The 57,671-nt window shown below is 36.0% G+C and carries 50 protein-coding genes (1 of these 50 running past the window's edge); 45 read left to right on the top strand and 5 right to left on the bottom strand.

Features of this window, described 5'->3' with window-relative positions; genetic code table 11:
- Window positions 1-311: the 3' portion of a hypothetical protein gene (locus RG565_RS03255; RefSeq protein ID WP_247936999.1), read on the top strand. The gene continues 445 nt to the left of window position 1, outside the view; 311 of the gene's 756 nt are visible here — the last part of the coding sequence; the start codon falls outside the window, past its left edge; the stop codon is at window positions 309-311.
- Between the two features lie 58 nt (window positions 312-369).
- On the opposite strand, the gene RG565_RS03250 is transcribed toward RG565_RS03255, so the two are convergent.
- Window positions 370-2,538: an LTA synthase family protein gene (locus RG565_RS03250; protein WP_282187049.1), complete on the bottom strand. Its 2,169-nt coding sequence runs from the start codon at window positions 2,536-2,538 to the stop codon at window positions 370-372.
- 248 nt (window positions 2,539-2,786) lie between these two features.
- On the opposite strand from RG565_RS03250, the gene RG565_RS03245 reads away from it, so the two are divergent.
- From RG565_RS03245 to RG565_RS03080, 34 genes are all read left to right on the top strand, one after another.
- Entirely contained in the window at window positions 2,787-3,950 is a 1,164-nt protein-coding gene (locus RG565_RS03245) for a class I SAM-dependent rRNA methyltransferase (protein ID WP_247937001.1), read from the top strand.
- On the top strand, window positions 3,947-4,624 hold the full coding sequence (aroD, locus tag RG565_RS03240) for a type I 3-dehydroquinate dehydratase (protein ID WP_247937002.1): 678 nt from the start codon (window positions 3,947-3,949) through the stop codon (window positions 4,622-4,624). Before RG565_RS03245 ends, aroD begins: the two co-directional genes overlap by 4 nt.
- Window positions 4,614-5,468: a shikimate dehydrogenase gene (locus tag RG565_RS03235; protein WP_247937003.1), complete on the top strand. Its 855-nt coding sequence runs from the start codon at window positions 4,614-4,616 to the stop codon at window positions 5,466-5,468. The genes aroD and RG565_RS03235 overlap by 11 nt, the downstream gene beginning before the upstream one ends.
- A 10-nt stretch (window positions 5,469-5,478) precedes the next feature.
- The gene (aroB, locus tag RG565_RS03230; protein ID WP_247937004.1) at window positions 5,479-6,546 is read left to right on the top strand and encodes a 3-dehydroquinate synthase; all 1,068 of its coding nucleotides are present in this window, start codon (window positions 5,479-5,481) and stop codon (window positions 6,544-6,546) included.
- A 33-nt stretch (window positions 6,547-6,579) separates the two neighbouring features.
- Complete coding sequence (gene aroC, locus RG565_RS03225) at window positions 6,580-7,746, top strand: chorismate synthase (protein WP_247937005.1); 1,167 nt, start codon at window positions 6,580-6,582, stop codon at window positions 7,744-7,746.
- Window positions 7,746-8,582: a sulfite exporter TauE/SafE family protein gene (locus RG565_RS03220; protein ID WP_003042980.1), complete on the top strand. Its 837-nt coding sequence runs from the start codon at window positions 7,746-7,748 to the stop codon at window positions 8,580-8,582. Before aroC ends, RG565_RS03220 begins: the two co-directional genes overlap by 1 nt.
- A complete protein-coding gene (locus RG565_RS03215) occupies window positions 8,579-8,953 on the top strand; it encodes a DUF1634 domain-containing protein (RefSeq protein WP_021001858.1) in 375 nt (124 codons plus the stop codon). Before RG565_RS03220 ends, RG565_RS03215 begins: the two co-directional genes overlap by 4 nt.
- Window positions 8,954-8,962: 9 nt before the next feature.
- The gene (locus tag RG565_RS03210) at window positions 8,963-10,069 is read left to right on the top strand and encodes a prephenate dehydrogenase (RefSeq protein ID WP_247937006.1); all 1,107 of its coding nucleotides are present in this window, start codon (window positions 8,963-8,965) and stop codon (window positions 10,067-10,069) included.
- Window positions 10,070-10,080: 11 nt separating this feature from the next.
- Complete coding sequence (locus RG565_RS03205; protein ID WP_247937007.1) at window positions 10,081-10,419, top strand: YlbF/YmcA family competence regulator; 339 nt, start codon at window positions 10,081-10,083, stop codon at window positions 10,417-10,419.
- A gap of 214 nt (window positions 10,420-10,633) precedes the next feature.
- Entirely contained in the window at window positions 10,634-11,548 is a 915-nt protein-coding gene (locus RG565_RS03200; RefSeq protein ID WP_003029034.1) for an L-lactate dehydrogenase, read from the top strand.
- 118 nt (window positions 11,549-11,666) lie between these two features.
- Window positions 11,667-12,950 carry a 3-phosphoshikimate 1-carboxyvinyltransferase gene (gene aroA, locus RG565_RS03195; protein ID WP_247937008.1) on the top strand — a complete coding sequence of 428 codons (1,284 nt, stop codon included), beginning with the start codon at window positions 11,667-11,669 and terminating at the stop codon, window positions 12,948-12,950.
- Entirely contained in the window at window positions 12,943-13,419 is a 477-nt protein-coding gene (locus RG565_RS03190; RefSeq protein WP_247937009.1) for a shikimate kinase, read from the top strand. The genes aroA and RG565_RS03190 overlap by 8 nt, the downstream gene beginning before the upstream one ends.
- On the top strand, window positions 13,416-14,249 hold the full coding sequence (pheA, locus tag RG565_RS03185) for a prephenate dehydratase (protein WP_174720672.1): 834 nt from the start codon (window positions 13,416-13,418) through the stop codon (window positions 14,247-14,249). Before RG565_RS03190 ends, pheA begins: the two co-directional genes overlap by 4 nt.
- Window positions 14,250-14,261: 12 nt before the next feature.
- The gene (locus RG565_RS03180) at window positions 14,262-15,599 is read left to right on the top strand and encodes an LCP family protein (RefSeq protein ID WP_247937010.1); all 1,338 of its coding nucleotides are present in this window, start codon (window positions 14,262-14,264) and stop codon (window positions 15,597-15,599) included.
- A 75-nt stretch (window positions 15,600-15,674) separates the two neighbouring features.
- Window positions 15,675-17,306, top strand: a complete 1,632-nt coding sequence (gene rlmD / locus RG565_RS03175) for a 23S rRNA (uracil(1939)-C(5))-methyltransferase RlmD (protein WP_308937451.1) — start codon at window positions 15,675-15,677, stop codon at window positions 17,304-17,306.
- 18 nt (window positions 17,307-17,324) lie between these two features.
- Window positions 17,325-17,606, top strand: a complete 282-nt coding sequence (locus RG565_RS03170) for a CD1845 family protein (protein WP_005541379.1) — start codon at window positions 17,325-17,327, stop codon at window positions 17,604-17,606.
- An 87-nt stretch (window positions 17,607-17,693) separates the two neighbouring features.
- Entirely contained in the window at window positions 17,694-18,473 is a 780-nt protein-coding gene (locus tag RG565_RS03165) for a replication initiator protein A (protein ID WP_005541378.1), read from the top strand.
- Window positions 18,470-19,321 (top strand): ATP-binding protein, encoded by an 852-nt coding sequence (locus RG565_RS03160; RefSeq protein ID WP_005541377.1) that lies wholly within the window; start codon window positions 18,470-18,472, stop codon window positions 19,319-19,321. Before RG565_RS03165 ends, RG565_RS03160 begins: the two co-directional genes overlap by 4 nt.
- Window positions 19,318-19,803: a PcfB family protein gene (locus tag RG565_RS03155; protein WP_005541374.1), complete on the top strand. Its 486-nt coding sequence runs from the start codon at window positions 19,318-19,320 to the stop codon at window positions 19,801-19,803. The genes RG565_RS03160 and RG565_RS03155 overlap by 4 nt, the downstream gene beginning before the upstream one ends.
- A complete protein-coding gene (locus RG565_RS03150; RefSeq protein WP_308937450.1) occupies window positions 19,800-21,581 on the top strand; it encodes a VirD4-like conjugal transfer protein, CD1115 family in 1,782 nt (593 codons plus the stop codon). Before RG565_RS03155 ends, RG565_RS03150 begins: the two co-directional genes overlap by 4 nt.
- An 80-nt stretch (window positions 21,582-21,661) precedes the next feature.
- On the top strand, window positions 21,662-22,030 hold the full coding sequence (locus tag RG565_RS03145) for an EXLDI protein (RefSeq protein WP_003042548.1): 369 nt from the start codon (window positions 21,662-21,664) through the stop codon (window positions 22,028-22,030).
- 530 nt (window positions 22,031-22,560) lie between these two features.
- Window positions 22,561-22,872: a single-stranded DNA-binding protein gene (locus tag RG565_RS03140; RefSeq protein ID WP_247937012.1), complete on the top strand. Its 312-nt coding sequence runs from the start codon at window positions 22,561-22,563 to the stop codon at window positions 22,870-22,872.
- A 3-nt stretch (window positions 22,873-22,875) separates the two neighbouring features.
- On the top strand, window positions 22,876-23,091 hold the full coding sequence (locus tag RG565_RS03135; protein WP_003042805.1) for a Maff2 family mobile element protein: 216 nt from the start codon (window positions 22,876-22,878) through the stop codon (window positions 23,089-23,091).
- Between the two features lie 19 nt (window positions 23,092-23,110).
- Window positions 23,111-23,974, top strand: a complete 864-nt coding sequence (locus tag RG565_RS03130; RefSeq protein ID WP_247937013.1) for a VirB6/TrbL-like conjugal transfer protein, CD1112 family — start codon at window positions 23,111-23,113, stop codon at window positions 23,972-23,974.
- Window positions 23,975-23,991: 17 nt separating this feature from the next.
- Window positions 23,992-24,255, top strand: coding sequence for a conjugal transfer protein (locus tag RG565_RS03125; RefSeq protein ID WP_247937014.1), 264 nt, complete (start codon window positions 23,992-23,994; stop codon window positions 24,253-24,255).
- A 3-nt stretch (window positions 24,256-24,258) separates the two neighbouring features.
- On the top strand, window positions 24,259-24,648 hold the full coding sequence (locus RG565_RS03120) for a PrgI family protein (RefSeq protein WP_011860787.1): 390 nt from the start codon (window positions 24,259-24,261) through the stop codon (window positions 24,646-24,648).
- Window positions 24,560-26,989 (top strand): VirB4-like conjugal transfer ATPase, CD1110 family, encoded by a 2,430-nt coding sequence (locus RG565_RS03115; protein ID WP_022525416.1) that lies wholly within the window; start codon window positions 24,560-24,562, stop codon window positions 26,987-26,989. Before RG565_RS03120 ends, RG565_RS03115 begins: the two co-directional genes overlap by 89 nt.
- Before the next feature lie 3 nt (window positions 26,990-26,992).
- Window positions 26,993-29,125: a CHAP domain-containing protein gene (locus tag RG565_RS03110; protein WP_247937015.1), complete on the top strand. Its 2,133-nt coding sequence runs from the start codon at window positions 26,993-26,995 to the stop codon at window positions 29,123-29,125.
- 11 nt (window positions 29,126-29,136) lie between these two features.
- Window positions 29,137-29,376: a hypothetical protein gene (locus RG565_RS03105; protein WP_000711884.1), complete on the top strand. Its 240-nt coding sequence runs from the start codon at window positions 29,137-29,139 to the stop codon at window positions 29,374-29,376.
- Window positions 29,351-30,811 (top strand): CD1107 family mobile element protein, encoded by a 1,461-nt coding sequence (locus tag RG565_RS03100; protein WP_247937016.1) that lies wholly within the window; start codon window positions 29,351-29,353, stop codon window positions 30,809-30,811. The genes RG565_RS03105 and RG565_RS03100 overlap by 26 nt, the downstream gene beginning before the upstream one ends.
- Window positions 30,812-30,908: 97 nt before the next feature.
- Window positions 30,909-32,615 (top strand): DNA topoisomerase 3, encoded by a 1,707-nt coding sequence (locus RG565_RS03095; protein ID WP_247937017.1) that lies wholly within the window; start codon window positions 30,909-30,911, stop codon window positions 32,613-32,615.
- 84 nt (window positions 32,616-32,699) lie between these two features.
- Window positions 32,700-34,166, top strand: coding sequence for an RNA-binding domain-containing protein (locus RG565_RS03090; protein ID WP_247937018.1), 1,467 nt, complete (start codon window positions 32,700-32,702; stop codon window positions 34,164-34,166).
- 190 nt (window positions 34,167-34,356) lie between these two features.
- Window positions 34,357-43,080, top strand: coding sequence for a helicase-related protein (locus RG565_RS03085; RefSeq protein WP_308937449.1), 8,724 nt, complete (start codon window positions 34,357-34,359; stop codon window positions 43,078-43,080).
- Between the two features lie 42 nt (window positions 43,081-43,122).
- Window positions 43,123-43,782, top strand: a complete 660-nt coding sequence (locus RG565_RS03080) for a DNA-binding protein (RefSeq protein ID WP_247937020.1) — start codon at window positions 43,123-43,125, stop codon at window positions 43,780-43,782.
- Window positions 43,783-43,850: 68 nt separating this feature from the next.
- On the opposite strand, the gene RG565_RS03075 is transcribed toward RG565_RS03080, so the two are convergent.
- From RG565_RS03075 to RG565_RS03060, 4 genes are all read right to left on the bottom strand, one after another.
- Window positions 43,851-45,182: a relaxase/mobilization nuclease domain-containing protein gene (locus tag RG565_RS03075; protein WP_247937021.1), complete on the bottom strand. Its 1,332-nt coding sequence runs from the start codon at window positions 45,180-45,182 to the stop codon at window positions 43,851-43,853.
- A gap of 5 nt (window positions 45,183-45,187) precedes the next feature.
- The gene (gene mobC / locus RG565_RS03070; RefSeq protein WP_247937022.1) at window positions 45,188-45,538 is read right to left on the bottom strand and encodes a plasmid mobilization relaxosome protein MobC; all 351 of its coding nucleotides are present in this window, start codon (window positions 45,536-45,538) and stop codon (window positions 45,188-45,190) included.
- Between the two features lie 389 nt (window positions 45,539-45,927).
- Entirely contained in the window at window positions 45,928-46,344 is a 417-nt protein-coding gene (locus RG565_RS03065) for a pyridoxamine 5'-phosphate oxidase family protein (protein ID WP_308937448.1), read from the bottom strand.
- 84 nt (window positions 46,345-46,428) lie between these two features.
- The gene (locus RG565_RS03060; RefSeq protein WP_247937023.1) at window positions 46,429-47,370 is read right to left on the bottom strand and encodes a YafY family protein; all 942 of its coding nucleotides are present in this window, start codon (window positions 47,368-47,370) and stop codon (window positions 46,429-46,431) included.
- 90 nt (window positions 47,371-47,460) lie between these two features.
- Between RG565_RS03060 and RG565_RS03055 the strand changes: the two genes are divergently transcribed.
- From RG565_RS03055 to RG565_RS03010, 10 genes are all read left to right on the top strand, one after another.
- Window positions 47,461-48,078, top strand: a complete 618-nt coding sequence (locus RG565_RS03055) for a peptidase E (RefSeq protein ID WP_247937024.1) — start codon at window positions 47,461-47,463, stop codon at window positions 48,076-48,078.
- A gap of 279 nt (window positions 48,079-48,357) precedes the next feature.
- The gene (locus RG565_RS03050; protein ID WP_247937025.1) at window positions 48,358-48,768 is read left to right on the top strand and encodes a sigma-70 family RNA polymerase sigma factor; all 411 of its coding nucleotides are present in this window, start codon (window positions 48,358-48,360) and stop codon (window positions 48,766-48,768) included.
- 490 nt (window positions 48,769-49,258) lie between these two features.
- A complete protein-coding gene (locus RG565_RS03045) occupies window positions 49,259-49,426 on the top strand; it encodes a hypothetical protein (protein WP_009643544.1) in 168 nt (55 codons plus the stop codon).
- Between the two features lie 83 nt (window positions 49,427-49,509).
- Window positions 49,510-51,462, top strand: coding sequence for a recombinase family protein (locus RG565_RS03040; protein ID WP_374989844.1), 1,953 nt, complete (start codon window positions 49,510-49,512; stop codon window positions 51,460-51,462).
- A gap of 29 nt (window positions 51,463-51,491) precedes the next feature.
- The gene (locus RG565_RS03035; RefSeq protein ID WP_247937026.1) at window positions 51,492-55,226 is read left to right on the top strand and encodes an ATP-binding protein; all 3,735 of its coding nucleotides are present in this window, start codon (window positions 51,492-51,494) and stop codon (window positions 55,224-55,226) included.
- 288 nt (window positions 55,227-55,514) lie between these two features.
- Entirely contained in the window at window positions 55,515-55,742 is a 228-nt protein-coding gene (locus RG565_RS03030; protein WP_247937027.1) for a hypothetical protein, read from the top strand.
- A 53-nt stretch (window positions 55,743-55,795) separates the two neighbouring features.
- Window positions 55,796-56,347 carry a hypothetical protein gene (locus RG565_RS03025; protein WP_229311651.1) on the top strand — a complete coding sequence of 184 codons (552 nt, stop codon included), beginning with the start codon at window positions 55,796-55,798 and terminating at the stop codon, window positions 56,345-56,347.
- Between the two features lie 2 nt (window positions 56,348-56,349).
- Window positions 56,350-56,598 (top strand): hypothetical protein, encoded by a 249-nt coding sequence (locus RG565_RS03020; RefSeq protein WP_247937029.1) that lies wholly within the window; start codon window positions 56,350-56,352, stop codon window positions 56,596-56,598.
- Window positions 56,585-56,944: a hypothetical protein gene (locus RG565_RS03015; protein WP_247937030.1), complete on the top strand. Its 360-nt coding sequence runs from the start codon at window positions 56,585-56,587 to the stop codon at window positions 56,942-56,944. Before RG565_RS03020 ends, RG565_RS03015 begins: the two co-directional genes overlap by 14 nt.
- A partial coding sequence (locus RG565_RS03010) for a hypothetical protein (RefSeq protein WP_308937447.1) occupies window positions 56,925-57,671 on the top strand: 747 nt, incomplete at its 3' end. The genes RG565_RS03015 and RG565_RS03010, both read left to right, overlap by 20 nt.

The raw sequence follows: 57,671 nt of genomic DNA, 5'->3' as shown, positions 1-57,671 counted from the left end.
TGAGTACTTTTCATGCTGAAAGTCCAGTTCATTCTTCTAGTCTGGCTAGCTTGATTTTACTGTTGGATTTACCAGAGCAAGTTAAAATCATGGTCAAAGAACTACGAAAGTTGGAGAAATCCGTTCGGAACCCATTAGCGCATTTAATTAAACATTTTGACGAAGAAGAATTGCATTCCACTACAGGTTTTTCTTCTCAATTTTTTATGGAAATATTGATTTTGTTGGCAAAAGCAACAGGCATTACTTATGACGAGGAGCAATTTTTCTTTGATCAAGTCAATCAAGTCATCAAAACATTGATAGATTGAGTGCTTTCTTTCATTATAAAATCCCATACAGTTCATTTTACTTGTATGGGATTTTTGGTTATTTAGAAGAAGAGCTGGATTCTTCTGTTGATGAGGAAGAACCGCTACTTGTTGATTCAAATTGTTCAGGGTGAAGAGCACGATAGCTTGGGGAATTAAACAGATCAACAGTTGAATTACCACCTCGTTTGCTATAAAGACTTGTAGATTCATCACCTTTTTTCTTTTCAATAGATAATAATGATTTAAGTGAGTTGGTATAAGAATAGTTCTTAGGATTCACTTTCCCTAAATCATTTCCAGCATAGAAGCGAAGCAAGTCTCCGGTTTGAATCAGGTCACTCATTTTCAACTGCTCATTAGTTGTGTTGCGGATTTTTTCCAATTCTGCCTTAGTTGTTTCATCTGGATTGGTAATTTCTTCTCCTGTTTCTGTGTAGTAAGTACGTCCACTGTAGCTAGTATACCTAGGAGTTACGAAATAGTTTGATGAACGGAAGGCAACGGTTTGTTGATGTTTTGGAGAGAGCAAATCTTGACCAACTTGTAAGTATTGTTTAGAGTCAATACCGAGCAAATGTTCCAGAGTAGGTAAAAGGTCAACTTGCCCGCCATAGGTATTAATGACTTTTCCTTTTGTCATACCAGGAATAACAACCATATAAGGAACTCTTTGGAGCATGGCATTGTCGTAGCTAGACCAAGTTTCAGAGTTTTTGCCTAGTAGTGGTGCCAGCGAAGGATTCCGTGAATTAGAGATACCGTAGTGATCACCATAAAGAACGATGATTGAATTCTCATAAAGACCAGACGCTTTTAAGTAGTCAAAGAATGATTTAACGGCAGAATCTAGATAATTGGCCGTTGCAAAATAACCATTGATTGTTTCATCCTTAGTCGAAGCAAGTGGGAAACCAGTCTCATCTCCAATCAAGCTAGTTGTATAGGGATAGTGATTAGAAACGGTGATATATTTTGCATAAAATGGTTGTTGCAAATGTTCAAGATATTTAATAGAATCTTTGAACATAATCTTATCATTCAAGCCATATTGGAATGAATTTGTTTTGTCTTGCTTAGAGAAGTAAGAAGAATCGAAGAAATAGTTATATCCCCATTGTTTGTAGGTGGTATTTCGATTCCAGAAACTACCAGCATTTCCGTGGAAAACGGCACTAGAATTATATCCATTTTTTGAGAGAATATACGGAGCAGCTTGCTGCGTGTTTGTTCCACCATAGTTTACCATAAAGGACCCCTGATTGAGACCAAATAAACCAGTTTCTAGCATGGTTTCTGCATCAGATGTTTTTCCGGCTTTTACTTGATTAAAGATATTAGAAAAAGCAAAAGTTGAGTTGGAATGATATAGTGAGTTGAGGAAAGGTGTTACTTCGTATTCTTTGCCATCAGACTTTAATTTATAATCAATCAGGAATTGTTGGAAACTTTCTAAATGAAGATAGATGACATTTCTACCTTTAGCAATTCCGTAATACTCTTTATTTGGCTCGGCATAGTGTGACTTGACGTATTCTTCAACTGGTTTCAAATCTTCAGCACTTGCTTTGGAGCGTTCTTTGTTGGCGCTATATGTCTGATTAGCACTATAGCCAAGAAAAGCTGGCAAGCCTAAAGCGCGGACAACATAATAATTAGAGAAGCCGCGCGTCAATAACTCTGGACGGTCAACTTCTGCTAAAAAGAGATTGGCTGAAAAAAGCATACTGGACAGAGCAGTAATTGCAAAGCTAGCTCGCTTGTTGAATGGCCGATCGTCTAAACGGATCCATTTTTTATAAAAAAGAAAACCTAAGATTGGAAAATCAATGATGTAAATAAAATCTCCAGGTCGGAATAGTTCAAGCGCAGCCTCTCCCAGACCAGCAGAGACACTACTTGAAGCGAGCATAGTATTGACAGTAACAAAATCACTAAACTCGCGATAATAGATAGAGTTTGAAATGAGCCAGACAAATAATAAAATGTAAAGCGCAACTGCTAGAATATAGAAAACTTTGGTGTGCTTAATATAAAGTGCCAGTCCAATCAACAGCAATCCCAATGGAAGGGGATTGAGAATCGCGAGAAAGACTTGATAGGCACCCTGAATATCAAGATTAAAGTCAACAGAATAAGCCCACATGGTTTTCAGCCAATAAAGGGTCAGTAAGGTCAAGACAAAACCTAGTCTTGTACTCATGAAGTTGAGTATCTTCCTAGTCATAGTTTTCACAAATATATACTTCCTTGTCTTATTTCCTAAAATTTTCACTACTAAGTATAACATATTTTTGATTTAAGTTGGTAATTTAAAATGTTGCATTTTCTTTTGCTAGATAAAAAACAGAGAAAGAATTTTTATCCATTGAGAATAAATAGAATTTTTACGTATGAACACATTTTTTGCAATCATTTTGTAATAAGTAGTACATTTTTTTGAGAAAATTCATAACATTTGATATAATAGAGCTTATGAAACAGCTTACGATTCCTTCTTATACTGAAGAAAACATAAAAAAAGGACGATTTGTTTTAGAAAAACAAGATTTTCCTTCACTTTCTTTTCATCATCAAGTTGTAGAATTGGTAAATGCAAAAGGAAATTTTGTAGGTATCGCATACTTATCAGCGCAAAACAAGGGTATCGGCTGGTTTATCTCACATAAGAAAGTAGTTTTTGATGTCTCGTTTTTCTGTCAGTTATTTCGGTGTGCGAAAGAAAAGCGACAAGTTTATCAACAATCAAAAGAGACAACAGCTTACCGCCTTTTTAATCAAGAAGGAGATGGTTTTGGTGGGTTGACAATAGATTTGTATCAAGAATATGCTGTTTTTTCTTGGTATAATCTCTTTGTTTACGAGATTAAAGATACTATTGTTCAAGCATTTCAGCAGGTTTTTCCAGAAGTTACAGGAGCGTATGAGAAAATTCGTTTCAAGGGTTTGAATGTTGAATCTGCTCATTTATACGGGCAAGAAGCGCCAGCATTTTTCCCAATTTTGGAAAATGGCGTTCGTTATAAAGTATTTCTAAATGATGGATTGATGACAGGAATTTTCCTTGATCAGCATGAGGTGCGTGGTAGCTTGGTAGACGGTCTAGCAGCTGGTAAGTCGCTGTTAAATATGTTTTCCTACACGGCAGCTTTTTCGGTTGCGGCAGCGATGGGAGGAGCCAGTCAGACAACCTCCGTTGATTTGGCAAAACGAAGTCGTGAGTTATCTGAAGCCCATTTTAGAGAGAATAATCTTGACTTAAGCAACCATACATTTTTTGTGATGGATGTATTTGACTACTTTAGATATGCTAAGAGACATGGTTTGACTTATGATGTAATTGTGTTAGATCCGCCGAGTTTTGCAAGAAATAAAAAACAAACTTTTTCTGTGGCGAAGGATTATCATAAGTTAATTGCTCAGTCTTTAGAAATTTTAAATCCCCAAGGGATTATCATTGCTAGTACAAATGCTGCGAATGTTTCACGTACTAAGTTTAAAAAAGAAATTGAAAAAGGTTTTGCAGGAATAAAGCACCGTTATTTGAAAGAATACGGTTTACCAGCAGATTTTACTTATAATAAAAAAGATGAAAGAAGTAATTACCTCAAGGTATTTACCATTAAGGTGAACAAATGAAATTAGTCGTATCAGTGATGCCGAAAAATTTAGAGGAAGCGCAGAATATTGATAGCTCGCGTTATGATGACGCGGACATTATTGAATGGCGTGCTGATTTTTTAGCAAAAGATGATATTTTGACCGTTGCACCTGCTATTTTTGAAAAATTTGCTGGTCGTGAATTGATTTTCACTTTGAGAACAATTGGCGAAGGTGGAAATATTGAATTGACGGATGATGAATATATTTCTACCATTAAGGAAATCTCAACGATTTATCAGCCAGACTATATTGATTTTGAATATTTTTCTCACAAAAATAGATTTGAGGAAATGTTGGATTTTCCAAATCTTGTTTTGAGCTATCATAATTTTGAAGAAACGCCTGAAAATATGATGGAAATTTTATCTGAATTGACCAGTTTGACACCAAAAGTGGTGAAAGTTTCTGTTATGGCACGCAGCGAGCAAGATGTGTTGGACTTGATGAACTATACGCGTGGTTTTAAAACCTTAAATCCAGATCAGGATTTTGTAACGATTTCCATGGGTCAAATTGGAAAGATTTCGCGGATAACAGCAGATTTGACAGGCTCGAGTTGGTCGTTTGCAAGCTTGGATGAATCCAGTGCGCCGGGTCAAATTTCTCTTGCCAATATGAAGCAAATTCAGGAGATTTTGAATGAAAATTGACGGCTATACTCGTTTAGCGGCAGTTGTTGCCAACCCAATCAAACACAGTATTTCTCCTTTTATCCATAATGCAGCATTTGAGCAAACTGGCGTTAATGGAGTTTATGTGGCTTGGGAAATCTCACAGGATGACTTGAAAGCAACTGTTGAAAATACTCGCCGCTATAATATGTTTGGAATCAATTTGTCCATGCCTTATAAACAGGCTGTGATTCCTTTTTTAGATGAAGTGACACCTGCTGCGCAGATGATTGGGGCGGTGAACACTGTCGTGAATCAAAATGGAAAATTGATTGGTTATAACACAGATGGCAAGGGATTTTTTATGAGCTTGCCTTCTTTTGTCGTCAAGGGTAAGAAAATGGTCATGCTTGGAGCTGGTGGAGCAGCGACAGCGATTATTGTTCAGGCAGCTTTAGATGGTGCTGATGAGATTTTTGTGTTTACACGGCAATCTTCTTTTGAACGCGTTTCGCAGAAAATGAAGGAAATTCAGCAGAAGATTGCAGCGAAGATTTGGGTATTACCTTTAGAAAATCAAGAATTACTACAAGAAAAAATTAATGTTTCCGCTTTATTGGTCAATGGGACCAGTTTAGGCATGGACGGTAAGGCTTTACCAATACCAAGCAGTATTCGTTTACCACATTCACTTCTTGTGGCAGATGTGATTTACCAGCCGTTTGAGACCCCATTTTTAAAATGGGCAAAAGGACAAGACGTTGAAGTAGTGAATGGCTTGGGAATGTTGTTGTATCAGGCGGCAGAAGCATTCAAATTATGGACAGGAAAAGAAATGCCGACTAAAAAGATTTGGCAGACATTGGAAAAGAAGTACAAATAAGGAGTTGCCTATGAAATTAAATGTGAATATCCCCAATCATCCTTACGATATTGTCATTGAAAAAGGGACTTTAGCTAAAGCTGGAGAATGGTTGGCAAGTTTATGGTCAGCTCAAAAGGTCGTTGTCATCACAGATAATCATGTGGCAAGTCTGTATGCTGAAACAGTTAAACGCAGCTTAGAAGTTGCTGGCTTTGAAGTGTTTGTATTTGATTTTCTGGAAGGGGAAGCTAGTAAAAATTTAACAACGGTCAATAAAGTTTATGAATTTCTCGCTAAAGCAGGGATGACCCGCAGTGATGGTATTGTTGCCTTGGGTGGCGGTGTGGTCGGTGATTTGGCTGGCTTTGCAGCTTCAACTTATATGCGAGGCGTTCATTTTGTACAGATACCGACAAGTTTGACAGCTCAGGTAGATTCTTCGATTGGTGGGAAAACAGGAGTCAACACGCCGTGGGCTAAGAACATGGTGGGTACTTTTACTCAGCCGGACGGAGTTCTGATTGACCCAGATGTTTTAAAAACTTTAGGACAACGTGAATTGATTGAAGGCATGGGAGAGGTCATCAAGTATGGTTTGATTGAGGACGTGGAGCTATGGCAGGAACTGTCTGACATGGATGGTAGTCCAGAATCCATTTTGGAGCATGCAGAAAGTATCATCTATCATTCTTGCAATGTCAAACGAAAGCTAGTAGTGGAAGACGAACTTGACAATGGTGTGCGCCTTTATCTAAATTTTGGACATACGATTGGTCATGCAGTGGAGGCGACTGCTGGTTATGGCAAAGTCATGCACGGAGAAGCCGTGGCTATTGGCATGGTTCAAGTAGCATACGTAGCAGAAAAAAAGGGGCTGATGCCTAAAGGAATTACCACAGATATTGAAAAAATGTGCTGTAAGTTTGGTCTTCCGACCGATTATCAACCTTGGCGACAAGAAGAGCTCTATCATGCCTTACTTCATGATAAGAAAGCTCGTGGAAAGACAATCAAATTAGTCATTGTTCCAGAATTAGGCGGGACTGCCATTCATCAGATTCCTTTAGAAGAGATGAAAGATTATTTAGAAAAGTAAGTGCTAAATAGCAACAACAGATGAGGTAATTAAATGAGATATTTAACTGCTGGGGAGTCACATGGACCGCGTTTGACAGCTATCATTGAAGGAGTACCAGCTGGGCTTCCTTTGACAGCTGACTATATCAATGCAGAGTTGAAACGCCGTCAGGGCGGATATGGTCGTGGAGCTCGTATGAAAATAGAGAGTGACAAAGTGGAAATTACTTCTGGTGTTCGGCATGGGCGAACCATGGGGGGACCGATTACACTCAATGTGACCAATCTAGATCATCAAAAATGGTTGGACATTATGAATGTAGCAGATGTGGAGGACAAGAAAAAAGAGCTGCGCAAGATTACTAAACCTCGTCCGGGTCATGCAGATTTGGTCGGAGGTATGAAATATCGTTTTGATGATCTGCGTAATTCATTGGAGCGCTCTTCTGCGCGTGAAACGACCATGCGGGTGGCGGTGGGAGCAGTTGCTAAGCGTCTCTTAGAAGAAATCGGAGTTGAGGTGGCTAGTCATGTCGTGACTTTCGGTGGCATTGACATTGAGATACCTGAAAATCTGACCATTTCTGAAATCAAGAAACACGCTCGTCGGTCAGAAGTTTCGATTGTCAATTCAGAGCAAGAAGAAGAAATCAAAGCCTATATTGATCAGATAAAGAAAGATGGCGACACGATTGGTGGAATTGTTGAAACCATTGTCGGTGGTGTGCCAGTTGGGCTTGGTTCCTATGTTCAATGGGATAGAAAACTAGATGCTAAAATTGCTCAAGGAGTGGTTTCTATCAATGCATTTAAAGGTGTGGAATTTGGAGTTGGTTTTGAAGCAGGGCGGCTTAAGGGCAGTCAAGTGATGGATGAAATAATCTGGTCTAAAGAGGATGGATTTACTCGTCGCACCAACAATTTGGGCGGTTTCGAGGGCGGTATGACCAACGGAGAACCTATTGTAGTGCGCGGAGTGATGAAGCCGATTCCAACTCTCTACAAGCCACTTATGAGCGTTGATATTGAGACACATGAGCCTTATAAGGCAACGGTGGAGCGAAGCGATCCGACAGCTCTTTCAGCTGCTGGTGTTGTTATGGAAGCTGTTGTTGCAACAGTGCTTGCAACTGAGGTTTTGGAGAAATTCTCTTCGGATAATCTAGAAGAATTAAAAGAAGCCGTTCAACAATACCGCAATTATGTGAAAGGATTTTAATGCTCACCTATATTTTTACAATGACTTTGGTCGGAATTTTTGCAGGAATTTTGGGAGCTTTGCTAGGACTTGGAGGTGGAATTGTTATTACGCCTGTGCTGACTCTTTTATTTGGGGTGGACATCAAGTATGCAGTCGGAGCTTCTATTATTGCGGTTTTAGCAACTAGTTCAGGTTCTGCGATTGCCTATCTCAAAGATGACATGCTCAATCTGCGCATTGCCATGTTTTTGGAAATTTTCACAACTTTAGGAGCTTTTGTAGGCGCTATGTTATCAGTAATAACAGATTCACAAGTCCTTTTCTTACTTTATGGCGCTCTCATGCTCTTTCAAGCATTTAATATGTACCAGAAGATTCATGACAAAAAGGACAATCAGAGTGTGAGTCACAATGATGCTATCGCAGAGAAATTAAATCTCGGTGGTGAATATTTTGACAAAGGTCTCAATCAAACAATCAAGTACCAAGTGACCAATGTCCCTGGTGGCTCTGTTGTCATGTTTTTTGCTGGTGTTATGTCGGCGCTTTTAGGAATTGGTGCGGGTGCTTTCAAAGTATTGGCCATGGATACTGTTATGAAAATGCCCTTAAAAGCTAGTTCAGCGACTTCTAACTTTATGATGGGAGTGACAGGAACGGCTTCAGCTATCTTTTATCTTTTTGTAGGGCAAATCAATCCGGTATTGGTTACGCCAATCGCCTTAGGTGTTTTAGCAGGTTCTTTCATCGGAAGCCGCATCATGCCTTATGTGCCTGTAAAAGTATTGCGCTGGATTTTTCTAGTCGCTTTATTAGCTCTGGGTGTGCAGATGTTTATACGAGGTATGCAATGACAGATAAAATGCAAAAAGAAGAGCTGGATTTGGTCATGGGGAAAATTCTTCGCATAGGAATTTTTCTCTCCATTCTTTTTATGTTTATTGGCTTGGTTCTTTACCTTTTTAGTGGTCAGCAGGTCATTTCTTTAAAAAATTTGGAACAGTTTAATCCAGTTGCCTATGTGAAGAGCCATTCCATTTTTGATGCAGTGACGTTTATGTTACTAGGGGCTTTTATGCTTATTTTGACACCGATTTTTCGAGTGATTTCAACTTTTATCATTTTTGTCAAAACAAAAGATAAAATGTATACGATTTTCACAGCGATTGTTATGGTTATTATTTTAGTATCGATTGTTCTGGGATTTATCGTTGAGCCAAAGTAAGGAGTAAGCATGGTAAAGAAAGTTATTTATATTGCGGGCCTTGGTTTGATTGGTTCATCAATTGCACTTGGAATTCGACGTGATCATCCAGACTATACTATATTAGGTTACAATCGTGGAGAAGAATCCCGAAAAATTGCCCTTGAAAAAGGCATGGTAGATCAAGTGACCGATCGGTTTGCTGAATTTGCTCCTCTGGCAGATGTGATTATTCTTGCTGTCCCTATCAAGCAAACCATTGAGTTTATCAGGCAATTAGCAACTCTAGATTTGAAAAAAGATGTGATTATCTCAGATGCAGGTTCTACCAAAGCTGAAATTGTAACTGCCGCTGAAGAAGCTCTAAAGGAAAAAACTATTCGATTTGTAGGTGCTCATCCGATGGCTGGTAGTCATAAGTCAGGTGCTAGTGCAGCAGATGTAAACCTCTTTGAAAATGCCTATTATATTTTTACTCCGTCTCATTTGACGAAAGAAGGCACGATAGCAGAAATGAAGAATCTCTTATCTGGTCTGCATGCTCGCTTTATCGAGATTGATGCCAAAGAGCATGACCGGGTCACCAGCCAGATTAGTCATTTTCCGCATATCCTCGCTTCTAGTCTTATGGATCAAGCCGCTGCCTATATTCAACAGCACGAAATGACGCAGCATTTCGCTGCTGGGGGATTTCGTGATATGACACGGATTGCAGAAAGTGAACCGAGCATGTGGACTTCGATTTTATTGACAAATCCAGATGCCATTTTAGAGAGGATTGAAGATTTTAAGAAGCGATTGGATACTATTTCACTTGCTATTCAGAATAAAAATGAAGATGTGATTTGGAATTTCTTTCAGCATGGTCGCCAAGTGCGAAAAGCTATGGAAATTCATAAACGAGCAGGTGTGGATAGCTTTTATGACATTTTCATCAATGTTCCCGATGAAGAAGATGCTGTTTTAGGAGTGTTGGAACTTCTAAGGGGAACATCCATTGTCAATATTCACATTAACGAAGAAAATCGCGAAGATATTAACGGAATTTTGCAAATTACCTTTAAAAATCGCGAAGATTTGGAAAAATCTGCTAAAATAATAAGAGAAAAGACACACTATCAAGTCTTTTTAGATTAAGGAGGAAAACTATGTCAAATATTTATGATTTAGCGAATGAATTAAGCCGTACTCTACGTGACCTTCCTGAGTACAAAGCCGTTGTCGAAAGCAAAAAAGCAGTAGATGCTGATAGTGAAGCAAAGAACCTTTTAAAGGACTATCTAGCTTTCCAACAAGAACTGCAAGCTATGGCGCAATCAGGTCAAATGCCAACGCAAGAAGTGCAAGACAAGATGAAGTCGTTTGGGGATAAGATTCAAGGCAATCCTGCCCTGACTGAATTTTTCAATAAACAACAACAATTATCTATTTACTTGGCTGATATTGAACGCATCATTTTTAATCCAGTTCAAGAATTGTTGAAATAAGGTTATGATTCAAGCTGATTCAAGATTTTGGTCAGCTTTTTATGTGCATGAAATCCATAGGAGAAGAAAGGATGCAATAAATACGAGAGTATTTTCTGAATATTTCCACTAAATACTTGTATTTTACTAATTTTTGAGTATAATGAAATGTATCAACTAGACAGATTTTCAGTTTAATGGTGAAGCTGAACGGTGTATTGTATGGAGGTGCTTTATGTCACGCAAAATTGCGATTATTGGTATGGGAAATGTTGGTGCCGCAGTCGCGCATGGTCTGATTGCGCAAGGAGCCTTTGATGATTATGTGTTGATTGATAAAAATGAAGCAAAAGTCAAAGCAGATGCACTTGACTTTCAGGACGCCGCAGCCAATTTGAATCATCACGCAAATATTATTGTTAATGATTATCAGGCGTTGGCAGATGCGGATGTGGTGGTGTCGGCACTGGGCAATATCAAATTACAAGATAACCCCAACGCCGATCGATTTGCGGAATTACCCTTTACATCTAAGGAAGTTCCTTTTGTCGCTGAACAATTGAAAAAAGTTGGATTTACAGGGATTATCATTGTTATTAGTAATCCAGTAGATGTCATTACTAGTCTTTATCAACACTATACTGGTCTGCCTAAAGAGCGTGTTATTGGAACGGGAACGCTGCTGGACACAGCTCGTATGAAACGTGCAGTTGGTGTTCGCTTTGGGGTTGACCCTCGAAGCGTTTATGGCTACAATCTTGGAGAACATGGGAATTCTCAATTTACAGCTTGGAGCCAAGTACGGATAAAAGGGCAACCGATTTCTAAATTTGCTTCGGTCGAGGAGTTGGATGAAATTGCTCTAGAAGCCCTTAAGGGAGGGCATACCGTTTTTTATGGCAAAAAATACACATCTTATGGTATTGCGAGCGCAGCTATCCGTTTAGCAGTAGCCCTTGTATCGGATTCGCATGAAGAATTGCCAGTATCAAATTATTATCAGCCATTAGACACCTACCTGAGTTATCCAGCGATTGTAGGACGTGAGGGAATTCTTGAGCAAGTCAAACTTAGTTTAACGGAAAAAGAGGAAGAAAAATTAGCGTATTCTGCACAATTCATCAAGCAAAAATTTGCAGAAAGTTTATAATTTTAAGAGGGTGAGGAAAAGTTGAATTCAACGAAATGAAGCCTTTTCCCCGCTCTCTTTTGTTTCCCTCCTCTTTTTATGGTACAATATGTAAAAAGAATCAGGTATGAGGTTTTCTATGCAGTTACGTACAAATGCAAAGGGGTTAGCTGGGTGCATTCGTGTGCCAGGTGATAAGTCTATTAGTCATCGATCGATTATGTTTGGTAGTTTGGCCAAGGGAGTGACAACGGTTCACGATATTTTGCGTGGTGAAGACGTCTTATCCACCATGCAAGTTTTTCGTGATTTAGGTGTTCAAATTGAAGATGACGGCAATGTAGTAACGATTCATGGAGTGGGTTTTGCTGGTCTTCAAGCGCCGACAAACAAACTGAATATGGGAAATTCTGGAACCTCCATTCGCTTGATTTCAGGTGTATTAGCTGGGCAAGATTTTGCGGTGGAAATGTTTGGCGATGATAGTTTATCTAAACGTCCTATGGATCGCATAACGGTTCCTCTTCGTCAAATGGGGGTGCAAATCGCTGGACGAACCAATCGTGATTTGCCACCGCTCACCATTCATGGGAATAAGAACTTACAGCCTATTCATTATACCTTGCCTGTGGCATCTGCTCAGGTTAAATCTGCTTTGATATTTGCAGCTTTACAAGCTCAGGGCGAGTCTGTCATTGTGGAAAAAGAAATGACCCGCAATCATACAGAAGATATGATTAAACAATTTGGCGGTCAGATTTCTGTCAATGGAAAGGAAATCCGCATTCAAGGTGGACAAGAGTTTACTGGACAGAACGTGTTGGTACCAGGAGATATTTCTAGTGCGGCTTTCTGGATAGTAGCAGGACTTATCATTCCCAATTCTAAGATTATTTTGGAAAATGTTGGTATCAATGAAACACGGACTGGCATTTTGGATGTTGTTAAAGCTATGGTTGGAAATATAAACTTGTCCAATATAGACAGAGTTACTAAGTCTGCTACTATAACGATAGAGACATCTGAATTAGTCGGCACAGAAATTGGCGGAGAAATTATTCCACGTTTAATTGATGAATTGCCCATCATTGCACTTTTGGCTACTCAAGCTAAGGGGCAAACGGTGATTCGTGATGCAGAGGAACTAAAAGTAAAAGAAACAGACCGTATCCAAGTTGTGGCAGATGCACTAAATAGCATGGGGGCTGATATTACTCCGACAGAAGACGGCATGATTATCAAAGGGAAAACGTCTCTTCACGGTGCTAAAGTTCATACATTTGGTGACCACCGAATTGGCATGATGACGGCTATTGCAGCTCTTTTGGTGAACGACGGTCAAGTCGAGTTGGTGCGCGCCGAAGCTATCAATACGAGCTATCCAAATTTCTTTGCTGATTTGGAGGACTTACTTCATGGCTAAGATTTTGATTGGTTTCATGGGGGCTGGAAAGTCAACGATTGCTAGCTTGCTAGATGAAAATTTTATCGATATGGATGAGCTTTTATCAGAGAAACTGGAAATGCCAATTAAAGAATATTTTGAGCAGTATGGCGAAGCAGCTTTTCGGCAAAAAGAAAGTGAATTATTAAAAGAATTGCTACAGTCAGAACAAGTCATCTCAACTGGTGGTGGCATCATCAGCAATGCTCAAAATCGCGAGTTGTTAAAGCAGAACGCTGAAAATATTTATTTAAAAACAGATTTTGAGACACTTTATCAGCGTCTTGAAGAGGATCAAGAACACCAGCGCCCACTTTATTTGAACAATAGCAAAGCTGATTTGAAAAATCTTTTCGAGCAACGTCAGACTTGGTATGAAGAAGTGGCTACAAAAGTTATTGATGTGACTACTCTGACGCCTAAACAAATCGTGGAGGTGTTGCAATGAAAATTGGATTTTTAGGTCCGAAAGGGTCTTTTTCTCATCATGTGGCACAAGAAGCTTTTCCAGCAGATACGTTAGTGGCTTTTGAAAATATCACGGAAGTTGTAAAAGCCTACGAGACAGGAGAAGTGGATTATTCTGTAGTGCCAGTTGAAAATTCAATTGAAGGAAGCGTTCATGAAACATTGGACTACCTTTTTCATCAGGCAGCCATTCATGCTGTGGCAGAAATCGTCCAGCCAATCAAGCAACAATTATTGGCAACGGCAGCTGATAAGCCAATAGAAAAAATCTTTTCTCATCCGCAGGCAATTGCGCAGGGGAAAAAATATGTTCGCCAGCATTATCTACAAGCTAAAATCGAAATAACAGCTAGCACAGCTTATGCGGCTCGTTTTGTGGCTCAGCATCCAGAAGAAAATTATGCAGCTATTGCGCCAAGGAGTGCAGCTAGTGAATACGGTCTGCAGATTATTGCAGAGAATATTCAAGAAATGGCTGAGAATTTCACCCGTTTTTGGTTGCTGGGACAGTTGATTCCGACTTTGCCATTATATCCTAAGGAAAAGAAAATAACGCTTGCTTTGACTTTGCCAGACAATTTACCCGGTGCTTTATATAAAGCTCTTGCAACTTTTGCTTGGCGGGGAATTGATTTGACAAAGATTGAAAGCCGCCCGTTGAAGACCGCTTTGGGAGAATATTTTTTCATTGTGGACATCAATAATGAAAAAGAGGATTTAGTGTCATTTGCGATGAGAGAGCTAGAAGCAATTGGCATTACTTATAAAATTTTAGGAAAATACACCGTTTATACTATTTCAGAACAGTAGATTGGAGCAATCATGGATAAAAAATCAGATAATCTCAGCCACCATGAGCAGTTGAGACTGGACTATCTTTACAAAAATATCCATTATTTAAATGAACGCGAGAAAAAAGAATATCAATATCTTCTTAGAAAGCAAGAAGGAGACCAAAGAGTAGAGTCAGCTCGTGAAGCAAGAGCTACCTTTTCTGACCAACAAGTGCCTGAGAATTTTGGTTACACCGAGCAGGGACTCCCTCAATATCCAGAGAGAAGTCGCCGTAATAAACGATTTAAATCAGAGCGTATACCAACTAATGCGGCTGAAAGTGTTGTAGAAAATACACCCAAGCCTAAAAAGGAAAAGCGGCATAGAAAAATACGTGTGAAGCGGATTCTAGCTTGGCTTGCTTTAATTTTGGTTCTCATTGTAGGGGGCATGTTGTTCATGTTTATAAAAGGCTTGAACACTTCAAAAAACAACCCAAATGCCAAAGCTGCCCAAACAGAAGTCTTTAATGGGAAAGATACCAAAGACGGTGTGAATATACTTATTTTGGGTACAGATGGACGAATTGGTCAATCTTCTTCTGAAACGCGGACAGATTCGATCATGGTCTTAAATGTCGGTGGAAAAAATAAAAAAATGAAGCTCGTCAGTTTCATGAGAGATACGCTCGTTCACATTGATGGAGTCAGTCAAGGTTCTGGTTATGATCAAAAGTTAAATGTAGCATATGCCATTGGGGAGCAAAATAACAATCAAGGCGCTGAATTAGTACGTCAAGTGCTGAAAGACAATTTTGATATTGACATTAAATATTATGCCTTGGTTGATTTTTCAACTTTTGCGACAGCTATTGATACCCTTTTCCCAAATGGTGTTGAAATGAATGCGAATTTCTCGACTATCAATGGCGAAAAAGTGAGTGAAGTTCAGGTGCCAGATGACCTCAATATGAAAGACGGCGTGGTCCCAGAGCAGACGATTAAGGTTGGCAAACAGCGAATGGACGGACGCACGCTTTTGAATTATGCGCGTTTCCGTAAGGATGACGAAGGAGATTTCGGCCGAACACGTCGCCAACAAGAGGTGATGAGCGCGATTATTCAGCAAGTCAAAGACCCAACGAAGCTTTTTACAGGCTCTGAAGCGCTTGGAAAAGTATTTGCTTTAACCTCGACCAATGTTCCGTATAGTTTTTTACTAACGCACGGCTTGTCTTCTCTTACCAACGCTCGTAATGGTGTTGAAAAGGTGACCATTCCTGAAAATGGAGATTGGATAGATGCCTATGATATGTATGGCGGTCAAGGCTTACTAGTTGATTTTGAAGCCTATAAAGCAAAATTAGCACAATTAGGACTCAGATAAATGATATAATAGAAAGTGATGATGCGGTCGCTTTCTTTTTTTGGGAAATGGCAGAGATGATAGAAAGAGAAATATATGTTAAAAAAGAATGATGTGATAGAAGTTGAAATTGTGGATTTGAGCCATGACGGTGCAGGAGTGGCTAAGGCAGAGGGGTTGGTTTTCTTTGTAGAGAATGCTCTGCCTACGGAACGTATCCGTATGCGCATACTGAAAGTCAATAAAAAAATTGGTTTTGGCAAGGTAGAAGCCTATCTGACGAAATCCCCTTATCGAAACGAAGATGTTGATGTGGCTTATCTGAGGACAGGTATTGCTGACCTTGGGCATCTAAAATATAGTGAGCAAATGAAGTTTAAAACCAAGAAAGTTAGAGATAGTCTTTACAAGATTGCTGGAATTGCAGATATCGAAGTGGCACCAACCCTTGGTATGGAGCACCCACTACATTATCGAAACAAAGCGCAGGTTCCTGTTCGCCGTGTCAATGAACAACTGGAAACGGGATTTTTCCGAAAAAATTCGCACGATTTAATGCCAATTGAGGATTTTTATATTCAGGATCCAGTTATTGACCAAGTCGTTTTGGCAGTGCGGGATTTGTTGCGTCGTTTTGACCTGAAACCTTACGATGAGAAAGAGCAATCTGGTCTGATTCGTAATATTGTGGTTCGTCGTGGACATTACTCTGGTGAAATCATGGTTATTTTAGTGACAACTCGTCCCAAAATTTTCCGTATTGATCAGTTGATAGAGCGATTAGTTGCGCAATTTTCGGCTATTAAGTCTGTCATGCAAAATATTAACAACCAGCCAGGTAATGCGATTTTGGGGAAGGAATTTCGTGTACTGTATGGACAAGATTATATTACTGACCGCATGCTAGAGAATCACTTTCAAATTGCTGCCCCAGCATTTTACCAAGTCAATACAGAGATGGCAGAGAAGCTGTATCAAACGGCGATTGATTTCGCTGAGTTAAGTACAGAGGATATTGTAGTGGATGCCTATTCGGGGATTGGCACCATTGGATTGTCAGTTGCGAAACATGTCAAAGAAGTCTATGGCGTGGAGGTCATCCCCCAAGCAGTTGAAAATAGCAAAAAGAATGCTGAGCTAAACGGTATTAGCAATGCCCATTATATTTGTGATTCAGCAGAAAATGCTATCAAAAAATGGCTGAACCAAGGTATAAAACCTAGTATCATCATGGTCGACCCACCACGTAAAGGCTTGACTGAAAGTTTTATCAAATCAAGCGTCAGTATGAATCCAAAGAAAATCGTCTATATTTCCTGCAATGCCGCCACCATGGCACGTGACATCAAGCTCTATCAAGAACTAGGCTATAAACTCACAAAAGTTCAGCCAGTGGATTTATTTCCAATGACGCATCATGTGGAGACGGTAGCGTTATTGTCCAAACTTGATGTCGACAAACATATAGATGTTGAAATTAAGCTTGATGAGCTTGATTTGACAAGTGCTGAAAGTAAAGCGACTTATGCACAAATCAAGGAATATATATTGGAAAAATTTGATTTAAAGGTTTCGACACTCTATATTGCACAGATTAAAAAGAAATGTGGAATTGTACTGAGGGAGCATTATAATAAATCAAAAAAAGAGAAACAGGCTATTCCACAATGCACACTGGAAAAAGAGGAAGCTATTATGGATGCGTTAAAGCATTTTAAAATGATTTAGTAGAAATGGAGGGTATTTATGAGATGGATAATAAAAATAATCTTATTTCCAATCAGCTTGCTGCTGAGTATCCTTACTGCCTTTCTGACATTTATACTTGGCATAGGAACAACTATTCTGTATTTCTTAATGCTGATGTGTATAGTTGCTGCAATAGGATCATTTATGCAAAAAGATATATCACTTGGCATTGAGGCATTGGTATTAGGATTTTTGTTAAGTCCTTATGGAATACCGATGGTCGGAGCAGCTGTTATAGCATTCCTTCAGGGAATCAATGAAGCAATAAAATCAATCTAAAAAAATTCATACAAATGGTTACCAAAGGCGATAGAAGAAAAACTATCGTCTTTTTCTTTGCCAATTTTTTGGGGAGGAGGTGAAGCGATGGACTTTGACTATTTCTATAACAGAGAAGCAGAAAGATTTAACTTTCTAAAAGTACCTGAAATATTGGTAGACGGAGAAGAATTTAAGGGACTGTCTGCTGAAGCAATTATCCTTTATTCTATGCTTTTGAAACGAACAGGAATGTCCTTTAAGAATAATTGGGTGGACAAGGAAGGCAGAGTATTTATCTATTTCACAGTCGAAGAAATTATGAGAAGAAGAAATATCTCAAAGCCGACAGCTATAAAAACATTAGATGAACTCGATATGAAAAAAGGAATCGGACTGATTGAAAGAGTAAGGCTTGGGCTTGGTAAGCCGAATGTCATATATGTTAAAGACTTTATGAGCATATTAGCGGTAAAAGAAAATGACTTTCAGAAGTCAAAAAACTTAACTTCAGAAGTAAAAGATTTTAACCTCAGAAGTAAAGAAAATGAACTTCAGGAAGTTCAAAATCTTGACTCTAACTATATAGAGAATAATAAGAGTAAGTATAGTAAGAGAGAATATAGTTTTGGTGTAAACGGACTTGGAACATTTCAAAATGTATTTTTAGCTGCTGAAGATATATCCGATTTACAAATCATAATGAACTCACAGCTTGATAATTACATTGAAAGGCTATCTGCATATATCAAAAGCACCGGAAAGACATATAAAGACCATAAAGCAACAATCCTTTCTTGGTTCTATAAAGATCAGGGGAGAGGAAAAGAAGTGAAAACATCAAATATACCGACATGGGAAGAATATGATAAAGGAGAACACCTATGATGAAAGAATTGGAAAAAGTAATGATAGAGGATGTAGAGTACTCTTATGATCCTGAAAAAGAGTATATCAAAGATGGACACGCCTATTGCAAAGTCTGCCATGAAAGAAAAGACGGAAAAGTGATGGAGTTCTTTGATAACAAGATGATATTTAAGATTTCTTGTAAATGCGATAGAAATAGAGAAGCAAAAGAAAAAGAAAGACAAAAGCAGATGGAGATTGAACGATTAAAGAGTAGCTGCTTTAACTCGATTATTCAGTGGTCATACACATTTGAAAATTATCAGGGAGAAGAAAATCAAAGCCTTATCATTGCAAAGAACTTTGTAAAAAAATATGAGGAAATGAAAAAAGAAAACATCGGACTCCTTTTTTATGGCTCAGTAGGTAGCGGAAAGACCTATCTTGCCTGCTCCATTGCAAATAGCCTTATTGAACAGTATCGAATAAGCGTTAAAATAAGAAATTTTTCACAGATTATCAATGAACTGCAAAAGGGAGGATTTGATTTTGACAAGAACGCATATATAGAATCGCTTGTGAATACGTCTGTTCTTATCTTGGATGATTTAGGAATTGAAAGAGATACAAGCTATGCTAAAGAGCAGGTATATAACATTGTGAATAACAGGTATTTAAAACAGAAACCGACTATTTTCACCACAAACCTTTCTTACGACACAATTGTAAATTGTACAGAAAGTGTGGAGTATCAGAGGATTTATTCACGAATTATAGAGATGTGTATTCCTGTTATGGTTGTAGGAGAAGATTTTAGAAAGGCTATTCAAAAGGATAAGCTGGCTCGTAATAAAGAGAGGTTACTGAACGGAGGTGAGAGAACTTGATCAATGAAGAAATAGCAAGAAAAACGCTGAATATGGAAGTAAGAGCTGCTAAAGTAACAGGAAAGCTAATTCTGAACTTATTAAAGAAACTGATGAAAGAAGCAGAAAAGCTTGGAGGATTTGAAAAACTTGTAAATAGCAACGGAAATGAAGTAAAGCTAAAAGATATGGTTAAAAAGGGACAGCTTGAAGAAATTCCGGTTGAAGAAGCAGAGCTTAAGGAACTGAAAAAAGAACTTAATCGGTATGGCGTAAAGTTTTCAGTCATGAAAGATAAGGAGAGTGGGAAATATTCAGTATTCTTTCAAGCTAAAGATATGAAGGTTATGGAGAAAGCCTTTAAGCATGCCCTGTCAGAATCGGAAAAGAAAACGGAAAGAAAAGAATCTATCCATAAGAATATTGAAAAGTTCAAGGAAATGGCTAAAAACTCTGTTTCCAAAGATAAAATCAAGAATAAACAAAAGGAGCAGAGCCTATGATAGATAAGATATTAAAGGACATCAAAGGCTTATTTAAGGTGCAGGATAAGGTAAAGTTTCTAAAGCAGAATATTCCCTATCTTGCATTTTTCTATTTAGGAAACATCTTTTCAAATCATGTAAGAAGCTATGTTGGAGGAGATGTGATAGATAAAATATTTCAGGGGATATTGGAGCTTAACACAATGAGCTTTCTTCCGAGTATTCATCCGGCGGATATTTTAATAGGTATAGGAGTGGCTACTTTAATCAAATTCATTGTCTATACAAAAGGGAAAAACGCTAAAAAGTTTAGGCAGGGAAAAGAGTATGGATCGGCAAGATGGGGAACTAAAAAAGATATAGAGCCATATATGGATGAAAAGTTTCAAAATAATATTTTGCTTACACAAACTGAGCGATTAACAATGAATGGTAGACCGGCTAATCCAAAGTATGCGAGAAATAAAAATGTGCTTGTTATCGGTGGTTCAGGAAGTGGAAAAACCCGATTTTATGTAAAACCAAACCTTATGCAAATGCACAGTAGTTATTGCGTAACCGATCCGAAAGGAACGATAGTCCTTGAGTGCGGCAAGATGCTTGAGAATAATGGCTATGAGATTAAAATCTTAAATACCATTAACTTCAAAAAGTCCATGAAATACAATCCCTTTGCCTATATCCGTTCTGAGAAAGACATTCTGAAATTGGTGCAGACAATCATAGCAAATACGAAAGGAGAGGGCGAAAAAGCAGGTGAAGATTTTTGGGTCAAAGCTGAAAAGCTCTACTATACAGCCCTTATCGGCTACATCTTCTATGAAGCTCCAAGAGAAGAAAAGAACTTTGCAACACTTCTCGATATGATAGACGCTTCAGAAGTTAGAGAAGATGATGAAACCTATATGAATCCGATAGACAGACTCTTTGAAGCACTGGAAAAGAAAGAGCCTACACACTTTGCAGTCAAGCAATATAAAAAGTACAAATTGGCTGCGGGAAAAACGGCAAAATCTATTCTTATCTCTTGTGGTGCAAGACTTGCTCCATTTGATATTAGGGAACTTAGGGACTTGATGAAAGAAGATGAACTTGAGCTTGATACCCTCGGAGATAGAAAGTCAGCACTCTTTGTTATTATCTCTGATACAGACGATACTTTTAACTTTGTAGTTTCCATTATGTACTCACAACTTTTTAATCTCTTATGTGATAAGGCAGATGATGTATATGGCGGACGATTACCTGTTCATGTGAGATGCTTGCTTGATGAATTTGCAAACATCGGCTTAATTCCAAAGTTTGAGAAACTTATAGCAACAATCCGTTCCAGAGAAATATCAGCAAGTATCATACTTCAAGCACAATCTCAGTTAAAGGCAATCTATAAGGATAATGCCGATACAATCGTAGGTAACTGTGATAGTACCTTGTTCCTTGGTGGCAAGGAGAAAACTACACTAAAAGAATTGTCTGAAACACTGGGAAAAGAAACGATAGATTTATATAACACATCGGAAACAAGGTCAAATCAAAAGTCTTTCGGACTTAATTATCAAAAGACAGGTAAGGAACTGATGAGCCAAGATGAGATTACTGTAATGGACGGTAGTAAATGTATTTTTCAGCTTAGAGGTGTAAGACCTTTTCTTTCAGATAAATTCGACATCACAAAGCATAAGAACTATAAGTTCTTAGAAGATTATGACAAGAAGAATGTGTTTGATATTGAAGAATATATAAAGAGAAAAGGCAAGGTTAAGCTTAATAGAAATACGGTAATTACAAGATTGTAAGATTTACTGTTATAACTATATGGTCGAGGGTATATTTGATATAATAGAGCTAGATAAATTTGAATTTGTGGAGGTTTTCTATGAAGTATGAAGAAATTAAATTAAATATTTCAAATGATAAAATTAGCAATTACAAAGTATTTAAAGGGATGAAGCTGTATTCTGAAATATTTAAATCCGAAGATGAAAAGAAGTTAATAAATAAAAGAGTATTTGTAACTCCAAAAGGAAACTATGTTTATTATGAAAGGACAGATATAAATTGGAACTATTGGTCAGATAAAACAAGATATGATTCGAGTTTTGAATTAAGTGATATAAAACATAATATAGTATTTGAAGTATCAACAGAATTGACTAAGTTTACAAAATATTTAGGAGAAGAAGTAGTCAAAAAAATTATGTTTAAAGAAAAAAATGGAGAAATAGTAGAAGTACTGGATATTTAGTACATCTTGAACTCCCTAGTTATTAGATTAAATAAATTTGGAATTTTGGAGGTATCCGTTTATGAAATGGTATAATTATACGGCTAAACAAGAAAAAAGAAATTTTCAAAAAGTAATTGCTGTATGAATAGTAGGTGCAATTTTAATTCTACTTATTCGTATAGTTTTTCATACTATTTTGTAAGTAAAATATAAATCCCAGTTTGTTGAACTGAAAAATTGAATACTAAATGCGTAAGACGATAGAAAAGAAAAAAATCTATCGTCTTTTTTCATACCTATTTTCAATTTATATTGCGATCAATAAATAGGGGAAACTCACTAATTAGCGAACTAGTATTTCAAGTACCTTTCACTAATATATACACGACAAAATGCTAATTCACTTAAATATGTTAAAGACAATAAAGGAGATAAGATGATAAGGATCAGAAGTCCCACTAAGAAAAAACTAAATAGTAAGAGTATCAGCGATTGGAAAAGAAATACTCCAGTCGCTTTTTTATTGAATTGAAAAGGAGAAATTTTTAATGAAGCAGGAAATGATTAACATCAACGCCAACTTAGTGGCGGAGCCTACCTTCTCAAGTTTTGAAAATGAAGGAGAGAAAGTGGAAGTTGCAAACTTCACGCTTGTAAAAAAGTACGGTAAAGGCAAGGAGTACATCAACTGTGCAGCCTATGGAGAAAAAGCAGAGAAGGCAAATGACTTTGAAAAAGGTGATTTAATCCACATCTTTGGCTACTTTAAGAAGCGTGAAAAAGAGGGAAAGACTTACAAAAACTTTGTAGTGAAGTCCTACAACAAAATTGAAAAGAAAGAAGAAAATGAGGAGGAATAACTTATGGCATTTTTTACACAGGCAGTTAATGTATTAAAGATTTTGGTTATGGCAGTAGGTGCAGGACTTGGAGCATGGGGCGTTATCAACCTGATGGAAGGATATGGTAATGACAATCCCGGTGCTAAGAGCCAAGGTATTAAGCAGCTTATGGCTGGAGGAGGTATCGTTCTTATCGGACTTAAGCTCATTCCACTACTTGCGGGTGTACTCAATTAAGAAGAAAAGGAGAGCTTAGATGTTTGGAATATTCGACAAGATAGAAGAATTCTTTAAGGAGCTTCTACTGGGCGGTATTCAAGCAAACTTAGAGTCCATGTTTCTTGACATCAACGATAAAGTTGGTGCAGTTGCAACAGATGTAGGAAAAACTCCTATGGGATGGAACGGAGATGTATTTGCCTTTATCAAAAGCATTAACGATTCCGTTATCATTCCAATAGCGGGACTAATCATCACAGCAGTTCTTTGTATCGAGCTTATCAATATGGTAATGCAAAAGAACAATATGCACGATACAGATACCTTTGAATTTTTCAAGTACATCATCAAGATGTGGATTGCTGTATGGTTAGTATCCCATGCCTTTGAGTTTTCAATGGCAGTTTTTGATGTGGCACAGCACATGGTAAATAAGGCGGCAGGGGTGATAAATACCTCTGCCACCGTTTCCGGAGATCAGATAGTAGCAATGATGGATACCCTAAAAGAAAAGGGGCTTGGAGAACTTGTCATGATTCTCTTTGAAACCTCACTCATCAAGGTTGCTATACAGGTAATATCCGTTGTGATTATGCTTGTAGTTTACGGAAGAATGTTTGAGATTTATGTTTACTCATCGGTTTCAGCCATTCCATTTGCCACAATGGGAAACAAGGAGTGGGGACAGATTGGAACAAAATACATCAAAGGACTATTTGCACTTGGACTACAAGGACTCTTTTTAATGGTTTGTCTTGGAATTTACGCAGTTTTAGTTAAGACGATTAAGATAACAGATATCCACACAAGTACAATGACGATACTTGGCTATGCGGTTTTGCTGGGGTTAATGATGCTAAAGAGCGGAACACTGGCCAAAAGCGTATTAAATGCACATTAAAAGAAAGGAAAGATAGTATGGATAAAAGAAAAACAGTATTTACAGCAGTAGTAATTGGAGCAGGCATTATGGCGATAATTGATAGAATCAGGCTTCATAATAAGGTGGAAGAATTGGAAGAAAGAACAGATGACATCGGTCGCTGCCATAATGATTTTTACCTAATGCAGCAAAGATATAACAAGAACACAGACGAACAGCTTGCGACTATTCAGGAAGAAATCGGCTCTGTATATGAACACTTTGAGGAGCTGTCAAAGGGTAAAGAAGATGGGAGGTAAGATATGGCATATGTACCAATCCCTAAAGACTTAAATAGGGTAAAGACAAAGGTTGCTTTTAACCTAACGAAAAGGCAGCTCATAGGCTTCACACTTGCAGGACTGGTTGGAATACCAGTCTATTTATTTATAAGGAAGTTTGTGCCAAATGACATAGCTGTCATATTCCTTATCGTGTCCACGCTTCCTATCTTTTTCATCACACTATTTGAAAAGGACGGACTGACCTTTGAGAAATATTTTAAGCACATCTACCTTCATAAGTTTTATCAGCCAAAAAAGAGAGTGAGAAAGGAGGTTTACCTTGAACAAGAAAAGAAAAATTCAGCAAATAAAACTCATGCAAAACGAAAAGGCATTGAGAAGTCAAAAGCGGGACTTAAAGAAAAGTAATTGCAAGTCAAAAAAAGATAAGGGAGGAATCCTTGACCTTATCTTTAAGAAAGAACCGAAAAGATATACGGTAGAAGATACCATTCCCTATCTAAGGCTTTTAAAAAGCGGAATATGCCAGCTTGATGAAAGGCACTTCAGTAAAAGTATAGCCTTTCAGGACATTAACTATCAGCTTGCCTTAGATGAAGATAGGGACTTGATTTTTAATCAGTTTGCAAACTTTCTAAATTCCTTTGATCCGAGCATCAGCATTGAGTTTTCATATATCAATCAACTCGGACGAAACGAAGAAATGAAGTCGGCAATTCAGATACCGGATAAAAAGGACGGTTTTGACGATATACGCTTTGAATTTAGAGAGATGCTTAAAAGCCAGATTGTAAAGGGAAATAACGGACTTAAAAAATCAAAGTATGTAACCTTTACAGTGGAAGCGGATAATTTAGAACAGGCAACATCAAAACTTGAAAGACTGGAGATAGATATATTATCTAATCTAAAGAGCATGGGTGTGAGAGCAGAAAGCCTAAACGGAGAAGAAAGGCTAAAGATACTTCATGATGTTTTAAATCCGAATAAGACCTTTGAATTTTCCTACAAAGACCTAAAGAAAAGAGAAAGCACAAAGACATATATTGTGCCTGATGAGTTTAACTTTACACCGAGTAGATACTTTAAGTTTGGCAAATTCATTGGAGCAACAAGTCATTTTCAAATCCTTGCCAGTGAGCTTTCAGATAGGATGTTATCCGAGTTTTTGGATATTGACGATAACATCAATATTTCCTTTCACATTAGGGCAATCGACCAATCGGAAGCCATTAAGATGGTAAAACGAAAAAACACTGATATTGATAAGATGAAGATTGAGGAAAATAAGAAGGCGGTAAGAAGCGGTTATGATATGGACATTCTTCCATCGGACTTAATTACCTATGGTGAGGATGTAAAGAGCCTCTTAAAAGACTTGCAGACAAGAGATGAGCGAATGTTTGTAGTAAGTATCGTCTTTATGAATTTTGCAAGGACAGTGCAAAAGCTCGATAATACCATTGCTCAGATAAGCTCTATTGCAAACAAGCATAACTGTAAGCTGAAAAGACTTGACCATTCTCAGGAACAAGGTTTAGTGAGCGTGCTGCCTCTTGGTGTAAATAAGATTGAGATAGATAGAGGATTGACAAGCTCATCAACGGCAGTCTTTATGCCATTTACTACTGAGGAGCTTTTTATCAACTCAAGTAACAGTCTGTACTATGGACTAAATGCCCTAAGCCATAACCTGATTATGGCGGATAGAAAGAAATTAAAGAACCCAAACGGTCTTATCTTAGGAACTCCCGGAAGTGGTAAATCCTTTAGTGCCAAAAGAGAAATGGCAAATGCAATTTTGGTAACAGATGATGATGTGATTATCTGCGATCCGGAAGGAGAGTATGGAAACCTCGTAAGGCAGTTTAAGGGAGAAGTCATTAAGGTCAGCAGTAAGTCAAAGGATTACCTGAATCCCCTTGATATAAACATGAACTACGGTGATGGGGATGCACCGCTGAAAGACAAGGCAAACTTTATCATGAGTATGCTTGAGCTTGTAGTAGGTGGTAGTGGTCTTACAGCAGAAGAAAAGTCCGTTATAGATAGGTGCCTTCCTAAAATCTATGAAAAGTATTTTGAACATCCTACTCCTGACAATATGCCAATACTGCAAGACCTATACGATATGTTAAAAGGACAGGAGGAAAAGGTTGGTAAGAAGCTGGCAACAGAGATGGAAATCTATGTATCAGGTTCTCTTAATGTCTTTAATCACAGGTCAAATGTGGATTTGAATAAGAAGCTCCTTTGTTTTGATATTAAAGAACTTGGAAGTCAGCTAAAGAAAATAGGAATGCTTGTTATTCAGGATCAGGTGTGGAATAAGGTGTCACAAAACAGAGGAAACAAGGCTACAAGGTACTATATCGACGAGTTTCATTTACTTTTAAAAGATGAACAGACAGCATCCTATTCGGTTGAGATTTGGAAACGTTTTAGAAAATGGGGAGGTATCCCGACAGGTATCACGCAAAATGTCAAAGACCTACTTATGAGTAAGGAAATTGAAAATATCTTTGATAATACGGACTTTGTCTTAATGCTAAATCAGGCTTCAGGAGATAGAGAGATACTTGCAAGAAAACTTAAAATCTCACTTCCTCAGCTTAGATATGTTACCAACTCCAATGAGGGTGAGGGACTACTATTCTTTGGAAATACTATTGTACCTTTCCTTGATAAGTTTCCGAAAGATACAATTTTATATCAGAAGATGACTACCAAGCCGGAAGAAGTGAGGTAACCTATGGGAAAGAAGCTGAAAAAGGACTTTAAGGAAAGGCACAAGGCAAGCATTGAAAAAGAAATGCTCCATAGTGAAACAAACATTATACCTGAAGAAAGTAAGCTAAAGGATACCGATGATTACAGAGGAAAAATCGTTCATGAGAAAGATAGATTTCAGGATAAGGTTCATAAAAAGATAAGCAAGATAAATGCTGATAATGAAAAGGATTATGGAAATTCCAAGAGAAACGCAAAATATAGAGTTTCAGATAAGGGGAGCATAACTTCTGTAACTGAAACTGGAAGAGCGGATTATGTTACAGAGGTTAAGGATGGGAAAATCTATGATCCTTTAGGAAAAGACCTTGATAATGATGGGATTATAGACAGATACGATAATGACTTTAGGGATAGCGACTACTTTGAGTCAACCTATGATGTCGAGGATAATCTTCATCATAAAGCAGAAAATACAAATAGCTTCTCAAAAAGCCAAAAAGCTCAAAAGAAAAATTATAAGAGAAAAAACTATACCGAAAGCCTTTATACAAGGAAAAAGGACGATGCACCAAAGGGAAATAAGGCTGATGATAAAAAGGCGGGAAAAGATGCTGTCAGCGGAAAAGTTTATAGCAGTATTTATAAAGAGCAGAAGAAAAAGCTAAAAAAAGACATGGTAAAGGTATCTGCCCTTTCAGGACTTGCTAAAGGAAGTGAAACTGTAAGAGATTACTTGTCTCATGGAAGTGATGAAAATCAAGGAGTGGAAGCAGGAGAAAAGACAGCAGATACAAGCTCCAAGCTCATTCATGGCATAAAGAAGTATTCTGATAAGAAAAGAGCTAAAAGAGGCTATGACCTTGCAAATAAGGACTATAAAATCAGAAAGCGTAAGTCAAAGTTGGAATTTCGTGATGCCAAAAAGGAACTGAAAAAGACGGATGAGTATAAAAGAGCAAGTGCCTATAAAAGATTTCAAAAGAAAAATCAGGTAAAGGCAGCAATTTCTCGTGAGAATAAGTCAAGGCTTAGAGATCGAATTAAAGAGGGACTTATCGGAACACTGAAAAGCTCAAAGGATATGATTATCCGAAAAGCAAAAGGACTAATGCTTATTTTCATAGGTATCATTATCTTAGGGACTTTTGTGATTAACTTTGCAGGAACGGGAATGACAGGCTTTATGAATTCTACAAGCTCTGTGCTTACAACAAGCTATTTATCAAAGCCAAATGTCCTAAGTGAAATCAATCAGAACTTTTCTGCTATGGAAAAGGAACTTCAAAATGAGGTTGATAATGTCAAAAGTAACCATCCCGGCTATGATGAGTACATCTTAAATAACACAGAGTATATCGGTCATAATGTTCATGAGCTTTTATCCTACATTACATCAAGGTGCGGAGAGGTAAAGAGTGTATCGGAAGTAGAATCCATATTAAAAGAATTATTTGATTCCATGTATGACCTTGAGTATAGGGAAGAAATTGAAATCAGATACAGGATGGTTACAAAAACCTATACCGATGAAGATGGCAATGAATATACCGAAAGCCACGAAGAACCTTATGAGTATAAAAAACTCATCGTAACGCTTCATAAAAAAGAGATGGACAGCATTATCCGAAAGGTCTTTGCAAACTATCCCGATAATCTAAAGCACTATGAAGCCTTGTTCCTTGCACAAGGCAATATGGGAGAAGCCTTTGGTAATTCTGACCTTATCAGTGCAAATGGAGGTATCGGCGGTGGAAAAGAGTATGAGGCATCTACGGAAGTACAAAAGAAGATTGTTAATGCTGCATACATTACGCCATCTCCGGGTGCAGGCTGGTGTGCCATGTGGGTATCACAGGTCTATCAAAATGCAGGACTTGGATATATAGGCGGGAATGCCTGTGATATGTACCGAAACTATACCTTTACATCAGATAGGTCAAAGCTCAAGGTCGGAATGCTTGTGGCAGTCGAAAGCAGCAGTAGCGGAAGCAGTGCAGGGCTTACCTATGGTCATGTAGGTATTTACATTGGAGATGGAAAAGTGATTGATAACATCGGTCGAATAAGAGTAACTACCTTAGATGATTGGATAGCAACATTTTGTAAGCACCATCCCGTAGGATTCGGTTTTCCGCCAAATGTAAAGAAATAGGAGGTAACAATTTGAAAAAGGAACTGATAGCAGTAAAAAACAGAATAAAGAAGTTAAATGATAAAAAGGCTCTGATTGATGAAGAATTGGAGCCTTTATTCATTCGTGAAGAAGAGCTTGAAAATGAAGAAATCATTGCCATTTGCAGAAAGAATAACATCACAATCAGCGATTTGATGGCAAAGGTAAACAGACAAAAAGCAGAAATGAAAAAGGAGAAAACAAATGAAAACCAGTTTGAAAAAGAATAATAAGTTTTGGACGGTAGCACTTGCGGTAATTGTAAGTATTAGTTGTATTTTAGGTCTTTGGACGGTTGTTTATGCACAGGAGCAAAAATCTGAAGCTCCAACAAAAAACGAAGCTGTTCAAACGGAAGTTGAAGTAAATGTAAGGTATATCTTTGAAGATGAAAAGGTCTTTAAGGAAGAAAAGATAAAGGCTGAGAAAGGACAACTTATTGATAGCGGAGATCTTCCAATGCTCCCAGATGATATGAAATTCATTGATGAGTTTCTGTTTTATGAGGTAAAGGGAGATGGAAAAGATGAGATTATCCGTAAGGTAGCAAAGATAGAGGTTAAGGATAAGGAAACGCAGACAGAGCTTTCTAAAGACGATATTTCAAAAATAGAAAAAGAGGCAAAAGAGCTTCAGGATAAACTTGATAAGTTAAATTGCGAACTTAAGGACAAAGACAAATTAAGTGATAAGCAAAAGAATAAAATTAAAGACCTTGAAGATGAAATTGATAGCCTAAAAGAAAAAATGAAGAAAGATAAGGGAAATAAGGACTTATCAGAAGATATGAAAAAGGAAATAGATAAGCTGACGGAAAAGGTGAAAGAGCTTGAGAAGAAGGCAACTGAAACAAATAAAGCTCCTGTAACATCACAATCAGTTACACCGATTAGTCCTATTTCCGGAATTAAGACAAGTTCAGGTATTTCTCCTCAAACACCTGTAAGCAACAACAGCAAAGGAACTTCTGAAACAACAAGTTCAGGGACTGTTACAAAGGATACGGCTAACGCAGAAACAAAAGAAAAGGAAATTCGTTATCCCAATAAGTTGACGGCAAAAGCTCCTGCGAATAATAGTCAGGATTCATCAATGGGGTCTGCAAGTAAGAGTGTAAATACCAACAAGGGAGTAGCTTCATCTCCATCAAAGGCGAGAGCATCCGTTACGGAGAATAAAGATAATGCAAATAAGGAGTATCCGATTCATCATGGAGATAGCAGCGATAACAAAGAAACGGATAAGTATTCGGCAGATGCAAGGCAGTTTATTACCTTTCAAACGAAAAATGGTAAGACCTTTTATTTAATCATCAATCATGATGAAGATAGTGAGAATGTAATGCTTCTTACGGAAGTATCTGAAGATGATCTCTTAAATATGGTAGAGAAAAAAGAAGCACCAAAGCAGGAAGTAGTAAAAGAAGAACCTGTTAAGGAAGAAATAAAGCCTGAGAAGAAAGACGAAAAGAGTAATTTAGGAACCTATATTATTTTGCTTCTTGTAGTAGGTGGTGCATTAGGAGCGGGCTACTATTTTAAGGTTGTAAAAAAGAAAGAAGATAAAGAACTTGAAGCCTTAGAGGAGGAAGATGATGATTTCTTTTCTGAAGCTGAAAGTGAGGAAGAAATAAATGATGCAGATGAAGTAGAAGATGAAGAATAAACGCACCTAAAAACATATTATTTTGGGTGCAAAGTTAGGGCGGGAGAGTAATATCTTTCGCCCTATTTTATTAGTTAAAACAGGAGGAAAAACAGAAATGAAGTTAGTAATTGCGGAGAAACCAAGTGTTGCAATCTCCATTGCAAAGGTTATTGGAGCAAATAAAAAGAAAGACGGATATTATGAAGGAAACGGATATAGGGTGAGCTGGTGTGTTGGACATTTAATTCAAATGGCAAATCCGGATGCTTATGATGAAAAGTACGCCAAGTGGAATATGGCTGATTTACCGATTATTCCGAGCGACTACAAGTATGAAGTAGCAAAAGCAACCAAGAAGCAGTTTAACATCCTTAAAAAGCTGATGAATGATAAGGAGGTTGATACGGTTATCAATGCCTGCGACGCAGGTCGTGAGGGAGAAAGTATTTTTAGGCTTGTATATAATCAAGTGAATTGTAAAAAGAAGATGAAACGCCTTTGGATTTCTTCAATGGAAGATAGTGCCATTAAAGAGGGCTTTGATAATCTAAAAGACGGAAAGGACTATGATAATCTCTTTGAATCGGCACAGGCAAGAGCGATTGCGGATTGGTTAGTCGGAATGAATATTAGTAGGCTCTACTCTTGTCTGTATCAGCAAAATTACAGTGTTGGCAGAGTGCAGACACCTACTCTTGCCATGATTGTAAAAAGAGATGATGAGATAGCAAATTATCAGAAAGAAAAATATTACACAGTAGAGCTTTCTACAAATGGTTTTACACTATCAACGGATAGAATTGATGATGAAGTTGCTGCTGAACAGCTCTTAAATTTAGTGGGCGATAAGATTGAAATTACCGATGTCATTCAGAAAGAGAAAATAACAAAACCAGACTTGCCATTTGACCTGACAACACTTCAAAGAGAGTGTAATAAATACTTTGGATATAGTGCCAAGCAGACACTTGATTATGCCCAAAGCCTTTATGAGAAAAAGCTCATCACCTATCCAAGAACAGACAGCAGATGTTTAACGGAAGATATGATTGTAAGTACGGTTAATAACATTTTAGGTAAGAATGACTTTGACACAGGGCGTATTAAGGTAGTATTTGATTCTAAAAAGGTTACGGATCATCATGCGATTATTCCGACAATCAGTTCATTAAAGGAAGATGTTTCGGAGCTTCCTCCAAGCGAAGCAAAAGTTTATTTCCTTATATCCGATAAATTTCACGCAAGTGTAGGCTATCCACTCATTGAAAATATAACGAAGATAGTAGCTGAATTTGACGGCTTTGAATTTACAAGTTCAGGAAAGGTAATTAAAGACGAGGGGTTTACAAAATATCTTAAAGAGTATAAGTCCAAGAGGAATGAGGATGTAGAACTTCCTAATGTAAATGTTGATGATGCTTTAAGCATTGAAAATAAAGAGATTAAAGAAAAATTTACCCAACCTCCCAAGCACTTTACAGAAGATACGCTTCTAAAGTCTATGGAGATTGCAGGAAATGACACACTTGAAAAAGGTGTAGAAGTGGAAAGAAAAGGTCTTGGCACACCTGCAACAAGGGCAGGAATTATTGAAAATCTAATCTTTAAGGGCTTTGTAGAAAGGGATAAGAAAAATCTTGTAGCCACGCATAAAGGGATTAGCCTTGTAACAATAGTATCCGATACCTTTAAATCAGCAGAAACAACCGCAAAATGGGAAATGGAATTATCGGATATTGCTCAGGGAAAATCTTCAAAGGAAGAATTTTTAGAAGCGATTGAAAATGAGCTAAAAGAGGCTGTTCTGACATACGCAAAGTAAGAGGTAACTAATTTCAGAGTGGAAAAAATCCTCTAAAAATGCTATAATATAAGCAATTTATTTGTAATTGTTAGGAGAATTAAGATGGCAATAAAAAATCAAGATTATATAAAAAATTTAATCAGAGAGTTGATTTCTTTGCCAAGTGAAACAGAATGGGTTGAATTTAAGCATAATAACGATGAACCTCAGATGATAGGTGAGTATATTTCTGCTTTAGGCAATTCTTCAACTTTATGGGGAAGACCTAAAGCATATTTACTCTGGGGTATTGATGATAATACACATAAAATTGTAGGAACTACATTTGATTATAGGGAGAGTAAAAAAGGTTCGGAAGAACTTGAAGCATGGTTATCTCGAATGACAAATCCAAGAATAGACTTCAGATTTTATAAAACAGAAATTGAGGATAAAAATGTAGTATTACTCGAAATTCCATGTGCAGAAAAGCAGCCAATTAAGTTTTCAGGTGAAGAGTATATTAGAATTGGAACAAATAAGAAGAAGTTGAAAGAATATCCTGATAAAGAGAGATCTCTATGGGCAGCTTTTGATACAACTCCGTTTGAATTAAGAAATGCAAAAGATAATATTTCGTTTCATGAGGTGTTAGATGTACTGAATGTAGCGGGATATTATGAAAAGATGGGGGTTGCATTACCACAAAATAACAATAAAATATTGGATGATTTTACTAATGAAAAGTTTATAAAAAGAAATGATTCCGGAAGCTATGATATTACTAATTTAGGAGCATTACTTATTTCAAAAGATTTAAAGAATTTTGAGAGTTTAGCTCATAAATCTATAAGAGTAATTTGGTATAAAGAGAACAATAGACTTGACACGATACGGGAAAAAGTATTTAGTGAAGGTTATGCTATTTCATATGAGGAAATTGTAGATTATGTTTTGACTGTCATTCCACAGGAAGAGATAATTGAAGACTCTATAAGAAAAACTAAGTTGGGTTATCCGGAGATAGCCATTCGTGAGTTAATTGCCAATATCATGATTCATCAAGCTATTGAACAAAAAGGGACAAGTCCTATGGTTGAGTTATTCAAAGATAGGATAGAATTTTCAAATGCAGGTTCGCCATTGGTTTCGATAGACCGCATTGTTGATACAGTTCCGATTTCAAGAAATGAAAATCTTGCAGGATTTATGCACAAATGTGGGATTTGTGAAGAAAGAGGAAGTGGTTTTGATAAGATAGTATATGCGACAAGTAAGAATTCTATGCTTGCTCCTAAAATCGAAAATCAAAGTGATAAATTCACAAAAGTAACTCTCTATTTGAAAGCTCCTTTTGACTTGATTAGTAAAGAAGATAGAATAAGAACTTGTTATATGCAGGCTTGCTTTGTCTATGTCAATGGAGAGAGCATAACGAATAATTCGCTCAGAGAATTATTTGATATAAGTGATAAAGATAAATATAAAGCATCGAGGATAATTAAAGATACATTAGAAGCCAAACTTATTAAGCCAGTTGATGAAAATACAGCTCCGAGATATATGAAGTATATTCCTTTTTGGGCTTGATTTAAGTTGCAGTAAGTTGCAAAATCGTGATTTATGCAGTATGAATGGGAGATAAAACCTAGTAAAATAAGGATTTTTAGTAAGTCAAAACAGAAAAATTAAGTTGCAGTAAGTTGCAGCACATAGAATTTAAAGGTGATTAGAGTAAAATCTAACCACCTTTTTGTTTGGAAAAAAGAAGGAGGTAAAAATGCGAATAAATGATTTTCATAACATTTTGGAGCTTGTAAAACAAGATGTGCTTCAAAGTGAAGCAGAATATCTGAAGCTACTAAAGGTTGTCGGAAACAATCAGAGATATGACTTTAGAAGTCAGCTTAGTATCTATGATAGAAATCCTGAAGCGACAGCCTGTGCAAAGTTCGACTATTGGAGGGAACGATTTAACCGTACCGTTATGAGAGGTAAAAAGGGTATCCCAATTTTGGAGGACTACGGCACATACAAGAAGGTGGACTATATCTTTGATATAAGCCAGACGGTTTCAAGAAACAGGGATGTCAATGAGGTCAATCTTTGGAGATTTGATAAGGAAGCTCATAGGGATGTCTTAAAGGAAATGATAAAAAATGAGGGCTATGAGGAAAGTGAAAGCACCTTAGAAAATATCTTTTCTTTAAGCAGGCTTTACGGAGATGAAAAGATAGACAGTCTTATGAACGAACTTAGAGTAGCGGATGAGGATAGAATATCCTTTACCAAGTTTGTAAGGGACTCGGTAAGCTATGCGGTAGCGTCAAGATTTAAGTTAGATTATTCGATAGATTATGAGCTTTTAAGAGAGAATTTTCAAAGACTTGACAGCATATCTCTAATGAGTCTTGGTGAAAGCGTATCGGATATTAGCGGAAAGATTATTGATGCGACCATTCAGAAAAGTAAAGAGCTTGACAAAGAAGTTTTAAGAGGTAAAGAAGCAGGATATAATAAGATTAGAGAAGAAATTGAGGAGGTAGAAGAAAATGTACTTCGACGAGATGATCAGAAAAGAAATGAAAACGAGCGAGTTCTCCGAAATGGAGAGTACGGACGAGATAATAGAGAAAATCAGGGAGAATACACTAAACAGCTTGGAGGAACAGACGGATTTCATGAAAGAATTCCCGAATCCGATTTACGCAGTGATGAGACTCACTTATCTTTCAGAGAGCGAGGAGCAGAGCCATTTCGAGATGTTAGTGGATCTATACAAGGAGAAGAAGCTGACAGGACACCTGATGGATATTCAAAAACAAGCGATAGACTTTATGAGAGCGGAGAAGCCGAAACTGATGGCAGCTTGGAAGATAGAGGACGAAAACAACCCGCAGTATGGGGCAATGATTTCGGCTCTCAAAGAAGTGACCATAAAGGAAGTAGTGGAAATCTAAAAGAAAATACTGAAATAGAGATAAGAGAAGCTGATAAGGCTTCTTTTTCTTTGCCTGAAAATTCTTATGGACAGATGAGGCTTACTATTCCTCTTAATCAGAAAGATATAGACACTATCCTTATTAACGGAGGAAACCATGATGGCGGCAGACTTCCTATCATTGCTGAGTTTTCCAAAGAAAAAACAGTAGAAGAATTGGGAGAATACCTCAAAGATACCTTTAGAGGAGGAAACGGATTTTACATTGATGAAAGAGAAGTATCTTCCTGGTATTCGGATAAAGGTATTCATTTAGCTTATGGAACATCGGCAAGAGAAGATAATACACAAATTTTAAGCTGGAGTGATGCAGCAAGCAGAATAAAAGAGCTTCTTAATAGCGGTGAGTTTGCTACAAATGTAGAACTTTTAGAGGCACAGGACTATGAAAGGGATAGAATTTCAGAATCCTTATGGTATCTAACGCACGATTTAAGCGAAGAAGGAATAGAGCAAGGATATTTCAACTCTTTTGAAAGAGGTGGTGGCTTTCCGCAAGAAACGAAAAGATTATCTGAAGCATTAAAAAATCCTGAATATCTGAAAGAAACAATCAGGGAATACGAAAGATTTTTAGATGGATACAAAGAAAACAGAGATGTACTAAGGTTTCATTATCACAAGGTTGATAGCCTTTATCAAAGACTCAAGGAACTTGAGCTGCCACGAAAGGAATACAGTACCAATCTGACAGAACTTACGAAGGTAAAGCCTTTTATTACAGAAGATGAAGTCCTTGAAAGCCTTTCAAGAGGAATCGGCGTTGATAGAGGAAAAGAACGAATCACCAAGTTTTTTAAAGAAAATCATACTTTGCAGGAAAAAGCCAATTTCCTAAAAGACGAATATGGAATCGGAGGACATTCCCATGCAATTTCAGGGGCAATGGGAAGTGATGAATGGCACGATGCAAAGGGACTTAAATTACAGAAAAATGATTGTAATGATGTGTTTCTTACTTGGACAAGTGTTGCAAAGCATATCGATGAGCGGCTTTCTAAAAATCTCTATCTTGAAGAAAAAGAAACAGGAAATAAGGCAGAAATAGAAAAAACAAAAGAACCACAATATTATTCCAAAGATTATCCTGAAAACTTAATGACAGATGAAATGCTTGAAAGAGTACCGGAGCTTTACGCACAGGAGGATGTAGCTTTAGCGGATAAGCAGGTTCATGCCGCATATATTATTCCCTTTAGAAGTAACTGGACTTGGTATATGACGGAGTATGACAGGGAAAGCGGCGATGCCTTTGGACTTGTGCTTGGGATTGAGCCTGAATGGGGATATTTTAATCTTGAGGAGTTGAAAGAACTAAACGCACAAAGGCTCATTTTAGAAGATTTTCCAAAGACCTTTAGAGAACTTAAAGATACAGAGCTTATAAAACAAATGGATGAGCAGGAGCTTCAGTTTGTCTTTAATGGAGAACTTAGCTTTGAAGATAAAGTAGGGCTTGAAGCACCTGAAGAAACAGAAGAAGCTACAAAGCGTGGCACAGTTCAAGCTACCTTATTTGATTACCTCAAAGAAAGAGAAGAAGTAGAGCTGAATGAAAAAGAGGACAGACTTTTAGAAGAGTTTGCAGTTAAAGCAGGCGATACCGTCTATTTTAATCATGAAGAATATAAAGTCAGAGAAATTTCTAAAAATGAAATCACAGGAAGATATGATTTGTGGCTTGATCCTAATAGATCCGGCAATCATCAGATACCAATTGTAGCTTTTGAAGATAATGAGGACTTGCTGAATAAAATAAGTCTTGAAAGACCGCACTTTATTGTCGGTGATGAAGTTAAATACAAGGACAAAGATCATACCATCACACGCTTTGATGATATGGGAAAGAACCTAAATACGGTAACGGTGAAGGACAACACCGAGTATTTTGGCGGGATGATAACAGGCTCCGATGTCATTCCTTATCGTATGGAAAGCGACCTTGAGAGGGTATTTGAAAACCTGACATATAAACTGCCAGAGCAGACTACTGAAGAAACTCAAACAAGGAAAGCGGAAGCTCATAACTTTAAAATTACAGAAGAAACGCTCCCTGAAAAGTTATCTCCAAGCGAAAGACTGAATAGCAACCTTGAAGCAATCTCTATGTTAAATAGAATTGAAAGAGGTGAGAGAGATTTAGATATTAACGCTCAGGAAGTCCTTTCAAAGTATGTCGGCTGGGGCGGACTTGCTGATGTGTTTGATGAGAGCAAGGAGGGACAGTGGAAAGAAGCAAGAAGTTTCTTAAAGGAAAATTTATCACCATCTGAATATGAAGCTGCAAGAGAGTCTACCCTAACAGCTTTTTACACACCGAAAACAGTGATTGACAGCGTATATAAGACGCTTGCAGGTATGGGATTTAAGAGCGGTAATATATTAGAGCCAAGTATGGGAGTTGGAAACTTTATCGGAAATCTTCCTAATGAAATGAGTAAGTCAAAGTTTTACGGTGTTGAACTTGACTCTGCAAGCGGTCGAATTGGAAAGCTGTTATACCCTGAAAGTGATATACAGATTAAGGGGTTTGAAGAAACTTCCTTTTCCAATAACTTCTTTGATGCGATTATCGGCAATGTACCCTTTGGAGAATACAAGGTAAATGACAGGGAGTATAACAAAAATAACTTCCTTATCCATGATTATTTCTTTGCCAAGTCCATTGATAAAGTAAGAAACGGCGGTATTATTGCCTTTATTACATCAAGCGGAACGATGGATAAAAAGGACGAAAGTGTAAGACGCTACCTTGCAGCAAGAGCAGAGTTTTTAGGGGCAATCAGACTTCCAAATGATACCTTTAAGGGAGTTGCCGGAACGGAAGTAACATCGGACATTATTTTCCTAAAGAAAAGAGATAGTATCAGAGAAAGGGATGAGGACTGGATACACCTTGCTGAAGATGAAAATGGTCTTACCTATAACAAATATTTTGTAGATCATCCTGAACAGGTACTCGGCACAATGCGTGAAGTTTCAGGAAGATTTGGAAACACCCTTGCTTGTCTACCGAAAGAAAATGCCGACTTAAAAGAGCTTCTGACAAAAGCAAGCGAAGAAATCTCTAAAGAGGCAAAGTATGAAGAAATAGAGCTTTTAGATGATGAAATTACTTCAGTTCCTGCAACGGATGATGTCAAAAACTTTTCCTATACCGTTATTGATGATGAAGTCTATTACAGAGAAAACTCCCTATTTGTAAAGAAAGAAGTAACGGAGAAAAATAAGGAAAAGATTAAGGACTATCTTGAACTGAATACTGCCCTTAAAGATGTTATCTACAAGCAGAAAGAGGACTATTCCGATGATGAGGTAAAGAAAGCTCAAGAAAAGCTCAATGAAGTCTATGACAACTTTTCAAAGAAGCATGGCTTTATAAATAATTTAAGCAATACCAGAGCCTTAAAAGAGGATAGCAATTTCCCTCTTGTATCTTCCATTGAAATTCTTGATGAAGAAGAAAACTTTAAGGCTAAGGGAGATATTTTTTCAAAAAGAACAATCACAAAGGCAAAAGTTATCGACCATGTGGACACTTCCCTTGAAGCTCTTGTCTTATCAGTATCTGAAAAAGGCTATGTGGATTTTGAGTATATGGAAAGCCTTACAGGTAAAGACAGACCAACTTTGATAGAAGAACTTAGAGGAGAAATTTATCTAAATATCAGAGAAGAACAAAACTTTTATAGACCATTATCCTTTAACCCCGAAGATGGAGATTTGCCTTTCGCTTGTGCAAACGGTAGTAATTCATATAAGTACGGCTATGTAACAAAGGATGAGTACCTAAGCGGAAATATTAGAGATAAGATTGCCATTGTAGACAGCTACCTTGCAAAGCTAAGACAGACCGAAAGAGAGTTACCTCATCTTGGCTATGCGGAAGATGGCAAAGAAAAAGAGCTGATAAGCTATGAGATGAACCGTTTGGAATACCAAAAGGCAGAGCTTACAAAAGTTCTTCCAAAGGAGCTTGAAGCAAGTGAAATCAATGTAAGACTCGGAGCTACTTGGATACCGATTAAGGATATAGAAAAATTCATCTTTGAAACGCTTAAAACTCCGGGATATGCCAAATGGGATATTAAGGTTAAATTTTCAAACCTCACAAGTGAATGGAATGTAGAAGGCAAAAGCAGGGATAGAGGAAATGATCTTGCGGAAATGACCTACGGTACATCAAGGGTAAATGCCTATAAGCTGATTGAGGATGCCCTAAATTTAAAAGAAACAAAGGTATTTGACCAGATTGTAAATTCGGACGGCTCAAAAACTTCTGTGCTAAATAAAAAAGAAACGCTTCTTGCAGGACAGAAGCAGGAGCTTCTAAAAGAAGAATTTAAGAATTGGATATTTAGTGATCAGGAAAGAAGAAACAGGCTTGTAAAGCTATATAATGAGCGTTTTAACTCCATCCGTAACAGAGAATATGACGGAAGTAACCTTTCTTTTGAGGGAATGACCACAGAAATTGATTTAAGATCTCATCAAAGAAATGCCATAGCAAGAAGCCTTTATGGAGGAAATACCCTCCTTGCTCATGTGGTAGGAAGCGGTAAGACCTTTGAGATGGTGGCTTCCGCAATGGAAAGTAAAAGACTTGGAATGTGCAGTAAATCTCTTTTTGTCGTTCCGAATCACTTGACAGGGCAAATCGGCAGAGAGTTTATGCAGCTATATCCATCCGCTAATATTATGGTGGCAGATAAGAAAGATTTTGAGCCGAAAAACAGAAAAAGATTTATCGGCAAAATTGCCACAGGAGAGTATGATGCCGTTGTCATCGGGCATACGCAGTTTGAAAAAATCCCGATGAGTAAGGAATATCAAGAGAAGCATATTCAGGATCAGATTGATGAAATCATAAATTATGTTGAGGAATATAAGCATGACAGAAATCAGAACTTTACGGTAAAACAGCTTGAAAAGACAAAGAAAAAGTTGGAAACAAGGCTTGAAAAATTAAATGATGATTTTAAGAAAGATGATGTCATTACCTTTGAGGAACTGGGTGTAGATAAGCTATTTGTGGATGAAGCACACAATTACAAAAATCTCTATCTATACACAAAAATGAGGAATGTAGCAGGTATCGGTCAAAGTGAAGCATTTAAGTCCTCCGATATGTTTATGAAGTGTAGATATATGGATGAAATGACGGGTGGAAAAGGTATTGTATTTGCCACAGGAACGCCTGTATCAAATTCTATGACGGAGCTTTATACTATGCAGCGTTATCTTCAGTACGAAAGCCTTAAAAAGAATAATTTAGAGCATTTTGACTCTTGGGCTTCTACCTTTGGGGAAACACAGTCTGCCTTTGAACTTTCTCCTGAAGGTACAGGGTATAGAGTAAAGACAAGATTTTCCAAGTTCTATAACCTTCCGGAGCTTATGTCTATGTTCAAGGAGGTTGCAGATATTCAGACAGCAGATATGCTCAATCTTCCAACACCTGAAGCACACTATGAAGTTATTAAAACTTTGCCAAGTGAGGAGCAAAAGGAAATCCTAAAGAGCCTTTCTGAAAGAGCTGATGATGTAAGAAATAGGGTGGTTGAGCCGGATGAAGATAATATGCTTAAAATCACGAATGACGGTAAGAAACTTGCTTTAGATCAGCGTTTAATCAATCCCCTACTTCCTGATAATCCTGACAGTAAGGTTAATGTATGTGTAAAAAATGTGTTTGCCATTTGGGATAAGACAAAAGAAGATAGGTCCACACAGCTACTATTTTCCGATATGTCCACACCAAAGGGTGATGATAGTTTTAACATTTATGATGATATTAGAGATAAACTTGTAGATTTAGGGATACCAAAGGAAGAAATTGCCTTTATCCATGAAGCAAACTCCGACAAACAAAAAGATGAACTCTTTGCAAAGGTAAGAAAAGGAGATGTGAGGATATTACTCGGCTCTACTCAGAAGATGGGAGCAGGTACGAATGTCCAAAACAAGTTGATTGCACTTCATGACCTCGATGTCCCTTGGCGTCCTGCCGATTTAGAGCAGCGTGCAGGTAGAATTGTAAGACAGGGCAATGAAAATAAAGAGGTTAATATCTATCGTTATGTTACAGAGAATACCTTTGATGCTTATCTTTGGCAGACCATAGAAAATAAGCAGAAATTCATTTCTCAGATTATGACCAGTAAAACACCTGTCAGAGTGGCAGAAGATGTGGATGAAAGCAGTCTTAACTATGCAGAGATTAAGGCACTTGCAACAGGTGATCCAAAAATCAAGGAAAAGATGGATCTGGATAATGAGGTTACAAAACTTAAAATGCTGGAAGCAAACTTCAAGTCCAATCGTTACAGGTTAGAGGATAAGGTCGCAAAAAACTATCCGGAAGAAATCGCAAGGACGGAAAAACTCATTGAAGCTGTAAAGAAAGATATGGCAAATGTAGAACCTAAAGCAGAGGGTGAGGAAAAGTTTACTTCGATTACCATAAAAGGCGAGAAAATATTTGATAAAAAGGTCGCAGGAGAAAAGCTACTTGAAGCTATCAAAGCTGTAAAAATCAATGAAAGTAAGATGATAGGAAAGTATAGAAATATGGGCTTAGAGGTAAGTTATAATTTCTTTACCAATGCCCATGACTTTAGCTTAAACGGTGCTGCAAAGCATTCAGGAGAGCTTGGCACAAGTGCAGACGGTAATATCATAAGACTGGATAATGCCCTTGAGAAAATGCCTGAAAAACTGAAAAGACTGGAGGAGAAGCTCACAAGCACAAAAGAGCAGATCGAAAATGCTAAAGAAGAACTCAAAAAGCCTTTTGAAAAAGCTGATGAACTAAAGAATAAGGTATTAAGACTTGCAGAACTGAATAAGCTCCTTGATATGGGAGAAGTGGAAGAAAAGAGAAATGATAATCCGCTTATAGAAGATGTAAAAAGAGCAATCATTGACTTCTGTAATAGAGAGTACGAAGAAAATCATAGCTATGATGAATTTAATACCTTGTACCCTGATTTGAAGCATATAGGCATCGCCTATACCAATACACCCGATGAAAGGCATGGTATTCAGTATGAACTGAATTTAGAGGATAAGACATGGACTCAGTATATTGATGACACGCCAATCAAAACAGAGAGCTTTGATTACGAAAATAAGGGAGAAAATGAAGCTCTAAAGAATATGAAAAATGAAATAGAAATGTCCTCTTTTAGTGATTTAGTTTATGTTGATTCCGAAGATTTAAGAGCAGCAACGGGACTCGATATTGATGATGAAGGAAACTTCTATGATCCACTTGCAAAAGACCTCGATAATGACGGTATTCCGGATAGATATGATAATGACTTTAAGGACAGTGATTATTTTGAGTCAACCTATGATGTGGAGAACAATTTTCATATCAAAGAAGAAAACACACAAAAATCAGAGGATAAGCCGTCCATTTTAGATCAGATAAGAGCCTATCAAAATGAAAGTAAAACAGAAGAAAAGCAAAAAACAAAAGAACAGGAAATTTTAAGATAAGGGGAGGGCAATCTCCCTTTTGCCATGAAAGGAGATAAAAACATGGATTACAAAGCAATGAGAAATCAAATAGAAGATATGGTAAATGATAACCACAAGGACTTTGTAAAGGCGATTATAAGCATGGAAAAAGGCATCAATGATGAAAGTGCTTTGGACAAGCTATATGACGCTTATATGGACAATGACACCGTTAATTTACTGCATGAGGAATTTGATTACATGATTGAAGATTTAAGAGAACAGGGGCAGATTAAAGATCTTCCTTATGTTCAAGAGGAGAAAGATAATCTTGTCAATATCGTTGGAAATATTGTAGGAAAGATCGATGTAGTTGAAAGAGAAAATAAGAACGGCGAAGCCTTTCAAGTAGTAAACTTCTCTGTAGTATCTAAAGATGATGAGGGCAATAAGGTATATCATAATTGCTCCGCATACGGAGAAAAGAGTGATATTCCAAAGGACTTTAAGCAGGGAGATTTTGTTAAGCTTTTTGGACAAATCAGAACTTCTGTTGATGACAACGGTAAAGAACATACCAACATCAGGGTACTTTCTTCAAAGCTCTTAAAGGCAAAAGAACAGATGAAAGGGCAAGAAGAAAAGAAAGGGTCTGTACTTGGAGCTATCAAAAAATATCAGGCTGAAGATAAGGAAAAGCCTAAAGAAAAGAAAGAAACATCAAAAGAAGCTGAGAGATAAACTTATGGTCGGTGTGGTCTTGGGACTGCACCGACTCTTTTTTTATTTGCGAAAAAAGGAGATAAAGATTATCTCTCCATCTCCTTACCCATATAAATTCCGTAATTTTTTCGTATCTTATAAAGCTCGTCCATAGTGGATTTTGAGGAAGAATACTCTTGCATAAGGCTATTCTTTTTTTCTTGTAATTTATCAAGCTCAGCTAAAATATCCTTTGAATTTGGGAGCTTGGAATAGGATTTTTTAAGCTCTGAGAGAGCACTTTCATATAGGGTAATCTGAGCTTTGTACTCTTCAAAAAATGCCTTGTCAGACGGATTAGCAGTATATTCCTTGTAGCACACTCTGTATTTTTTAACGGTATGAACTTGCTCCATAGTGGTGGAAAGCTTCTGCATTTCCTTATCAATAGCCTTGATTTTCTCTTGTATATTTTGCCTTTCATCGGCTGCTTTTTGAATATACTCGTCAAGCTGTTTAATGGATTTAATGCCATGTTCTCTGATATAAATAACAGACTCAGCCATTGTATGAAGGTTATGTTTGGTTGCCCAATATTCGTAGCCTTTGCTTTCCTTTACCTTTGCATTGGTGTTCATGTCAATAACATTGCCGATGCGTTTTTTGACGGCGGGAGTCTTGATAAACTCTCTTTCTGCAATTCGTTCTTTTAATCTTTCTTCGGTATAATCTTCTCCGATTGTTTTAGTCCTTGTAAATCTTGCCTTATTTTTTGGCTTAAAAGCAATGTGCTTACCGTATTTGATTTCATAGCCAAGATCAGCCATCTTCTTTAAAAATTCGTCCCAGTCCTTTGACTGTTTTATCATTCTGTCAATGTCAAATTGAAGTTTACTTTTCCAAGAAGTGCCTTGTTTTGCCTGTTCGTTTTCATACCAAGATTTACCGTTAATCTTATATTTTTTCTTATAGCTTTCGTAAAACTCGTCAATGACAGATAGGCTATTTTCTTTGCAGAGTTTATCACTCTGATAACGGATTTGGTGGTAGCTTTTCTTGTTAGACTGGTAGCACCTACCTGTTACCATATTTACATTATTGAAGATGATGTGATTGTGGATATGCCCCTTATCTACGTGAGTAGATAAGACAAATTCGTACTCATCTTTGAGTATCTTTTTACACAGCTCCATGCCAATCTGGTGTGCTATTTCAGGCGTAGTTTCTCCCGGTAAAAAGGATTGAATAAGATGCCTTGCAAGAACATTTCCCTTTGTTCCTGCATCATTTCGTGTCCTTAAAAATTGTGTATGGGCAGTTTCTTGATGGCATTTATGAGTGCTTACTAAAAGCTGCTCGTCTGTTTTATCTCCATTTACAATGTAGTCGATAGCAAGATTAAGAGTCGATTTTATTGGGTGTATTTTTGTAATAGCCATAAAAACTAATCATCTCCTGATGTTCTATTAAGAAGTAGTGAATGAATTTGCCATAACTCTTTTGAGAAATGTTCAATCTGCTTTTTCATATCGTTTATATCGTCTTTATAGATTATGCCTGTCGAATTTACTCGCTTTGCAATCTGATTGATGTTGTTTGTAGCGTTGGAAAGTAATCCTTGTAAATCTCGAAAAGGCTCTAAATCTACTTGATATATTTCCTTTTCTAAAACGCATTTGCGGATGAAATGGCTCATGTTTCTACACTTCGCAAGTCTTTTTTTCTCTGCAAAAAGAGCCTTTTCTTCTTCAGTTAGTTTAATTTCAAGTCTTTCGTTTCTTGTTCTATTTGCCATAGTTAGTTCCTCCTTTGAATGTATTTCGGGGTCTTAGGGTTCTCCCTAACAAGCTAAAAATTGATAAAAAAAGAAGCAGATCCCCAAGGGCTGCTTCGTCAATTTTCCGTAAGTGTCCGTACACTTACTGTGCTTGCTACAAAAGAATGATTAGGGAAGCAAGCATTAAGCAAATTTTAAATTTATAACAAAATTATATCATATTATCCTCAGCGGTTAAATATCTTGGTACACAGACCAAAGCAATGCAAGTGTTATAGTTCAGCCTGGAATTGAAAAAAATGAGGGTGACTGGAAGATTATAAAGCAAATCTTATTAACAATTAAAAGACCTGAAAAATAAAAGCTTATTAATCTTCAGGTTTTTACCTTGGTAAATAGGTTACAATTTACAGCTGTAATGTTTTAATTGTGTCTAAATCCTTTGTAACTATAGCCGTATCAAATCTTACTTCAAATAAAATCAAGGATTTTCCTGCATATTCTATAGTATCTTTATAATCCGGAATTTTAGCAATAAATTGCTCAGCAATATCAAAAATAGTTTTGGAACTTTTTTGAACTATCCCCTTAGATTTAACATGTTCATTTCCTGAGTGAGGAATTGTGGTAAATGCCACATATGGATTTGATTTTATTTCTTTGATTTTGTCGTTTCCTTTAAAAGACGAAAAGTAAAGTATATTTTCAGCCGGCTCAAAATAAAAATTTACTATTCTCACATTTGGAACATTATTTACAGATGTTGCTAAAGCTATTTCTGTTTGTTCAGCCATAATTTTTAAAAATTCTGTTTTTGTATTCATTTCAGAAGACCTCCTTTTTTGGATGCTTTAATTATACAGAATAAAAGTATCAAATTCTGAAACCTTTAAAATTTAGCTACAAACTTAAAGAGATTTGATATAAGTCATATTATCTTCTATTTTTTTAATAATCAATTCTTTTAATTCAGGTGGATTAATTGAAATAATTTCTTTTCCAAAAATAGAAAAGTAGCTTGAGATAAAATCTTCCTCATTTTTGTTGTAGTATCCTTTGATAATCGGTGTATTGTTACACCAAATTAATGACATTGATGGATAATTTTCTTTTATAAATAAATCTACACCTTTTTTTGTTATATTTACTTCAAAATCAGTAGAATTCTTTTCTTTGAAATTAGTTTTTTTCAAAGTTTCAATTCTATAGTTGTCAACAGGCTCTTTATTTTCATTGATAGATAAAGAAAGAATTTTATCACAACGAAATACTTGCATTTTGTCATTATCATAATTATATGTTGTCACATACCATTGACCAAACGATGTAGATATATTCAAAAATTGTACAGTGTATTTATAATCATTATTTTTGCTTTTATAAGTAATATCACATACAGAATAGTTAATTGATAAATACAATATATCTTTCAAAAATGGACAATTATTCACTTGCTTTAACGATGCAAAGCTGAATACTGTTTCCATTCTGTCCAAATTCAGCTTATGTTCTTTAGAGATACAGGATTCAAATTTTAGTTTTAGTTTCTGTAGGTCTAAATCAAAAGGAGTAGATTGATACTCTTTTAGTGTCAGCATGGAGAAGTACATCGCATACATTTCATCAGTGGTAAAAATAATAGGTGAAAGTAATCGGTTTTTTAAAATTCCATATCGTCCATACCTGCCATGTTCCGAAAATATTGGCATTCCAATCTGTTCTAAAGATTGAACATCTCTAATTGCAGTGCTTCTTGAGATATTATATTTCTCCATCAAATCTGTTAAGTTAAAATAGCTCTTATTATTTAAATATATCATCATATCATTAAGTCGCTCTGATTTATTCATTCAAACATCTCCTCTAAACATAAAGGTGTCATATTTTGAAACCTATATACATTATACTATAAGTGAAAGAAAAATATGAGGTGAAAACAAATGGTCAGAAAATTATTTTTAACATCTTATTTTAAAGAAGTAGCTACTTTTCTTCCTGAATTTGCAGGTGAATTATATGAAAAAAAGATAGTGTTTATACCAACAGCAAGTAATGTTGAAAAAGTTAATTTCTTTGTGAATTCAGGAAAGAAAGCGTTAGAAAACTTAGGGGCGATTGTTGATGTACTAGATTTATCAACGGCAAATGAAAAGGAGATGAAAGCTAAGATAGCTGATAACGACATAATCTATATTACCGGCGGAAATACATTCTTTTTATTGCAGGAAATGAAGAGAACAGGTGCAGACGTACTAATTAAAAATGCAATAAATTCGGGGAAAATTTATATAGGGGAATCTGCGGGAGCAGTCATTACAGCTCCTAATATTGAATATATAAGTTCTATGGATAGTATAAAAAAAGCCCCCAATTTAAGTAATTATGAAGCACTTAGGATAGTAGATTTCTATACTGTTCCTCATTATTTGAATTCACCTTTTCAAAAAATAACAAGTAATATTGTAGAACAATATTCGACAAAATTAACCTTGCAACCAATAAGTAATAACGAGGTTGTTTTGGTGAAAGGTGATAAGTTAACGATTCTGAAAAAATAGTGTAGGAACTTTAGTGATATTTTATGGAGTACCCATGAGAGGAGTAAAAATGGATTAAACAGTAATGGAGGAATTTACAATGTATTATTCATGGTCTATTAATATTATGAAGATAGTTCATAGATCTTTTTGATACAGGAAAATATAATAAAAAATTAAATATAAAATCTTTTGAAAGATATAGCTTCTTTCATTTTAGAGGACTTCTTATGCCTATGTGCAGAAGTCCTCCTTTTTTGTCTAAAAACAAGCAGACAAAAAATAAATGGAGGAAATAAAATGCCAAAAGAATATTACCTTTATGTCAACGGACAAAGGGTTAAAGTCAGCGAGCAGATATATAAAGTCTACTGGCGAGAAAAAGAACACGAAAAGTATTTAGAGCAGGTGGACAAGAAAAACCACTTGCTCTTTTTTTCATCGTTGGATCATGACGGACACTATATAGATAATATTGTTGATGAAAGTGTTGATGTAGAAAAGATTGTGGAAACACAAATGATGATTGAAGCAGTCAGAAGTGCTATATCAAGGCTCAATGCAGAAGAAAGAGATATTATTGAACGCTTGTATTTCAATGATGAAACTATTCGTTCAGTAGCAAAGCTCAAAAGTATTACACATCCAGCTTTAATCAAAAGAAGAAACAAAATTCTTGAAAAGCTGAAAAAAATTATCGAAGAACTTTAAAACTTCGGTAACCAAAGGGGTCAAATTTTCCTTATGTAAAGTGAAGGGGAGTTTGACCTCCTTTACTTTGATAAGAGATATAGCCTATTTATGCAAACAGGAAGATGTAAAGAAAATCCCTTTCAAATATTTGTTCTTTGACAACTGAATAGACCATGACGGGACTTTTAATTACTTAGTGAGCGTAAGAAATTTACGCCAAGACTTTCCTGCTGAAAAAATTCGGTTTAAATGAATACTGTCAAAGATAAGGATATAAGGAAACGAGCGATAAATAAATTTTCTTAAAGCAAAGAACAAGGATACTTTGTGAGCTATGACCTGAGTAATGATAATGATACTTCTTTAGTGAAAGCCGGCTCATCTTAACAGGGGCGGTGGTGAGATTCCAATGTTGCTGATCCAAAGCACCCGTCAATGTCATGAAACTTAGTCAGATAAGAAAGCTATAGATTGATTATATAAGAGTTTGAAGAAAGGGGGTGTGCCTGTGGATAGAGACTGGGATGGATTGGCTGATTTGATAGCAAATCTTATTACAAAGTATGCTGGTGTTTTAGATTTGGATGATCTGCCAGATCCAATACCAGTAAGTAATAACATTGAAAATGAAAATATTTTTGACATGGCAAAAACACAGATTGAGAAAAAGAAATAAAAGTGCTATAATATACTTGAGATATAAGTCCAAACTTTTTTAGAAACTATAAAGATATAGAGAAATATATTGAGGTTAATGCTATGTCAAAAGAAAAAATAAAAGTATACCTCTACACAAGAGTATCTACATCAATACAGATAGATGGCTATTCTTTAGAGGCACAAAAATCAAGAATGAAGGCTTTCGCTCTTTATAATGATTATGAAATTGTTGGAGAATACGAAGATGCAGGAAAGTCTGGAAAATCTATTGAGGGAAGAATACAGTTTACTCGCATGATGGAAGATATAAAATCCGGAAAGGATGGAGTATCTTTTGTTCTTGTGTTTAAGCTGTCAAGATTTGCAAGAAATGCTGCTGATGTTTTATCAACTCTACAAACAATGCAAGATTTTGGAGTCAATTTGATTTGTGTTGAGGATGGGATTGATTCATCTAAAGATGCAGGTAAATTGATGATTTCAGTTTTATCAGCTGTGGCTGAAATTGAAAGGGAAAATATTCGTGTTCAAACGATGGAAGGGCGTATTCAAAAGGCAAGAGAAGGCAAATGGAATGGAGGGTTTGCTCCTTACGGTTATCAACTGATTGATGGGAAATTGATAATCAATGAGGAAGAAGCAGTTGCGATACGAACTATTTTTGATCAGTATGTAAATACAACCATTGGAGCCAATGGACTTTCTAAATACTTAGAAAATCATGGTATAAGAAAAATTCCAAGACAAAATGGGAAAAATCCATTGTTCGACGCAGGTCTTATAAGAAAGATATTAAAAAACCCTGTATATAACGGGAAAATAGCCTTTGGAAGAAGAACTTTAGAAAAAGTTCATGGAACAAGAAATGAATATAAGCAAGTTGAACAAGATGAATATTTAATAGCTGAAGGTATTCATGAAGCTATAATTTCTGATGAGCTATGGCAAGCAGCTCAAGTTAAGTTAAAATCTCAAGCAAAGAAATATGAGCATGTGAATAAAGGGAAAGATACACGCACACATCTGCTTTCAGGAATTGTAAAATGTCCAATATGTGGAGTGGGAATGTTTGGAAACAAGTGTATTAAGAAAAAGAAAGATGGTACAAAGTATAAAGATTTTTATTACTATGGCTGTAAACATAGGCATATGATAAGAGGTCATAAATGTACTTACAATAAACAAATCAGAGAAGAATTGTTAGATGATGCAGTTGCTGAGGTAATTATAAAGATAGTAAGCAATCCCAAATTTGCTTCTATGATGCAAGAAAAAATTAACATGAAGGTAGATACCTCTGAAATAGAAAAAGAGATAGATAATTACCAGAAAGAATTGAGGAAGAGTCATTCTACGAAATTTAAGCTAATTGAGGAAATAGATAATTTGGATGCTGATGATAAGCACTACAAACGAAGAAAACAAGACTTAGACGATAGACTTTATCGTATGTATGATAAGATTGAAGACTTAGAATCATTGTTAATTGATGCGAAAGCAAAGAAACAAACTATTGAAGCTGAGAAACTTACAGGAGATAACATATATAAGATTTTGATCTATTTTGATAAACTTTACAAGGTAATGAATGATGTAGAGCGTAGACAGTTAATTACAGCTTTGATTTCTGAAATTCAAATTTATGAAGAGAAGCAACCAAATGGACAATGGCTAAAATCCATTACTTTTAAGCTACCTATCATTGATGAGGATCTAAATATAAGTTTGGACAATGATGAGCATGTTGAGACAATTGTGTTGCTTTCAAAACTAGATTCTAAGAAATATATTAGTGTAGAACTTCCGATGGATGATATGGATTTAACAAGTGCTGAAAGTAAGGCAACATATAAACAAATTCAAAACTATGTTTTGGAAAAGTTTGGGGTTAAAGTATCTACTCTGTACATTGCACAAGTTAAGAAAAAGCATGGTTTAGAAGTTAGGGAACACTATAATATTTCAAAGAACGAGAACCAGAAAGTTCTACAGTGCTCAATTGAAAAGGAAGAAGCTATTTTGGATGCGTTGAAGCACTTTAAGATGTTGTAATATTAAAACAATAGGGGGGATTATAGACAGTGGCTAATATTGAAAGTATTAAACAAAAAATACTACAACTGGATGCAGGTTCATTTCAAAATCTTTGTGATTCTTATTTATATAAAACGGGCTATCCGAGTATAGTATCTCTTGGTGGAGAAGCAGGTACACGAAAGACCACTTTAGGTACACCTGATACATATTTTATTGCATCAAATGAAAAGTATGTTTTTGTTGAATACACAACTCAAAGGACAAACTTATTTGCAAAAATTAGGGATGACCTTGAAAAATGTCTTGATACAGCAAAGACAGGTGTTCCATATGACAAAATCTCTGAAATTATTTATTGTCATACTTCATCAAACCTTACACCCTTTCAAGATAGTGAAGTAAAAAAACTGTGTGAAGATGTTGGAGTTAAGCTTGTAATTATCGGAATTGATAAGCTTGCAGAAGATATATATCTTTTCCATCATAATCTTTCACGTGATTTTTTGGGAATATCAATAAGTACAGATCAAATTCAATCATATGATGAATTTATTAATAGTTACAATGCAAATAGAATGGCTGCTCCAATTGACACTAAATTTCTATTCAGAGAAAAAGAATTTCAAGATATCATCAATGCTTATCTTAAAGTGGATGTTGTTATACTTAGTGGTTCATCAGGTACGGGAAAAACACGTTTAGCTTTGCATTATGTAAAAAATCATGCAGATGCTAAGAATGAAAAGACTTACTGTATTCATAGTAATGCATTACCAATATACGAGGATTTAAAACTTTTTTTAGATAAACCAGGAGATTATTTTCTTTTTATTGATGATGCCAATCAATTGTCAGGACTGCAGCATATTATCCGATACGTTAGTATGAAACCAGAGGGATATAATGTAAAAATACTTATTACAGTAAGGGATTATGCACTTCAAAAAGTGATAAACGATGTTCGAGCAATCACTTCTTATGAAATTGTGAATGTAAATGTATTTTCAGAGAATGAGATTAAGGAATTACTTGAAACTTCATTGGGCATTTTGAATTCAGACTATCAAGAACGAATTATAAGAATTGCAGAAGGAAATGCTCGTATTGCTATACTTGCTGGGAAAGTAGCATGCAGTTCAAATCGTTTGGAGTCTATTGATGATGTGTCACAATTATATGAAGACTATTATGGTTCTAATTTAGAAAATAATCAATTTTTTATAGACAAAAATCTGTGTATAACTTCTGGTATAATTGCTTTTCTTGAAGCAATTCATTTAGATTATATTGATGCACTTTTACCAATTTTACAGGAAAAAGGGTTAAATCGAGATAGTTTCATTGAAAATATCCGTATGCTTCACGAGCGGGAGATTGTCGATATTTGTAATGATAAAGCTGTTCGTTTTTCTGATCAATGTTTGTCTAATTATTTGTTAAAATATATTTTCTTTGACAAAAAATTACTTAGTTTGTCGAAGATGATTAAAGCTTGCTTTTCAAGTTACAGAGAGAGAACTGTATCTTCTGTTAATACGTTACTTAATATTTTTAAAAATAAGGCACTTTTAAATTTTGCTGAGAAAGAAATAAAGTTATTATGGGATGAATTATCAACAGAAAAATCGCCAATCTTCTTTGAATTTGTAAAAGTCTTTTTTCGCATTAATCCTACGGAAACACTTTTGCTTTTGCAAAATGAAATTGAATCTGAAGAAAGAGTGATTTGTGAATGGATCGATATAGATACTGAAAAAAGAAAAAATTATCAACATGTGGAAAATGATATCATTAAAATTCTTGGTGGATTTGCAGATATGACTGATTTACCAACCGCTTGTGATTTGTTTTTTCAATATTATCTAAAGCGACCAGATTTATTTATGGAATTTTACCATGCAGTTAATATATATTTTGGTATTCAGAGGGCTTCTTTTCGTAATAGTTTTTACACTCAAATAACTTTTTTTGAAAAAATAATAGAATATTCAAATGATTGGAAACAAGAATTTATTGTAATAATTTTTTTGCAGATAGCAGAAGAATTTCTGAAGTTAAATTTTTCTCCAGCGGAGGAAGGACGAAAGAATGCAATAACCATATATCAGATTCCATTAACTATGTCTAAAGGTGTTGAAAAATATCGTGAGTTAATTTGGGAATCGTTAACTTCTTTGAGTAAAATTGAAAAGTATAGAGAAAAAGTTAGGGAAATTCTTAGTTCTTATGGTGGCATTATTGCCGATATAAGCATTCCTGTTTTACAATTTGATTTAAAATATATTGAATTAATTTTGAAGTTAAATTTTCCACCAGATAAATTGGCAAATTACCTTTTAGCAGACAAAATAGTGCAAGTTTTTAGCAGAATGAATTATTATTGTGAATCCTTGTTTTCTGAATATTTTGAAGGAGAGAGCTTTCAATTATATTGTCTTCTTAAAGGACCAGATTATAAAGAAACTGGTTATGAAGAAAATAGAAAACAAAAGCAGCAATCAATTAATCATTACACTTTGAATTGTGATTTACAGATATTTAAGAAGTTAATTGATGTTTGCAACGGTATTTCTGAGCTAGATAACCATTCATATTGGGAGGTCGGTGAAGGATTAGGCATTGCCTTTGATGCTATTTCCGATAAAGCAGATTTGTATGTTGATGCAATTAAATATTATATCAAAAACGATACACCAAACAATTTACATCCATACCATCTAGTAGACAATTTATTTTCATTATTATCCGATTCAGAAGTGTATGAAATTATTATTAGTGAAGAATATAGTCAGAAAAATGCTTGGACATATGCATATTATCATGAATTACCGCCGGGATTAATTACAGAAAAACATTTACAAGGGCTTTATGATTTTTTGAAAGATACTTCTGACAGATATATTACCTCATCATCAATGCGTGATGTAGATTTTCTGGATAAGTATAATGCAATAGATGAATTAGCATTAATAGAAGGTTGCAAAATTATTTTGGATAAAAAAGAGTATTCCTCTTTTATCGTGGATATTTATTTTGGCTTGTTATTTAATTATCATCATAATACACCAAGGGAAGTGATTCAGAAATTTAATTGTAATTTAGAATTGCTTGAAGAAATATACTATGCTATGTTGTCATATGATAAACATCATGATTATGACGGACAATTTTTGAAGGAAATATATTCGGTTAGACCTTCTATACTGGACAAGTATATAGATTATTTAATAAATAGTGACTCTTTTAGTGACCATCAAGAAAAGCATTGTTGCTTTTTTGATTTGGACGATTTTGTAGAAATATATAATAAAATCTTTGAGCAGTTGATAAGAAACCGTCAATATTCTAGGTTGTCAGTACCGTATTTTTTAGAATCTTTATTATTGCCAAAGCAAAATGAGAAAAAGCTGTTAGAAAGACAAGATATGTGGATTCGACAATGTATTCAACGATTCTTCAATGATGAAGCAAAAATGTATTGCCTATTTTCAGTTGTGTCAAAATTAGAGTTCAAAAGAAAAAAAGAGTATATCTTGCTCTTTCTTAAGAATAATCCGTTGTTCGAAGACTTTGAAAAAATACCATTAACACCTACTTCTTGTAGTTGGTCAGGTAGTGCAGTACCTATGTATTCAGCTTGGATTGGATTTCTCGAATCATTGTTACCAAATTTTATAGGTTTAAAGTGGATAAAACATAAAAACTATATTGAAACAAAAATTGATGATTTACAAAAACAAATCGAAGCGGAGCAGATAGACGAGATTTTAAGAGGATGATTTATAAATACAAAAAGACTGTATAAATATATAAGTAAAACTATCTGTGAATTGACATTTCATGATGGTTTAACCTACAAATAAAAACAAATTTATCTAAATCTTATTTAAGGTTTAAAAAACATTATGGATGTTGGAGATGTTATTAAGACTGGTTTGGACAATGGTGAGCATGTCGAGTGTGTTGCTCTGCTAGTCAAGGAAGATATAAAATAGTTAGGAGAAAGGGTATAAAAAAGGTTATCTAGAAGGTAATTAGAGCGTAATAGTAAAAATGTGGAGGAGAATATGGAAAAGAGTACAGAAACTATTGAAGATATTTTAGAGGCATATCAACAAGCTGATGATGATGCAACAGAAATTTTATCTTATATTAATTCTATTTCTAAACCAGTGGAACTAAAAGAATCATCCTTACCCTCATTGGTTAAAAATCTCGAAAATAAGGAATCAGATGTTACAAAAAAATATATGAGTTATGCATCCATAGTCGGGGAACGGTCGCAGCAGCAGTAGGAACTTCAGTTACCACAGGAATGTTTTCCAGCGGGCTAGCTACTGGAGGGGCAATGGCAGTTGGCGGACTGGGATTAGGAATGATTACTGGATTAAATATTGTATCGATTCCAGCATTGGCATTGCCACTCGCATTAAAAATGTTAAGGAATGCAAAAGTAAAAAGATATCAAAAAGATAACCAAGAATCAATGAGGCAGAAGAAGAAACTTGAAGAAGGAAAAAAGAAACTTACCATTTGGATTTCTAATTTACAACAGCGTGTAACAGAATTAGATGAAATAATGCATAAAGATATGAGTAATAAATTCACTGAATACAAAGAAAAAACAAAGAAATTTGCACAAGATATTTCAATACAGATTGATGATTTTCTTAATGTAGATGTAAATAAGAGAATTTTGAAATATAACGAAGTTATTTTGAAGCAGTATAAATTACAAAAAGACTTGGAAGAAAAAGTAGATTTTTTGTTTGATGCATATAATAAAATGCATGCTGAAAAACAAGAGTTAGAAAGGCAGATAAATTGTTTAGTCAAACTCTTGAATGCTATAAATTGTCCAGCATCTGTAATCAATAAGGCCTTGAATGAGGAGACATAAATATGATTTCGTATAGAGAAAAAGAGATGATAATGGTCATGAAATTTATGGCTGATCATTCTAGTGATTTTGCAGAACAGCGTATGGATACTCATAAGAAGATGACTGGTAGCGAAGCGGTTGTCGAATCAATTAATATACTTCCTGAGATATCGAATTATGCCTCTTTAGTAGAGTATGTTAACAGCCAAGGGTATGATACGATTTTAAGAATGGAAGATTTATTATCTGAGGAGGATGGCTCAACTTGAGAAAGAATACGATGATATTGAAAGTAAATTCAAAAGTCTAACAGGTTTGAATAAAACAGATGTTCTTTTTATTTTTATTGCAGTAGTATTGCAAATGATTCGTCAATTCTTACAACCCTCTGTTAATTTTGATGCATTCAAAAGTAAGAAGAATAGACCGTCACACAATACTACCGCTGATGAGGCTAAGAAATCTGTATATGATAAGGATAAAGCAAGTACCATGAAGAATAAGGCGGAGAGCGACAAAACAAAGGACTCAAGATATTATCATGCCTCAGTTCAAGAAATAGCAGATATAAATCATGTTCCATACGATGTGGTGAGTGGTACAAAAAAAATTTAATGTGAAGCTTAGCGGAACGAATCATAGAGCCAAGACATTAGGACATGATCCTTGGTTGGGTTATTTATTTGGAACTTGTAATATTTTAACAAATACTATGTCACTTGGAAAAGACAATGCATTTCGTACATTACATGTAGGAAAGGACACATCGGGTAAGCTAGCTGCTATAGCTGAGGCAAATCCGATAAAGATGTTTGAATATACGGTAAAAAGATATAAAGAATCAAAGGCAACAATAGGTATAGCATTTATTAAGAAAGCCTACCATATTAAATCTGACGAGTATTCGAAAGAAGGATTAAGCTTACCATTTTTGCAGTTGTTGGTAGATTCGGATATTATCAAGGAATTATGTGAGTCAGGAATAGACTATGCGAAATTGGATTTTTTGGGATCAGTCGGAGTTCAGACAGCATTAGCAGAGATGATTAATTACGTAATTTCTGTTGCTCACAGAATTACGATTATTTGCGAAGAAAATAAAAAGAATAACGAAACGATAACTAAAGATCAGTTACTTCAATCACTAAAGAAAAATGTAACTTTACATGAAGTGAGAACAAGAAAAGTTATTATAATTTCTGAAAGCATAGCGTCTTTGGTAAATGCTGGTATTGTACTTATTGCAGTAAAGAGAGGAGCTGGAGATTTGGTGAAAAAGGTTGATATTGGGGGATATATTTCAACTATTTTTCACTTGTTTAATGATATTAGATTTATTACA

This window comes from Streptococcus sp. IsoGale021, from assembly GCF_031142795.1.
Taxonomy (GTDB): domain Bacteria; phylum Bacillota; class Bacilli; order Lactobacillales; family Streptococcaceae; genus Streptococcus; species Streptococcus hominis.
Note: the sequence above shows the minus strand (reverse complement) of the source record. Positions and strands in the feature narration are given on the sequence as shown.

Excerpts from the sequence above, each read along its gene's own strand:
- RG565_RS03250 (WP_282187049.1), bottom strand. The coding sequence starts at position 2,538 with ATGACTAGGAAGATACTCAACTTCATGAGTACAAGACTAGGTTTTGTC.
- RG565_RS03245 (WP_247937001.1), top strand. The coding sequence starts at position 2,787 with ATGAAACAGCTTACGATTCCTTCTTATACTGAAGAAAACATAAAAAAA.
- aroD (WP_247937002.1), top strand. The coding sequence starts at position 3,947 with ATGAAATTAGTCGTATCAGTGATGCCGAAAAATTTAGAGGAAGCGCAG.
- RG565_RS03235 (WP_247937003.1), top strand. The coding sequence starts at position 4,614 with ATGAAAATTGACGGCTATACTCGTTTAGCGGCAGTTGTTGCCAACCCA.
- aroB (WP_247937004.1), top strand. The coding sequence starts at position 5,479 with ATGAAATTAAATGTGAATATCCCCAATCATCCTTACGATATTGTCATT.
- aroC (WP_247937005.1), top strand. The coding sequence starts at position 6,580 with ATGAGATATTTAACTGCTGGGGAGTCACATGGACCGCGTTTGACAGCT.
- RG565_RS03220 (WP_003042980.1), top strand. The coding sequence starts at position 7,746 with ATGCTCACCTATATTTTTACAATGACTTTGGTCGGAATTTTTGCAGGA.
- RG565_RS03215 (WP_021001858.1), top strand. The coding sequence starts at position 8,579 with ATGACAGATAAAATGCAAAAAGAAGAGCTGGATTTGGTCATGGGGAAA.
- RG565_RS03210 (WP_247937006.1), top strand. The coding sequence starts at position 8,963 with ATGGTAAAGAAAGTTATTTATATTGCGGGCCTTGGTTTGATTGGTTCA.
- RG565_RS03205 (WP_247937007.1), top strand. The coding sequence starts at position 10,081 with ATGTCAAATATTTATGATTTAGCGAATGAATTAAGCCGTACTCTACGT.
- RG565_RS03200 (WP_003029034.1), top strand. The coding sequence starts at position 10,634 with ATGTCACGCAAAATTGCGATTATTGGTATGGGAAATGTTGGTGCCGCA.
- aroA (WP_247937008.1), top strand. The coding sequence starts at position 11,667 with ATGCAGTTACGTACAAATGCAAAGGGGTTAGCTGGGTGCATTCGTGTG.
- RG565_RS03190 (WP_247937009.1), top strand. The coding sequence starts at position 12,943 with ATGGCTAAGATTTTGATTGGTTTCATGGGGGCTGGAAAGTCAACGATT.
- pheA (WP_174720672.1), top strand. The coding sequence starts at position 13,416 with ATGAAAATTGGATTTTTAGGTCCGAAAGGGTCTTTTTCTCATCATGTG.
- RG565_RS03180 (WP_247937010.1), top strand. The coding sequence starts at position 14,262 with ATGGATAAAAAATCAGATAATCTCAGCCACCATGAGCAGTTGAGACTG.
- rlmD (WP_308937451.1), top strand. The coding sequence starts at position 15,675 with ATGTTAAAAAAGAATGATGTGATAGAAGTTGAAATTGTGGATTTGAGC.
- RG565_RS03170 (WP_005541379.1), top strand. The coding sequence starts at position 17,325 with ATGAGATGGATAATAAAAATAATCTTATTTCCAATCAGCTTGCTGCTG.
- RG565_RS03165 (WP_005541378.1), top strand. The coding sequence starts at position 17,694 with ATGGACTTTGACTATTTCTATAACAGAGAAGCAGAAAGATTTAACTTT.
- RG565_RS03160 (WP_005541377.1), top strand. The coding sequence starts at position 18,470 with ATGATGAAAGAATTGGAAAAAGTAATGATAGAGGATGTAGAGTACTCT.
- RG565_RS03150 (WP_308937450.1), top strand. The coding sequence starts at position 19,800 with ATGATAGATAAGATATTAAAGGACATCAAAGGCTTATTTAAGGTGCAG.
- RG565_RS03145 (WP_003042548.1), top strand. The coding sequence starts at position 21,662 with ATGAAGTATGAAGAAATTAAATTAAATATTTCAAATGATAAAATTAGC.
- RG565_RS03140 (WP_247937012.1), top strand. The coding sequence starts at position 22,561 with ATGAAGCAGGAAATGATTAACATCAACGCCAACTTAGTGGCGGAGCCT.
- RG565_RS03135 (WP_003042805.1), top strand. The coding sequence starts at position 22,876 with ATGGCATTTTTTACACAGGCAGTTAATGTATTAAAGATTTTGGTTATG.
- RG565_RS03130 (WP_247937013.1), top strand. The coding sequence starts at position 23,111 with ATGTTTGGAATATTCGACAAGATAGAAGAATTCTTTAAGGAGCTTCTA.
- RG565_RS03125 (WP_247937014.1), top strand. The coding sequence starts at position 23,992 with ATGGATAAAAGAAAAACAGTATTTACAGCAGTAGTAATTGGAGCAGGC.
- RG565_RS03120 (WP_011860787.1), top strand. The coding sequence starts at position 24,259 with ATGGCATATGTACCAATCCCTAAAGACTTAAATAGGGTAAAGACAAAG.
- RG565_RS03110 (WP_247937015.1), top strand. The coding sequence starts at position 26,993 with ATGGGAAAGAAGCTGAAAAAGGACTTTAAGGAAAGGCACAAGGCAAGC.
- RG565_RS03100 (WP_247937016.1), top strand. The coding sequence starts at position 29,351 with ATGAAAACCAGTTTGAAAAAGAATAATAAGTTTTGGACGGTAGCACTT.
- RG565_RS03095 (WP_247937017.1), top strand. The coding sequence starts at position 30,909 with ATGAAGTTAGTAATTGCGGAGAAACCAAGTGTTGCAATCTCCATTGCA.
- RG565_RS03090 (WP_247937018.1), top strand. The coding sequence starts at position 32,700 with ATGGCAATAAAAAATCAAGATTATATAAAAAATTTAATCAGAGAGTTG.
- RG565_RS03085 (WP_308937449.1), top strand. The coding sequence starts at position 34,357 with ATGCGAATAAATGATTTTCATAACATTTTGGAGCTTGTAAAACAAGAT.
- RG565_RS03080 (WP_247937020.1), top strand. The coding sequence starts at position 43,123 with ATGGATTACAAAGCAATGAGAAATCAAATAGAAGATATGGTAAATGAT.
- RG565_RS03075 (WP_247937021.1), bottom strand. The coding sequence starts at position 45,182 with ATGGCTATTACAAAAATACACCCAATAAAATCGACTCTTAATCTTGCT.
- mobC (WP_247937022.1), bottom strand. The coding sequence starts at position 45,538 with ATGGCAAATAGAACAAGAAACGAAAGACTTGAAATTAAACTAACTGAA.
- RG565_RS03065 (WP_308937448.1), bottom strand. The coding sequence starts at position 46,344 with ATGAATACAAAAACAGAATTTTTAAAAATTATGGCTGAACAAACAGAA.
- RG565_RS03060 (WP_247937023.1), bottom strand. The coding sequence starts at position 47,370 with ATGAATAAATCAGAGCGACTTAATGATATGATGATATATTTAAATAAT.
- RG565_RS03055 (WP_247937024.1), top strand. The coding sequence starts at position 47,461 with ATGGTCAGAAAATTATTTTTAACATCTTATTTTAAAGAAGTAGCTACT.
- RG565_RS03050 (WP_247937025.1), top strand. The coding sequence starts at position 48,358 with ATGCCAAAAGAATATTACCTTTATGTCAACGGACAAAGGGTTAAAGTC.
- RG565_RS03040 (WP_374989844.1), top strand. The coding sequence starts at position 49,510 with ATGTCAAAAGAAAAAATAAAAGTATACCTCTACACAAGAGTATCTACA.
- RG565_RS03030 (WP_247937027.1), top strand. The coding sequence starts at position 55,515 with ATGGAAAAGAGTACAGAAACTATTGAAGATATTTTAGAGGCATATCAA.
- RG565_RS03025 (WP_229311651.1), top strand. The coding sequence starts at position 55,796 with ATGGCAGTTGGCGGACTGGGATTAGGAATGATTACTGGATTAAATATT.
- RG565_RS03020 (WP_247937029.1), top strand. The coding sequence starts at position 56,350 with ATGATTTCGTATAGAGAAAAAGAGATGATAATGGTCATGAAATTTATG.
- RG565_RS03015 (WP_247937030.1), top strand. The coding sequence starts at position 56,585 with ATGGCTCAACTTGAGAAAGAATACGATGATATTGAAAGTAAATTCAAA.